48 protein-coding genes and 2 pseudogenes (1 of these 50 cut by a window edge) are annotated in these 57364 nt (G+C 72.7%); 22 read left to right on the top strand and 28 right to left on the bottom strand.

What is annotated here, in order from left to right; all coding sequences use genetic code 11:
- From ACGFMP_RS24905 to ACGFMP_RS24895, 3 genes are all read right to left on the bottom strand, one after another.
- Nucleotides 1-1650: the beginning of a lectin gene (locus tag ACGFMP_RS24905; protein WP_393675194.1), read on the bottom strand. The gene continues 1671 nt to the left of window position 1, outside the view; 1650 of the gene's 3321 nt are visible here — the first part of the coding sequence; it begins with the start codon at nucleotides 1648-1650; its stop codon lies beyond the left edge, outside the window.
- Between the two features lie 510 nt (nucleotides 1651-2160).
- A complete protein-coding gene (locus tag ACGFMP_RS24900) occupies nucleotides 2161-2718 on the bottom strand; it encodes a pyridoxamine 5'-phosphate oxidase family protein (RefSeq protein WP_393675193.1) in 558 nt (185 codons plus the stop codon).
- Nucleotides 2719-2807: 89 nt separating this feature from the next.
- Nucleotides 2808-3641 carry an alpha/beta hydrolase gene (locus ACGFMP_RS24895; protein ID WP_393675192.1) on the bottom strand — a complete coding sequence of 278 codons (834 nt, stop codon included), beginning with the start codon at nucleotides 3639-3641 and terminating at the stop codon, nucleotides 2808-2810.
- A gap of 389 nt (nucleotides 3642-4030) precedes the next feature.
- On the opposite strand from ACGFMP_RS24895, the gene ACGFMP_RS24890 reads away from it, so the two are divergent.
- Nucleotides 4031-4486: an ATP-binding protein gene (locus ACGFMP_RS24890; protein ID WP_393675191.1), complete on the top strand. Its 456-nt coding sequence runs from the start codon at nucleotides 4031-4033 to the stop codon at nucleotides 4484-4486.
- Between the two features lie 152 nt (nucleotides 4487-4638).
- On the opposite strand, the gene ACGFMP_RS24885 is transcribed toward ACGFMP_RS24890, so the two are convergent.
- Complete coding sequence (locus ACGFMP_RS24885) at nucleotides 4639-5064, bottom strand: SsgA family sporulation/cell division regulator (RefSeq protein ID WP_393675190.1); 426 nt, start codon at nucleotides 5062-5064, stop codon at nucleotides 4639-4641.
- Between the two features lie 177 nt (nucleotides 5065-5241).
- Complete coding sequence (locus ACGFMP_RS24880; RefSeq protein WP_393675189.1) at nucleotides 5242-5883, bottom strand: GNAT family N-acetyltransferase; 642 nt, start codon at nucleotides 5881-5883, stop codon at nucleotides 5242-5244.
- Nucleotides 5884-6206: 323 nt separating this feature from the next.
- On the opposite strand from ACGFMP_RS24880, the gene ACGFMP_RS24875 reads away from it, so the two are divergent.
- Together ACGFMP_RS24875 and ACGFMP_RS24870 are read left to right on the top strand one after the other, a co-directional pair.
- Nucleotides 6207-7034: a class I SAM-dependent methyltransferase gene (locus tag ACGFMP_RS24875; protein ID WP_393675188.1), complete on the top strand. Its 828-nt coding sequence runs from the start codon at nucleotides 6207-6209 to the stop codon at nucleotides 7032-7034.
- 343 nt (nucleotides 7035-7377) lie between these two features.
- Complete coding sequence (locus tag ACGFMP_RS24870; protein WP_393675187.1) at nucleotides 7378-8253, top strand: NAD-dependent epimerase/dehydratase family protein; 876 nt, start codon at nucleotides 7378-7380, stop codon at nucleotides 8251-8253.
- Between the two features lie 47 nt (nucleotides 8254-8300).
- Here the strand turns inward: ACGFMP_RS24870 and ACGFMP_RS24865 are convergent, their stop codons facing one another.
- Both ACGFMP_RS24865 and ACGFMP_RS24860 read right to left on the bottom strand, forming a co-directional pair.
- On the bottom strand, nucleotides 8301-9218 hold the full coding sequence (locus ACGFMP_RS24865; RefSeq protein WP_393675186.1) for a LysR family transcriptional regulator: 918 nt from the start codon (nucleotides 9216-9218) through the stop codon (nucleotides 8301-8303).
- 191 nt (nucleotides 9219-9409) lie between these two features.
- Nucleotides 9410-9787, bottom strand: coding sequence for an ArsR/SmtB family transcription factor (locus ACGFMP_RS24860; protein ID WP_393675185.1), 378 nt, complete (start codon nucleotides 9785-9787; stop codon nucleotides 9410-9412).
- An 86-nt stretch (nucleotides 9788-9873) separates the two neighbouring features.
- On the opposite strand from ACGFMP_RS24860, the gene ACGFMP_RS24855 reads away from it, so the two are divergent.
- From ACGFMP_RS24855 to ACGFMP_RS24845, 3 genes are all read left to right on the top strand, one after another.
- Nucleotides 9874-11430, top strand: coding sequence for an MFS transporter (locus tag ACGFMP_RS24855; RefSeq protein ID WP_393675184.1), 1557 nt, complete (start codon nucleotides 9874-9876; stop codon nucleotides 11428-11430).
- Nucleotides 11324-12049 carry an SDR family oxidoreductase gene (locus ACGFMP_RS24850; protein ID WP_393675183.1) on the top strand — a complete coding sequence of 242 codons (726 nt, stop codon included), beginning with the start codon at nucleotides 11324-11326 and terminating at the stop codon, nucleotides 12047-12049. The genes ACGFMP_RS24855 and ACGFMP_RS24850 overlap by 107 nt, the downstream gene beginning before the upstream one ends.
- 191 nt (nucleotides 12050-12240) lie before the next feature.
- Nucleotides 12241-13830 (top strand): hypothetical protein, encoded by a 1590-nt coding sequence (locus tag ACGFMP_RS24845; RefSeq protein WP_393675182.1) that lies wholly within the window; start codon nucleotides 12241-12243, stop codon nucleotides 13828-13830.
- Nucleotides 13831-13949: 119 nt separating this feature from the next.
- Here the strand turns inward: ACGFMP_RS24845 and ACGFMP_RS24840 are convergent, their stop codons facing one another.
- The 5 genes from ACGFMP_RS24840 to ACGFMP_RS24820 form a co-directional block, all read right to left on the bottom strand.
- The gene (locus tag ACGFMP_RS24840) at nucleotides 13950-16703 is read right to left on the bottom strand and encodes a phosphoesterase (RefSeq protein ID WP_393675181.1); all 2754 of its coding nucleotides are present in this window, start codon (nucleotides 16701-16703) and stop codon (nucleotides 13950-13952) included.
- A gap of 4 nt (nucleotides 16704-16707) precedes the next feature.
- Nucleotides 16708-18084, bottom strand: a complete 1377-nt coding sequence (locus ACGFMP_RS24835) for an ABC transporter permease (RefSeq protein WP_393675180.1) — start codon at nucleotides 18082-18084, stop codon at nucleotides 16708-16710.
- On the bottom strand, nucleotides 18081-19022 hold the full coding sequence (locus tag ACGFMP_RS24830; protein ID WP_393675179.1) for an ABC transporter ATP-binding protein: 942 nt from the start codon (nucleotides 19020-19022) through the stop codon (nucleotides 18081-18083). The genes ACGFMP_RS24835 and ACGFMP_RS24830 overlap by 4 nt, the downstream gene beginning before the upstream one ends.
- A 526-nt stretch (nucleotides 19023-19548) precedes the next feature.
- Nucleotides 19549-20484 carry a M56 family metallopeptidase gene (locus ACGFMP_RS24825; RefSeq protein WP_393675178.1) on the bottom strand — a complete coding sequence of 312 codons (936 nt, stop codon included), beginning with the start codon at nucleotides 20482-20484 and terminating at the stop codon, nucleotides 19549-19551.
- Nucleotides 20481-20873, bottom strand: coding sequence for a BlaI/MecI/CopY family transcriptional regulator (locus ACGFMP_RS24820; RefSeq protein WP_393675177.1), 393 nt, complete (start codon nucleotides 20871-20873; stop codon nucleotides 20481-20483). The genes ACGFMP_RS24825 and ACGFMP_RS24820 overlap by 4 nt, the downstream gene beginning before the upstream one ends.
- Before the next feature lie 189 nt (nucleotides 20874-21062).
- Here ACGFMP_RS24820 and ACGFMP_RS24815 point away from each other — a divergent pair, with 189 nt between their 5' ends.
- The 4 genes from ACGFMP_RS24815 to ACGFMP_RS24800 all read left to right on the top strand — a co-directional run bounded on the left by ACGFMP_RS24815 (nucleotide 21063) and on the right by ACGFMP_RS24800 (nucleotide 24548).
- The gene (locus ACGFMP_RS24815) at nucleotides 21063-21677 is read left to right on the top strand and encodes an isochorismatase family cysteine hydrolase (RefSeq protein ID WP_393675176.1); all 615 of its coding nucleotides are present in this window, start codon (nucleotides 21063-21065) and stop codon (nucleotides 21675-21677) included.
- Between the two features lie 110 nt (nucleotides 21678-21787).
- Nucleotides 21788-23296 (top strand): MFS transporter, encoded by a 1509-nt coding sequence (locus ACGFMP_RS24810; RefSeq protein ID WP_393675175.1) that lies wholly within the window; start codon nucleotides 21788-21790, stop codon nucleotides 23294-23296.
- A gap of 113 nt (nucleotides 23297-23409) precedes the next feature.
- Nucleotides 23410-24051, top strand: coding sequence for a helix-turn-helix transcriptional regulator (locus ACGFMP_RS24805; protein ID WP_393675174.1), 642 nt, complete (start codon nucleotides 23410-23412; stop codon nucleotides 24049-24051).
- 32 nt (nucleotides 24052-24083) lie between these two features.
- Entirely contained in the window at nucleotides 24084-24548 is a 465-nt protein-coding gene (locus ACGFMP_RS24800) for a DUF3291 domain-containing protein (RefSeq protein ID WP_393675173.1), read from the top strand.
- A 38-nt stretch (nucleotides 24549-24586) separates the two neighbouring features.
- Here ACGFMP_RS24800 and ACGFMP_RS24795 read toward each other — a convergent pair whose 3' ends face one another.
- A complete protein-coding gene (locus tag ACGFMP_RS24795; protein ID WP_393675172.1) occupies nucleotides 24587-25096 on the bottom strand; it encodes a metallophosphoesterase family protein in 510 nt (169 codons plus the stop codon).
- A gap of 231 nt (nucleotides 25097-25327) precedes the next feature.
- Between ACGFMP_RS24795 and ACGFMP_RS24790 the strand changes: the two genes are divergently transcribed.
- The 7 genes and pseudogenes from ACGFMP_RS24790 (at nucleotide 25328) to ACGFMP_RS24760 (ending at nucleotide 31609) form a co-directional block, all read left to right on the top strand.
- Complete coding sequence (locus tag ACGFMP_RS24790; RefSeq protein ID WP_393675171.1) at nucleotides 25328-26572, top strand: NAD(P)/FAD-dependent oxidoreductase; 1245 nt, start codon at nucleotides 25328-25330, stop codon at nucleotides 26570-26572.
- 230 nt (nucleotides 26573-26802) lie between these two features.
- Nucleotides 26803-27654, top strand: a complete 852-nt coding sequence (locus tag ACGFMP_RS24785) for an STAS domain-containing protein (RefSeq protein WP_393675170.1) — start codon at nucleotides 26803-26805, stop codon at nucleotides 27652-27654.
- A pseudogene (locus tag ACGFMP_RS24780) lies at nucleotides 27651-28001 on the top strand (STAS domain-containing protein); the annotation flags it as partial. The gene ACGFMP_RS24785 and the pseudogene ACGFMP_RS24780, both read left to right, overlap by 4 nt.
- Nucleotides 28002-28087: 86 nt before the next feature.
- Nucleotides 28088-28504, top strand: a complete 417-nt coding sequence (locus tag ACGFMP_RS24775; protein ID WP_393675169.1) for an anti-sigma regulatory factor — start codon at nucleotides 28088-28090, stop codon at nucleotides 28502-28504.
- Nucleotides 28492-29730, top strand: coding sequence for an ATP-binding protein (locus ACGFMP_RS24770; protein WP_393675168.1), 1239 nt, complete (start codon nucleotides 28492-28494; stop codon nucleotides 29728-29730). The genes ACGFMP_RS24775 and ACGFMP_RS24770 overlap by 13 nt, the downstream gene beginning before the upstream one ends.
- Entirely contained in the window at nucleotides 29727-31118 is a 1392-nt protein-coding gene (locus tag ACGFMP_RS24765) for a PP2C family protein-serine/threonine phosphatase (RefSeq protein WP_393675167.1), read from the top strand. Before ACGFMP_RS24770 ends, ACGFMP_RS24765 begins: the two co-directional genes overlap by 4 nt.
- A 95-nt stretch (nucleotides 31119-31213) precedes the next feature.
- Nucleotides 31214-31609, top strand: a complete 396-nt coding sequence (locus ACGFMP_RS24760; RefSeq protein WP_393675166.1) for an ATP-binding protein — start codon at nucleotides 31214-31216, stop codon at nucleotides 31607-31609.
- A 65-nt stretch (nucleotides 31610-31674) separates the two neighbouring features.
- On the opposite strand, the gene ACGFMP_RS24755 is transcribed toward ACGFMP_RS24760, so the two are convergent.
- Nucleotides 31675-31917: a hypothetical protein gene (locus tag ACGFMP_RS24755; protein ID WP_393675165.1), complete on the bottom strand. Its 243-nt coding sequence runs from the start codon at nucleotides 31915-31917 to the stop codon at nucleotides 31675-31677.
- Nucleotides 31918-31992: 75 nt separating this feature from the next.
- Complete coding sequence (locus ACGFMP_RS24750) at nucleotides 31993-35529, bottom strand: hypothetical protein (protein ID WP_393675164.1); 3537 nt, start codon at nucleotides 35527-35529, stop codon at nucleotides 31993-31995.
- 129 nt (nucleotides 35530-35658) lie between these two features.
- Between ACGFMP_RS24750 and ACGFMP_RS24745 the strand changes: the two genes are divergently transcribed.
- A complete protein-coding gene (locus ACGFMP_RS24745) occupies nucleotides 35659-35904 on the top strand; it encodes a hypothetical protein (RefSeq protein WP_393675163.1) in 246 nt (81 codons plus the stop codon).
- Between the two features lie 42 nt (nucleotides 35905-35946).
- On the opposite strand, the gene ACGFMP_RS24740 is transcribed toward ACGFMP_RS24745, so the two are convergent.
- The 7 genes and pseudogenes from ACGFMP_RS24740 to ACGFMP_RS24710 form a co-directional block, all read right to left on the bottom strand.
- A complete protein-coding gene (locus tag ACGFMP_RS24740; RefSeq protein WP_393675162.1) occupies nucleotides 35947-36567 on the bottom strand; it encodes a dihydrofolate reductase family protein in 621 nt (206 codons plus the stop codon).
- 166 nt (nucleotides 36568-36733) lie between these two features.
- Nucleotides 36734-36922: a hypothetical protein gene (locus ACGFMP_RS24735; RefSeq protein WP_393675234.1), complete on the bottom strand. Its 189-nt coding sequence runs from the start codon at nucleotides 36920-36922 to the stop codon at nucleotides 36734-36736.
- A 178-nt stretch (nucleotides 36923-37100) separates the two neighbouring features.
- Nucleotides 37101-37583, bottom strand: a pseudogene (locus tag ACGFMP_RS24730) (MFS transporter); the annotation flags it as partial.
- Nucleotides 37571-37996, bottom strand: coding sequence for an MFS transporter (locus ACGFMP_RS24725; protein WP_393675161.1), 426 nt, complete (start codon nucleotides 37994-37996; stop codon nucleotides 37571-37573). The gene ACGFMP_RS24725 and the pseudogene ACGFMP_RS24730, both read right to left, overlap by 13 nt.
- Nucleotides 37997-38149: 153 nt before the next feature.
- On the bottom strand, nucleotides 38150-38407 hold the full coding sequence (locus ACGFMP_RS24720) for a WhiB family transcriptional regulator (protein WP_393675160.1): 258 nt from the start codon (nucleotides 38405-38407) through the stop codon (nucleotides 38150-38152).
- 93 nt (nucleotides 38408-38500) lie between these two features.
- Nucleotides 38501-38698 carry a hypothetical protein gene (locus ACGFMP_RS24715; protein WP_393675159.1) on the bottom strand — a complete coding sequence of 66 codons (198 nt, stop codon included), beginning with the start codon at nucleotides 38696-38698 and terminating at the stop codon, nucleotides 38501-38503.
- Nucleotides 38699-38763: 65 nt separating this feature from the next.
- A complete protein-coding gene (locus ACGFMP_RS24710; protein ID WP_393675158.1) occupies nucleotides 38764-38916 on the bottom strand; it encodes a hypothetical protein in 153 nt (50 codons plus the stop codon).
- A 177-nt stretch (nucleotides 38917-39093) separates the two neighbouring features.
- On the opposite strand from ACGFMP_RS24710, the gene ACGFMP_RS24705 reads away from it, so the two are divergent.
- On the top strand, nucleotides 39094-40371 hold the full coding sequence (locus ACGFMP_RS24705; protein ID WP_393675157.1) for a hypothetical protein: 1278 nt from the start codon (nucleotides 39094-39096) through the stop codon (nucleotides 40369-40371).
- 131 nt (nucleotides 40372-40502) lie between these two features.
- On the opposite strand, the gene ACGFMP_RS24700 is transcribed toward ACGFMP_RS24705, so the two are convergent.
- Nucleotides 40503-43811, bottom strand: a complete 3309-nt coding sequence (locus tag ACGFMP_RS24700; RefSeq protein WP_393675156.1) for a glycoside hydrolase family 3 C-terminal domain-containing protein — start codon at nucleotides 43809-43811, stop codon at nucleotides 40503-40505.
- Nucleotides 43812-44114: 303 nt separating this feature from the next.
- Here ACGFMP_RS24700 and ACGFMP_RS24695 point away from each other — a divergent pair, with 303 nt between their 5' ends.
- Nucleotides 44115-45320: an ROK family protein gene (locus tag ACGFMP_RS24695; protein WP_393675155.1), complete on the top strand. Its 1206-nt coding sequence runs from the start codon at nucleotides 44115-44117 to the stop codon at nucleotides 45318-45320.
- Nucleotides 45321-45392: 72 nt separating this feature from the next.
- Here ACGFMP_RS24695 and ACGFMP_RS24690 read toward each other — a convergent pair whose 3' ends face one another.
- The 4 genes from ACGFMP_RS24690 to ACGFMP_RS24675 form a co-directional block, all read right to left on the bottom strand.
- Nucleotides 45393-47483: a glycosyl hydrolase family 65 protein gene (locus ACGFMP_RS24690; RefSeq protein WP_393675154.1), complete on the bottom strand. Its 2091-nt coding sequence runs from the start codon at nucleotides 47481-47483 to the stop codon at nucleotides 45393-45395.
- Between the two features lie 527 nt (nucleotides 47484-48010).
- Nucleotides 48011-48649: an HD domain-containing protein gene (locus ACGFMP_RS24685; RefSeq protein ID WP_393675153.1), complete on the bottom strand. Its 639-nt coding sequence runs from the start codon at nucleotides 48647-48649 to the stop codon at nucleotides 48011-48013.
- A gap of 297 nt (nucleotides 48650-48946) precedes the next feature.
- Nucleotides 48947-49789 carry a DUF4097 domain-containing protein gene (locus ACGFMP_RS24680; RefSeq protein ID WP_393675152.1) on the bottom strand — a complete coding sequence of 281 codons (843 nt, stop codon included), beginning with the start codon at nucleotides 49787-49789 and terminating at the stop codon, nucleotides 48947-48949.
- Nucleotides 49790-49881: 92 nt separating this feature from the next.
- A complete protein-coding gene (locus ACGFMP_RS24675) occupies nucleotides 49882-50394 on the bottom strand; it encodes a hypothetical protein (protein ID WP_393675151.1) in 513 nt (170 codons plus the stop codon).
- A gap of 371 nt (nucleotides 50395-50765) precedes the next feature.
- Here ACGFMP_RS24675 and ACGFMP_RS24670 point away from each other — a divergent pair, with 371 nt between their 5' ends.
- Together ACGFMP_RS24670 and ACGFMP_RS24665 are read left to right on the top strand one after the other, a co-directional pair.
- Nucleotides 50766-52739 carry a potassium transporter Kup gene (locus ACGFMP_RS24670; protein ID WP_393675150.1) on the top strand — a complete coding sequence of 658 codons (1974 nt, stop codon included), beginning with the start codon at nucleotides 50766-50768 and terminating at the stop codon, nucleotides 52737-52739.
- A gap of 330 nt (nucleotides 52740-53069) precedes the next feature.
- Entirely contained in the window at nucleotides 53070-56510 is a 3441-nt protein-coding gene (locus tag ACGFMP_RS24665; protein ID WP_393675149.1) for a glycoside hydrolase family 3 C-terminal domain-containing protein, read from the top strand.
- A gap of 73 nt (nucleotides 56511-56583) precedes the next feature.
- Here ACGFMP_RS24665 and ACGFMP_RS24660 read toward each other — a convergent pair whose 3' ends face one another.
- Nucleotides 56584-57204 (bottom strand): L-threonylcarbamoyladenylate synthase, encoded by a 621-nt coding sequence (locus ACGFMP_RS24660; protein ID WP_393675148.1) that lies wholly within the window; start codon nucleotides 57202-57204, stop codon nucleotides 56584-56586.
- Nucleotides 57205-57364 lie beyond the last annotated feature (160 nt).

The raw sequence follows: 57364 nt of genomic DNA, 5'->3' as shown, positions 1-57364 counted from the left end.
GCCGAGGGCTTTCGCGAACGACGCCAGGGCGTAGTCGGCGCTGTCGTACTCCAGTTGGGTGGACACCGGGCCGTAGAAGTTGCAGCAGCCGTAGTCGTTCTCGTCCAGCGGGAGGTAGCCCTTGGCGTCGCGTACCGCTTCGCCCGGCCGGTCCTGGTTGGGTGTGGTCGCCTCGTGCTCCATCGCCTCGAAGGCGTGCGCGGAGTCGAAGTTGCGGACCCCGAAGGCGTAGGCGTCGGCGATGATCGACGTGCCGGGGTCGCCGACCATGACGTAGCTCTCACCGTTGTCGGACGCCCACTTGGGCAACAGGCCCGTCTGGTCGTAGCCGTTGAGCATCGACGTGACGATGTCGCCGGTCACCTTCGGGGCCACGACGGCCATCAGCTGGGTCTGGGAGCGGTAGGTGTCCCAGCCGGAGTAGTTGGCGTACTGCGCCTTCTGGCCCTTCGCCAGCTTGTGGACCTGGTCGTCCATGCCCATGTACTGGCCGTTGTCGTCGGAGAAGACGTTCGGGTGCAGCAACGCGTGGTAGAGCGCGGTGTAGAACTGCACCTGCTGCTCGTGGCTGCCGCCGCCGACGGCGATGCGGCCGAGCACGTCGTTCCAGGCCTTGTGGCTGGCGGTGCGCAGCGTGTCGGGATTCCAACCGCTCACCTCGGAGGAGAGGTTGGCCGCCGCGTTGGCGTCGCTCGTGTAGGAGATGCCGACCGCCGCGGTCACCGCGGTGGAGGAGGCGGTGTCGAAGGTCAGATACATCCCGTTGGCACCGGTGACCGGCGCCGCGGCGGCGCCCCTGGCCGAAGTGCCCGCCGTTGCCGGGGCCGAGGCGCCTGCCGCCGGGTGCACGACCGGGGAAGGCGAGGCCGGCACCGTGAAGTGCCTCTCGCGCAGCGGGGCGTCCTGGCCCGCGCCGGAGTCGGGCGCGGCGGTACGGCCCGCGGTCAGCGCCGTGGCGCCGGGGTTGATCGTGCCGCCGACCCAGGTGCCGCCTGTGGTGAACGGGCGGTTGAACTTGATGTCGAAGTGCAGCGTGTAGCGGTTGGCCGCACCGCAGAAGTGCCCGCTGTCGACCGATCCGCTCACCTCGCGGTCGCTGACCACGCGCACCCGGGTTCCGTCGACCTGGGTGGCACCGCCGCTCAGCTTGAGCAGCAGGTTGCCGGCGGAGCCCGCCGGGAAGGTGAAGCGGCCGAGTCCCGCGCGGGCGGTGTCGGCCAGCTCCGTGGTGACGCCCGAGGCGTCGGTCACCGTGTACGAGCCGACGGCCGTCTTCTCGTCACTGTGCGAGAACTGGGCCATGGCGTCGGACAGGTTGCCCGACAGCGCCCCGGAGACCGGCAGGATCGGTACGTCACCGGCGACGTCGCAGCCGGGCCCCGAGACGTGGGTGAGGCTGAAGCCGGAGATCTTGGTGCTGTCGTACTCGTAGCCGCCGCCCTGCGCGCGGTGCGGGCTCGTGTCCGGACCCCACTGCATCATGCCGAAGGGCACATCGGGGCCGGGGAAGGTGTTGACCGCACCCGAGGTGCCGATCAGCGGGTTGACCAGGGACGCCGGGTCCGTGACCGGCGACGGCGCAGCAGCGGCCGCCGCGCTGTCCATGGACTGGAGCGGCAGCGCTGCCAGGCCGAGCAGGGACCCCGCCACGGCGAGGCGCCGCAGCGCGGCACCGCCGGTTCGGGAACGCCTGCCGGAACGAGGGTGATCCGGGCGACGCAAGGAAATCATCGAGACTGCCTCCGCGATTCGTGCGCACGGTGTGCCCAGGGAGGACGGACGGCGTCCTCGGCCGGCAACGCCGCCGCGCGTTCGCCACCTGCGGCTCAACCGACCCAGGCGACCCAAGAAATCGGGGCGGATGGGGCAGTTGGGCCCTGCGATGCGATGACAACGTTGCCAGGCCTGCACGAGCGTCGAGTCAACGCGCATGGCGGAGTCATGTCAATGCCTCTGCGCGGCCCCGGGTGTCGCTGTACCCGTATGGTCGAGACCCCTTCGCGGATCACCAGGCCATCCGCGCCCGGCAGCCTTGCCGAAAGCACAACAGCCTTGCCGAAACCAGCCCCCCGAGCACAGGCCGGCACCCGAGGGCTTTCCCGTGCCGTTTCCGGTGGATGCGCTCGGCGTGCTGGGATGGGCCGGTGCACTGGACAGCCGTCAGAAGGCCCACCGCGTGTGGGAGTAGACCCCGTTGTCCCGGCCGAATCCGTAGGCCGTGGCCGGTGCCACCGCGAACACCACCGCCGACCCCTTGCGCATCGCGTCCCCGATCCCGTGGAAGGTGCCCTCGGGCGAGGTGATGTGCGGCCCGTACTTCTCCTCGTACGCCCTGATCGCGTCCTCCACGGCCGCCGGTTCCGTCACCCGCCGGGCCGTACCCTCGATGACGAGGTCGAGCCCTTCGGTCAGCGAGTTCCTTCCCGTGGTCAGCGCGCAGTGCCCGTTGTCGGCGAGATTCCGCGCCTTCTGCTCGTCCGGACCGGTCGAGAAGTACAGCACTCCGTCCTGCCAGGCGGCGATCACGGGAGTGACGTGCGGCCGGCCGTCGGGGCGCACCGTGGACACCCAGAAGATCTCCGCGTCGCCCAACTGCCGCTCGGCCTCCGCCCACTCGGTGGCGATGACGTCCGCGGCACCCGGGCGGGGATTGACCGCGGAGCTGTAGCGGCCGTCGAGTTCGGTGGTCGGGCGGCCTTGGGATTCCTGCTTCGCCATGGTGGATCGCCTTCCTGTGTCTCCTGCACCGCATTCTTCCCGGCCTCAGGGAGCGCCGAGGGGAAGAGGCCCAGGCTGGTGTGTCGCCGTCAGCGCGTGTCGCCGAAGCCACGGATGAACCGTGTGATCCGCCGATCCGCGTCGACGGCAGCCGCCGACTCCGGGTGCTTCTGCAGGAAACCGTGCGGGGCGCCGGCGTAGTCGACGAGTTCGGCGCTCCCGCCGCGCCCGCGGTACGCCGCGACGAACCTCTGCGCCATGTCGGGCAGGAGGTTGCGGTCGTCGCGCCCCTGGAGGGCGAGGACCGGCGGCAGGGCGACCCGCTCGCCGCGCTCCAGGATCCGCTGCGGGCTGCCCTCGTCCATGTCGGCCTCGCCAGGCCAGTAGGCCGCGTGCCCGGCGAGCAGATCCGCCCTCTCCTCGCGCCGGGCCATCCGGTGGCGCGCCACCGGATCCAGCACGGCGTAGCACAGGACCGCGAAGGCCAGCCGCGCGTCGAAGCCGCCGCCGTCCGGGTCGCGGTGGCGGGGGTCATCCGGCCGCATCGCGGCGAGCATCAGCTGATGCCCGCCGCTGGAGACGCCCAGCCCGCCGACCAGCCCCGGTGTGGTCCGGGCCTCGCCCGCGTGCCGCTTCAGCCAGGTGATCGCCGCCGACACGTCGGCCACCGGGTCCGGGTACCTGGCGGCGGGAGGCATCCTGAAGTCGATCGCCAGGACCGCCACCCGGTTCGCGGCGAGCCGGCGCACGGTCGCCTCGTCGCCGAATCGGGAGCCCCCGACCCAGACGCCGCCGTGCACGTACACCACGGCAGGGAAGGGGCCCTCCGCCGCGGGTGTGTACAGCGTCGCAGGAAGTCCGGTGCCGTCGACCGTACGGTAGACGCGCTCGGTCACCGTGAACGGTTCGCCGCCTGCGACCACGGCCGCCTCCCATTGCCTCGCTGACCGCCCCAGCCGGGACCGCCGCCGGCTCCGGACGGCCCCGCCATCCTTCACCAGGGCGCGGCGGAAGGGGAGGCCGCGACCGGAGGAAGGTGCGCCGCGGACCCGTCGCGGCAGCCACCGGCCGGGTGGCGGGTCACCGGTGACGAAGGTGCGGTAGAGGGTGATTTCCGGATTCCGCCATGAGGAGCGGGCTTCCGGGTAGCCGGGTGGCAGGACGATCTGTCCCTCGTCCCCGGTGGTGCTCGCCGTCACCGTGGAAACGGCTCCCCGCAGCGGAGAGCGGAGTTCCTTTCACGGCAGAGCGCGGGCCGTGGTGGCGGGGCAGACAAGAAGCAGGCCCGTATCGAAGCCGTAAAGGAGGGACGATGGCGGACGACTCGTCGCTGAGAGCCGTGGGTTGGGCACGCTCGCTGCCGCTGAGCAGCCGGACGAAGGCGGCCAGGGACTGGACCCGCGCGCACCTGGCCACCCTGGGGTGGCAGGACAACGCGCCCGAGACCGTCGACGCGGTCCTTCTGACCGTCTCGGAGCTGGTCACCAACGCGCATCTGCACACGGGCGACGCGGCCCAGCTGGTCCTGACCTGGGACCACGAGTGCCTGCACGTGACCGTGCACGACCCGTCGCCGCGGATGCCCCGGGCCCGCCCGGCCACGGACGACGGCGAGAGCGGCCGGGGGATGCTCCTCGTCGACGCGCTCGCCGACAGCTGGGTGGCCCGGCGGTGCCCGAGGGGCAAGGACGTGACCGCGTGCTTCCGTCCCCCGGCGGACCGCGCCGGATCGGCGTCGAAGGGCGGGGGCTCGGCAGAGGGCGGTTGATCTCGTCAAGGGGCGCCATCCCCCGCCGGACGGCTGGGGGGAGGGGTCGCGCGGGGGCGGCTCCGACGCCGTGGCAGCGGGCGGCCCCGTGCCGGCGGCGGCCGGGGCGGCGCGGGGCCGCCGGGCGCCGCCGGATCCGGCCGGCGGGGCCCTCAGGCGTCGGCCATGATGACCGCGAGTTCCGCGTCCAGTGCCGCGGCCACCGTGGCGAGGTCGCTCTCCCGGCGCGCCTGCAAGGCGCCGACGAGCAGCGCGACGTCCCTTTCCGGCAGACGCACGCATACGGCGAACGACGGCGCGAGGGCCACCTCCACACCGCGGACCCCGTCCACGCCCTCGGCCGGGCGTATCCGCACGTCCCCCTCGCCCGACTCGGCGAGGCGGCCGCGGGCGAGCAGTTCCCAGGAGAAGGTCCAGGCGATCTCCTCCTCGCCGGGGGCGCGCATGACCATCTCCACCGCCAGCGGGTCCTGCGAGCGATAGCGAAGTTCGACCGCCACCAGCGCCACCCACGCGCCCGGTATGTCCACTGCCGCCACCGTGTCCACTCGTACGGTCGCTTCGTCCCCACGCTCCACGCCAGGTCCTTTCCGGCCCACGCCCCTACCGCCCGCGGGCGGTCCACGAACCGGCGGCTGTCCGCTCGACGCCCCGTCAAACCGGCCTCGACGAAGATCGCCGCCGTCCGCCGCGCGGTTCGGGCCGGCCGTCGCACAGGAGCCCGCGCCTCCGAACCGCCGCTCACGAACCGCCGCTCACGAGCCGCCGCCTTCCGACGGCTCGGGCAGCAGGTCGGGCCGCGGGTCGGTGGCGAGCCGGGCGTGCAGGTGCGCGTCCCGGAAGCCGCGGGCAGGGGCGGCCGCGAGCATCGCGCCCCGCAGCGTGCCCTCGTGGGCGAAGCCGCACCGCTCGGCGACCGCGCAGGACGCGTCGTGCCCGGCGGCGTGCTTGAGGTCGATGCGGTGCAGGGGCAGCGTGGCGAACGCCCAGCTCGTGATCATGTCCAGCGATCCGGTGGCGACGCCCCGCCCACGCGCTTCGGGCAGCACCCAGTAGCCGACCGTGGCACTGCACCCGGCCCGGTCGATGGCGTGCAGCCCGATCTGCCCGATCGGCGTGTCGTCGTTCGCGGCGGTGACGCAGAAGGACACGGCGCTCCCGAGCCGCCAGGCCTGCGCGCGGCGGTGGATGAACGCCACGACCGCAGCCTCGTCGAGAATCGGCTGGGGCATGGTGTTCCAGCGCAGGAATTCGGGGTCGCTCACCCCGGCCAGCACCGCCGCCACATCGCGCTCGTCATCCGCCCGCCAGTGCCGCAGCCGCAGCCCGTGCCGGGCCCCGATCGGGTCAAGCGCGGGCGGCCCCGGCATCTCCGCCACCGCGTGTTCGTCGCTCATCGCCCCATTCAACTCCGCTCCCGCGCACGGCCGCGACGCATCCGGGGAAGGCCGGCCCCGGGCGTCCGGCCGCGACCGCGGCGCTCGCCCCGCACGACCGGGCGCCGGCCAGGCACCCCACCGGCTCGGCCGCCTCGCGATCCGCGCCCCTTGGGCCGATCGGCTCAGGTACGGCGTGCCCCGGCCCTCGGGGCGGCCACCGGTGCGGGATGGTTGGCGCGGCGGCACCGGCTCGGGCCGACCGGCACCGCCCCACCGCGTGAAGAGGTCCGGCCCATGGAACCGTTCGACGGCGGCACCCGCCGCGGCACAGCGGTGGCGAGGTGAGCACCGCCCGCGGGGACGCGGCGGGCGGCGGGCGCTACGGCGAGGCCGTCTTCCCGCCCGGACAGGCGGGCGAAGGCGAGCGCATCGACTTCGGCGCCCTCGCCTACGACGACATCACCATCGCGCGGCTGCGGTCGCTCGGGGCGGGCCCGGGGTGGCGCTGCCTCGATGTGGGGGCCGGCACCGGCACGGTCTCCCGCCGGCTGCTGGACGAGGCGGGGGTGGCGAGCGTGCTGGCCGTGGACCGGGACGTGCGCTTCCTCATCGGGCGGGACGCACCGCCGGGACTGGAGGTGCTGGAAGCCGACATCACCGCGCCCGGCTCGGTGCCCGGCCGGTTCCGGCTCGTCCACGCGCGCTTCGTGCTGATGCACCTGCCGGAGCGCGAGCGGCTGATCGCGGCGCTGGCCGAACGCGTCCGCCCCGGCGGTGTGCTGGTGCTCAGCGACGCGGTCGACCTGACCAGCGACCGTACGCCGGGGACGCCGTACACCGAGGTGATGCGCGCGATGTGGCGGGGGCTGCTGGCGACGATCGGAACCGACGTCTCCCGGGTGCCGTCGTACCCGCAGTTGCTGCGCGGGGTAGGGCTCACGCGTGTCGGCGCCGAGATCCACGTCCCGCCGCTGCTGCCCGGCAGCCCCATCAGCCGCTTCTGGGCGGACACATGGGAGCGCAGCAGGGCCGGAATGCTCGCCACGGGGCTGGTGGACGGCGCGGCCGTCGACGCGGCCGTCAGGTACCTGGACTCCGACGATTGCGCCGCGCTGTCGGCCGGCATGCTCACCGCCTGGGGGTGGAAACCCGAGGACGCCCCGCGCTGATCACCCAGCGTGACTGGCGCCGGCATCGGCGGGGGCTGCGATCCCGAGGGCCACCGTCAGCGCGGCCCGCTCCCGGATCCGCCTCGGACGAGGCCCTGACCCCGCTGTCCGCCCGGGCCCGCGACCGCCGCGGGGAAAGCGCCGGGCGACAGCGGTGCGACCCGCGCGAGGGAGGACATCCACGGTGAGCGCCGGACGGAGGCCTACTCCCACCAGGTGTATTGCCCGGTGAGTATCACAGGCGCGCGAAGAGGTCTTGGACCCCGGCCGCCGGCCGACTCCACAGTGGGGGAGGCCGTCCGGTGGGCGGCCGACCATCGTGAACGTATCGAAAGGCCACGTCATGCGCGTCTTCATCACCGGCGGCTCCGGCTACCTCGGCCGGGCCGTCCTGGCGGCCCTCGCCCGGCGCGGCATCGAGGCCGCGGCTCTCGCCCGCAGCGACGCGTCGGCCGCGACCGTGCGGGAGCTCGGCGCGACCGCCGTGCGCGGCGAGCTGACCGACACCGAAGTGCTGCGCCGCGCCGCCGTGGCCGCGGACGGCGTGATCCACCTGGGAGCGAGCCCCGGCCCCGACGGCCCTGCGGTCGCGCTGGCCGCGGCCCGCGCCATGCAGGAGGGGCTGGGCGACCGCGGGGCCTACGTCCACACCGGCGGGGTGTGGGTGTACGGCGACACCGACGGGGTGGTGGACGAGGACGCGCCGCTGCGGCCGCCGCCCATCGCGGCCTGGCTCGTCGACATCGAGCGGGTGGTGCTGGCATCGGCCGGGCAGGGGGGGCGCCCGGTGGTGGTCATGCCTGGAGTGGTCTACGGCCATGGCGCGGGCCTGCCCACCGCGTTCTTCGCGGCTCCCGGCCGCGAGCGGGGCGCGGTCCCGGTGATCGGCGACGGCGCCAACCACTGGGCGGTGGCCCACGTCGACGACATCGCGGACTTGTACGTGCGCGCGCTGAACGCGGCACCCGGCTCCAGGTACGCGGGAGTCACGGAGAATCTCACCCTGGCCGCCATCGCCCGGTCCCTGTCGGTGGCGGTCGGGCACCCCGGCAGCTTCGAGACCCTCACCCTGGCCGAGGCAGTGGAGCGGATGGGCCCGGTCGCCGAGGCGTTCGCCCTCGACCAGCGGATGACCGCTGCCCGCGCCCGGCACGACCTCGGCTGGACACCGTCCCACCGGGACGCGCTCACCGAGCTGGCAGAGCCGCTGCCCGGCTGACCCGTGGGCCGGCTGACCGTGGGCCGGCCGCCCAGCCCCCCTTCCGGCTACCGGCGCGGGCCGGCGCCGAAGTGCTGCCGGGCCAGCTCCGCGAACTCCTCGGTCAACGCCGCCCGCCGGGAGGCGTCCCAGGCGAGGCACACCTGGTTCGGGGCGATGTCGCCTACGGGCACGTGGCAGACGTCGGGGCGGGTGTAGTACTCGGCGGCGGACAGCGGCAGCACCACCACTCCCCTGAGCGCCGCCACGTACTCCAGTTTCTCCTCCACCGACACCGGCGCTGGCTGCGGTCTCCCCGCCCCGCCGCCTTCGGGCGGCCCGGCGGGGAGACCAGCTGCCGCCGGGTCGCGGCGTTCGGGCAGGTCCCGCCACTCCGGTACCGCGTCGGGGTCCTGGAGCAGGGTGTCGCCCGCGAGGTCGGCGATCCGCAGCGCGGCTTTGCCGGCCAGCCGGTGGACGGTGGGCAGCACGGCGACGCGCGGTTCGGTGAACAGCGGCAGCAGCCGCAGCCCGTGGCGGTCCACGGGCATCCGTACGAAGGCGGCGTCGGCCCTGCCGTCGAGGACCACCTCGGCCTGGTCCTGCCAGCCGGTGCGCAGCACCCGCACGTCGAGGCCCGGATGCCGGGTCAGGAGTGCCTGCACCGGGCCGGTCACCGTGATGCCCGGCATGAAGGCGACGGTGAAGACCTTCGACCCCTGCCCCGCGAGCACCACCCGGCGGCACAGGGCCTCGGCGGCAGCGAGCAGCCCAGGGGCGTCGCCGAGCAGTTGCTCCCCGGCGCCGGTGAGGGCGGTGGCGCGCCGGTCGCGGTCGAACAGCCGCACCCCCAGCTCGGTCTCCAACGCCCTGATCTGCCGGGAGAGCACCGGCTGGGCGATGTGCAGCCGGGCCGCGGCCCGCCCGAAGTGGAGCTCCTCGGCCACGGCGACGAAATACCGCAGTTTCCTCAGGTCCACGTCCACCGCGGTCCTCCCATCCGTTCTCGTCCCGGTGCATCGTCGCCCGGCGGGAATGCTCGTCACCGGCGCCGCCTCGGGCCTCGGCCGCCTGGTCGCGGACGCCCGAGGCCTCCGGCGATCCCTGTGAGGGGGCGGACGCGGTGATGGCGGTCGCGGCGACGGCGGAGCGACCGCTGCGGCCGGCCGCCGGGCGGTCAGGCGGCGGGGCTCGGTGTCGGGGAGCGGTAGGTGGGCTCCGGCAGCGACTCGGGTGCCTGCGCGAGGACGAGGTCGAGCAGGCCGGGGAAGCGGGCGTCGAGGTCCTCGCGCCGGAGGCGGTTGAGCCGCCGGGTCCCCTCGTCGCGCTGGCGGATGACGCCGGCTTCCCTGAGGACCTTGAAGTGGGCGCTCTGCGTGGACTTGCTCACCGGAAGCGCGAAGCTCACGCACGCGGGCTCACCGCTCGTCCCGACCTCGGCGAGCCGGGCGACGATCGCGAGCCGCACCGGATCGCTGAGCGCGGCCAGCACGGTGGTGAACACCATGTGGTCGCGATCGGGGTGGACGAGTTCGTTCGACGTACGGCTGGCCATCCCTTCATCGTACCCGGCAGATGTTCGACACTCCCGAACATCTGCTATGTTCGGCATTACCGAACATAGAGATTGCGAGCCGACAGATGGCGTCATCGAAGCCACGATCCACACCCGCCTGGGCGACGCTCGCGGTCTGCTGCGTCGCCCAGTTCATGGTCATCCTCGACGTGACGATCGTGAACGTGGCACTCCCCCGGATGCGGGACGACCTGGGCCTGAGCACCGGCGGACTCCAGTGGGTCGTCAACGCCTACACGCTCACCTTCGCCGGCTTCCTGCTGCTCGGCGGCCGGGCCGCCGACCTGTGGGGGCGCCGGCGGGTCTTCCTGGCCGGCCTCGGCCTCTTCACCGTCTGCAGCCTGGCGGGGGGCCTGGCACAGGGCGGCGCCTGGCTGATCACCGCCCGCGCCGTGCAGGGCGTCGGCGGCGCCGTCCTCGCGCCCGCCACCCTCTCCCTTCTCACCAGCCGGTTCACCGCCCCGAACGAGCGGCGCAGGGCACTGGGCGCCTGGTCCATCACCTCCGCAAGCGGCGCTGCCGTCGGAGTGCTGGCCGGAGGCGTCCTCACCGATCTGCTGGACTGGCGGTGGGTGCTGTTCGTCAACGTGCCGATCGGGGCCGCGGTGGCGGTCCTCGCGATCCTGGCACTGGCCGAATCGCGTCCGGACGGGCCGAGGGCGCGACTCGACACCCTGGGCGCCCTGACCGTCACCTTGGGCCTGGCCGCCCTGGTCTACGGAATCGTCGGCACCACCAGCCACCCCTGGGGTTCGGCGCGGACCCTGGTCACGCTGGGGGCCGGGGCGGTGCTGCTCGCCCTGTTCACGATCATCGAGACGCGCTTCGCGAAGAACCCGCTCGTCCCCTTCTCGGTCTTCAAAAGGCGCTCGCTCACCCTCGTGAACGCGGTGACCATCTCCATCGGCGCGGCCAACTTCGGCGTCTACTACTTCCTGTCGCTCTACCTCCAGCAGGTCGAGGGCTACTCCCCGCTCCGCGCGGGACTCGACTTCCTGCCCGTGGGCCTCAGCGCCTTCGCCGGCGCGCTGGCCGGCATCCGGCTGGTGGTCCGCCTCGGGGTACGCAACCAGCTCGTCCTGGGCCCCGCGGTGGCGGCGGCCGGTCTCATCTGGCTGGCGGCGACCCTCTCCCCCGGGCAGTCCTACCCGGCGCACCTGCTCGTCCCGCTGATCATGTTCGGCGGCGGGATGGGCCTGTCCTTCACGCCGATGGCCATGGGCGCCACGCAGGGGGTGCCGCCGGACCAGGCGGGACTGGCCTCGGGGCTGATCAACGCGACCCGCCAGGTGGGCGGCGCGATCGGACTCGCCGTCATGGCCACCGCCGCCTCCGGCCTGACGAGCCGCCACCTCGCCTCCGACGGCACCGCCCGCGCCCTCACGGACGGCTACGCGCTGGCCTTCCTGATCGCGGGGCTCGGCCTGGTGGCGGGGATGCTCCTCGCCCTCGCGCTCCCCCCGGCCACGGCAGGACCGGAGTCCGCCGTCCGCGGCGAGGAGCATGATGGAGGGCATGGGTACGAGCGTCGCCGTGACGGGAGCCGGGTCGGGTCTCGGTCTGGTGATCGCGGAGCAGCTGGTCGCCCGCGGCAGGAACGTCGTCCTTCTCGATCGCGATGAGGCCGCGCTGAAGGCGGGCGTCGAACACCTCGGCGGCAGCCGTGCCGCGGGTCTGACCGCCGACCTGTCGACCGTCGAGGGCATCCGCGCCGCCGCCGGCGCCCTGCTGGCACGCGGTGATGTCGCGGGGCTGGTGAACAACGCCGGGGGCTGGCTCCCCGGCGGCCAGTATCCCGACGCACGGCCCGAGCAGTGGATGCCCGCTCTCGTGCTGAACCTCACCGCTCCGATGCTGCTGACCCAGATGTTGTGGCCCGCGCTCGCCGCCGCGGGCGGCTCGGTGGTCAACATCGGCTCCAGCGGCGGACTCGGCGACGCCGCCTACGGGTCGCCGGAGTACGGCGCCGCGAAGGCAGGTCTGCGCCGCTTCACCACCAGCCTCGCCGGACGCGACGACGTCCGGGTGACCGCCGTGGTGCCCGGATGGATCGGCCTCGACCGCGCCCGCGTGCAGTGGGCGGGGCTGTCGGAAGAGGAACGCGCCGAGGCAGGTCCGCTCGTCCCGCCGGAAGAGGTCGCGGCCGCCGTCTGCACCCTGCTGGACTCCGGCCGCCCGGGAGAGGTGGTCGAGCTGCTGCACGGCCGGTCCCGAGGGACCGGCCGCCGCGACGGGACCTGAGCTCCCGGGCTCGACCGGAGGAGCCGCGGACGCCGACCCGGCCCCGTACAACCTTTGTTCGGCTGCGCCGGTCTTGCTTGCGTCGAACAGCTGACGGGGGGCGGGGGACAATGCTGCGCACGAGAGGCCGGCGCCGTGCGGCACACCGCGGGGGGCGGTGGGGGGTCGCCGCGCTGGTGTGTGCGGGTCTCGTGGCAGGTGCGGCGGGCGCGCCCGCGTACGCGAACAGCACGGTTGTCCTGGAGGTCCCCGACCAGCTGGTGCTGCCGTCCGGACCTGCCGGCGGGCAGGACCAGGGCAGGACGCTCGATCTCCGGCTGCACCCCTCGGACCCGCGCACCACCGCCCGGGGCCGGGTGACGGTCGACACCTCGGAACTGTCAGGCGTGGCCAAGGTGACCTGGCCCGCGGCCTGCACGCCGGAAGGCGACGGCGCCGAGTGCGACCTCCCGCACTCCTCCGGGCAGCCGGACGACACCGCTGTGCTGCTGCTGACGGCGGCGCCCGGCGCGCACGCCGGTGCCGCGGGGGTGATCCGCTTCACCGGGCACGCGCCGGGCTCCCCCGACGTGCGCGGGCAGACGCGGGTGACCGTGGGGTCGGGCGCCGACGTGTACATGCACGAGCTGCCGCAGCGGTTGAGCGCGAAGCCGGGCGACACCGTGCCGCTGCCCTTCGTACTGACCAACCGCGGCGGCGATCCCGGCGCGGGCAGCATCCTGACCGCCGTCCCCTCGCCCGGTCTCGACACCCTGCCGCGGTACGGCAACTGCCTGTACGAGGCGAACGGCCTGGAGACCCCGGAGAAGGTCAGCTGGATCGTCTGCGTGCTCCCGCCGGTCGCCCCCGGCGCCTCGGCGTCCTACCGCGGACTGCCCTTCACGGTGCGGAATTCCGCGCTGATCGAGGACGTGGACACCGCCACGGAGCCGTACACGCCCGAGGCGCTGGCCACGGCGCGCGGGAAGCACACGATGGTCCAGGGCACCGGCGAGGACCTGGCCCCGTACACCACCGGTTCGCAGGACTATCCGCCGGGCGACGACGGGGCCGACGTGCGGATCGACGTCGACAACACCGCGGAGCTCGCGCTGACGGCGCCGCCGCCGCTGCGAGGGGCGAAGGGCGCCGTGGTCGAGGCCGAGGTGACGCTGACGAACCAGGGCCCCGCCGACCACCTCGACGGGTGGAACGAGACGCCGACGGCCTCCATCGACTTCCGCCCGCCGCCGGGCACCACGGTCATCGACCCCGACGACGGCTGCCGGGTCTTCGACGCCCACGGCAGGCAGTCGGAGCCGGGCACCCCCGGCGCCCGCTACACCTGCCCGGTCACCCCGTACCTGTGGGCGGGCCAGAGCAGGGTGGAGGTCTTCCGGCTTCGGATCGACAGGGTCATACCGAACGCGGCCGGCAGCGCCGCCATCGACCCGGTGCCGGCGTACGACAGGAACCAGGCGAACAACCGCGTGCGGATCGTGCTCGACGCGGAAACCGGCGATACGCCCACCGGCGGCGGGACCTCGGGCGGCACAGGACACGGCGGCGGCTCCGGGCACGACGCCGGCAGCCCGGGCACCCATGCCGCGGGGTCCACCGGCGGCAGCGGTCCTTCCAGCACCGGGGGCACCGCGTCCGGGGCCGCGGACGGCGACCTCGCGGCCACCGGCACCGACCCGGTCGGCCTGATCGGCGCGGTCGCCATGGGCTGCGGCCTGTTCGGCGGATGGGTGGTGCTCCTGCTGCGGTCCCGGCGGCGCCCGGGGGCGGGCCGCGGCTGACGGGTCTCCCCACCTGCTCGACGCACAGCGGGAGTCGACCTGGCGCACACGCTCGGGGCAGGCCGAGGCCCCTGCCAGGCGTCACCGCCCGGCAGGGGCCTCGCGCGATCGGAACCGCGTCAGCCGTCGTTCTCCGCCGACGGGATGTAGGCGCCGGGCACGTCCGCCGGAGCGAAGATCCTGCTGTCGCCGGGGTACGGCTTGGCCCAGTTGTGCGTCTGGTACCACGTGAAGCGGTTCATCTGCTCGGGGTTGGCGTAGTCGGGAACCGCGGTGGATCCGGTCAGCCGCTGCTGGGACTTCCAGGCGTCCCACTGCGCAGCGACGGCCTTCTCCGCGGCCGGCACCTTGGATGCCGGGACGGCTGCCGCCGCCGGGTCCTGCGGCGCGGGAATGTCCAGGCCGCAGGAGGGCGCGGTGCTCAGGCCGTCGGTCAGCGACGTGCGGTTGGCCAGCGCGTTGAAGGGCGTGAGGTTCGGCTTCTTGGTGAACGCCCCCGCCATCGGGGTGGCGGCGCTGTCCTTCTGGTTCATCGGGTGGATCCCGAGGATCTGCTCGATGGTGCGGACCATCGTGATCTGCGAGTAGTAGCGGCTGTCCACCACGCCGTGCTGGGCGTAGGGGCTGATGATCTGGATCGGGGCGCGGTGGCCGTCGACGTGGTCGAGGCCGGCCTGCGAGTCGTCCTCGACGACGAAGATCGCCGAGTCCTTCCAGTACTTGCTGTGCGAGATCTCGTCGACCATCTTGCCGACCGCGAGGTCGTTGTCCGCGACCTGCGCGGCCGGCCCCGCGGGCCCGCCGGTGTGGTCGCTGGACAGCCAGAACATGTTCAGGTTCGCCGGGCCGTTCTTCTCGAAGTCCTGCTGCCAGAGCTGTTCCCGGTAGACGTCGGGGACACTGGTGTCGAACTTCGGGAAGCCGTGCACCGACACGTCGTTGAGCGACGGGATCGGCGACGAGGAGTCCAGCGGGTAGGCGGTGCCCTGACCGGTGGCGGCCATGTTCTTGGAGTCGCAGTAGAGGTTCTGCCAGGTCGCGTCGGCCGGCTTGGTGAGGAACTGCTGGAATTCGCCGAAGTCCCGCACCGTGTTGCCTGCCGCCTGGGCACCGGTCCACAGGAAGCCGGACTGCTGGTGGCCGAGGGCGTCGTCCTCGGTGTCGTAACTGCGCAGGTACTCGCCCGCGGAGGACTCGGTGTACTCCGGGTTGTCCGCCTGCATCAGCCAGTTGTGGCCCTCGGCGGAGTTCGTGCCGATGTCGTAGGTGTTGTCGTACAGCCCGAACTGCTCCGCCAAGGCGTGCTGGTTGGGCGTCACGTTCGCACCGAACTGGGTGAGCGCGGAGTCGCCGTTGCCCTGCGGGATGTCGCCGAGGACCTGGTCGTAGGTCCGGTTCTCCTTGACGATCATGAAGACGTGCTTGATCGTCGAGGGGTCGCCGAGCCGTACGGGCACCGGCACGGGCGCCGCCTTGCTCTTGCTCTTCGCCACCTTGACCGCGCCGTTGGTCCAGCCGTTCTGCTTGAAGACCTTGTCCGTCTCGGACTTGACGGTCTTGTCGCTCGGCAGCGTGAACTGCTGCAGGCTGGAGGTGGTGTCGTGGGTGCCGTGCCCGGCCGCGGTGGTGGGGCGGCGGGCGTCGACACCGCGGGTGTTGGAGACGACGATCTTGTTGCCCACGGTGGCGATCTCCGCGGGGAAGTAGTCCGTCGGGAGCAGGCCGACGTAGCTGACCGGCTCCTGCGGGCTCGTGTAACGGTAGACGGCGACCGCGTTGGCGCGGCCGAGCGTCACCAGCAGGTGGCCGTCGCCGGTGAGCGTCACCGCGTCGGGCTCGTAGCCCACCGTCGCCTCGGGCCACGGGCGGGTGGCGATGGTCTGCACGACCTTGTCGTTGGAGGTCTTGATGACCGACACGTCGTTGGTGGCCGTGTTGGTGACGAACACGGCCCCCTTCGTGGCGTACAGCGCGGTCGGGTGCAGGCCGACGTCGATGCTGCCGACGGCGGCGTCGGGCTTGGCCACGTTGATGACGCTGACCGTGCCGGTGGTGGTGGCACCGGTCACCGGGTTGGCGGGCACCTGGGTGTTGTACGAGTTGATCGTGGTCTCGCCGGGCCTGGCGGGGCGACCGCCCTCGTTGCTGACGTACAGCTTGTTGCCGACCATGACGATGCCGCGCGGGGCGTTGCCCACGGCCCAGCTCTGCTGGATCGCCCCGGTCGAGGTGTTGATGGCGACGACCCGGTTCTGGCCGTTGACCGCCGAGTAGACGGTCGCGCCGTCGGCGGAGAAGACCGCGGCTCCCACCAGCGCGTGCTTCGCGCCGTCGGCCGGGATCGGGATGGTCACCGGGTTGGCGAGGGTGCCGTCGGGGTTCACCGTGAACCTGGTGTAGCCGTCGGTCTGGCCCAGCCAGAGCTGGGAGCCGTCGGGCGAGTACGAGGGCCCTTCCTGGCCGACGGACGCGCTCTTGATCCGCAGGGTGTCCGCGGCGTTCGTGCCGACCTTCTGCTTCACCTGGCCGGTCTTCAGATCCATGATGACCAGCGCCGCGTCGCCGTCGGTGACCGCGGCGGCGAGGGTGTTCCCGTCCGGGCTGACCGCGGACGACATGATCTTGCCGTCGTTGATGACGGTACGGCTGCCGTAAGGGGCGATGTACTGGTCGTCCGAGACGACCTGGCCCTTGGGGGTGACCTGGCCGACCTGCTGGGATCCGAACTGCTGCGTCGAGGCGACGGCGGTGCCCGTGACACCGAGGGCCACGGTGATGCACGCCGTCACCAGGGCACTTCGCCGGCCCACTCGCCGGCCGAGCAGGCTGACCTGGGCCTTCTCGTTGATCCGACGCTGCCGTGTTACCTGCATTGCTTTATCCCTTCGAGGTGGCGAGGAGCAGTTCGACGTTGCCGTCGAACTGCCACAACGGGTTGGGTGCGTCTCCATGGGCCGTACGCACCAGGAAGTAGCCGTTCACTTCCTTCGGTCCGTCGCCGTCGGCGACGTACCTCCCGTCGGCGGTGATGTCGAGCTGGTAGATGGCGGAGCCGGCGACCTGCGCTCCGGGAAGGTGCCAGCTGACGACGCAGCGCCAGTCGTTGCCGGCTCCCTTGTCGTCGGTCCGGTCGCCGCCCTTGTCGCACGCCGCCGACACCCGGAGCTGCGCCTCGGTGACGGCGGGGCGGTTGAGTTCGTCGGTCTGCATCCGGTAGAGGTGGGCGAACTCCGTGGCGAGCGACTGCTGGACCTTCGCCTTGTCGATGCCCGAGCCCATCGAGGGGGTCGCCAGACCGACGACCGCGACCGTCGCACCGGCCAGGGCGAGCAGCGGCAGGAATCCGACGGTGACGGCACGGCGACCGGAGGCGTCCTGCGTCAGGTTGGTGAAGTCCCGGCGCAGGAAGAGCAGGTAGGCCAGCGTCGTCGCCAGCACGGCCCACAGCAGGCTGACGGCGATGCCGATCAGCAGCGGGCCGGTCTGCCGCGGTCCGGTGAAGAGCCCGTTCCAGGCGATGAAGGCGTAGCCGGGCAGTGCCACGCGCACCGCGACGGGCAGCGGCAGCATCTGGGCGAGCTGCATCGCGAGCGCGACCAGTGCGGGCAGCAGCAGCCCCATCGGGGAGCGCCCGAGCGCGACGGAACCGATCAGCCCGATCCCGGCGAGGGCGAGGGTCGGGGCGATGACGCATGCCCAGGCGAGGAAGACCTCGCCCGCGGCGTGCGAAGGCGACAGCAGATGGCCGTCGAGTCCGACCAGCGACCGGTTGCCGACTGCCAGCAGGCCGCCGACCGCGCCGGAGGCGGCCAGGCCCACCAGCATCAGCAGGATCACGGTGAGGCTGGCCAGGGCCTTCGCGGCGAAGATCCGCCGGGGTGACCTGACCGCCACCAGCAGGTGCCGCCAGGTGCCGAGCCGGTCCTCGGAGGCGAACACGTCGCCCGCGACCACCGAGGTGAGCAGCGGGAGCGCCCAGGTACCGGCGAAGCCGAGCACCACCAGCGGCCCCGCCCACCCGGTGGCGTGCATCCAGCGGCCGAAGAGGGTGTCGGTCGGCAGCGTGCTCTGCCGGCTCACGGCGGCGACGAAGAGCGCGGGCGCGATCCAGCAGGCGAGGACCAGCAGCCGGATCCGCCACTGCGAGACCAGTTTGACCAGTTCGAAGCGGTAGGCCCGGGCCACCGAGACGGGGTGTACGCGGGGGGCGGCGTCCTCGCCCAGGGTCGCGGGTGCGGGTGCGGTGGCGGTCATCGGGCGGTCTCCTGCTGCTCGGTCAGTTCGAGGAACGCGGCCTCCAGCGGCGAGACGACGGGGGCGAGTTCGCGTACCGCGATGCCCTCGCGCACCAGGCACGACACCAGCTCGTCCAGGGCCGGTACGAGGGCGCGCACGACGAGGGCCTCGGCGCCGCGCCATTCCACGGCGTCCTCGACGACGCGGATCCCCTCGGTGCCGGCGGCCAGCCGGCGCGCGGCCTGCGCGTCGGAGGTGAGCAGCCGGTAGTCGAGGTCGCGGTTCTCCGCGGCCAGCTTGCCCAGCGGCCCGGAGAAGACGGTCCGCCCGGTGGCCAGGATGGTGACCTCGGAGCACAGTGCCTCGAGGTCGTCCATGCGGTGGCTGGAGAGCACCACGGCGGTGCCTTCTGCGGCGAGCCGGGTCAGGACGCCGTGCACGTGCTTCTTGCCGGCCGGGTCGAGGCCGTTGGACGGCTCGTCGAGCACCAGCAGCCGGGGCCTGGTGAGCAGGGCGGCGGCGAGTCCGAGCCGCTGGCGCATGCCGAGGGAGAAGCCGCGGGCCCGGTCGTCGGCGACGTCGGTGAGTCCCACCTCGGCGAGCGCGTCGTCGATCCCCGCGCCCGCCGGGCCGCCGCCGCGCAGGGCGGCCAGCGCGGCGAGGTTCTGCCGTGCGGTCAGCGAGGGATACAGACCCGGTCCGTCCACGAAGCCCGCCACACCGTCAGGTGCGCTGAGCGCGCGGCCGACCGGCGTGCCGAGGATGTCGAGGCCGCCGCTGTCGGCGACCGCCAGCCCCAGCAGCAGGCCGAGCAGCGTGGTCTTGCCGGCGCCGTTCGGTCCGACCAGGCCGTGGATCTGACCGCGTGCCACATCCAGGTCGATGCCGTCGAGGGCGACGACGTCACCGAAGCACTTGGTGATCCCGCGAGCCCGGACGGCAAGGTGTGTATCCATGAAACCCTTCCTCCGAATACCTACAAGGACTGTAGGGATGCGACCCGATGTGGGGCGTGGACGGCCAGTTGAACGTTCCCGGAACGGGAGGCGACCAGCGGGAATGGGATTCGTGCATGACGCACGGACATGGTGGAGAAATGACGGCATCACACGAATAAACGCCCGCGGCCGCGAGCGGGCCAGCGGGGCGCCGGCCCGTCCGATCGGTTGCGGCCGGGTGTGCCCGCCATCCGATCGGGCGGATCCGCGGCCGGCCTGACGGACTGTCCAGACGGGGGCGTCCGCCGCCCCCTCGCGGCGGGGAGGTGCGACCCGCTCGCCGGCGTACGTCCGGCGGGTCGGGAGAGCGGTGACGGGCAGCGGGCAGCGGGCAGCGGGCAGCGGGTCGGGAGAACGGGGCGGCGGCAGCCGGGTGATCCCGGGTGATCCGGTGTGCGTCCGGCAGGGCGGGAAGGCTGCCCGCCGCCTGGCAGAACCGGCGGCGGGTCGGGGGCGCGGCCCCTTCGCCGACCGGCGGCTCCCGCTACCCCTCGGCCAGTTCCATCAGCGCGTGGATGTGCTCGATGGCGGCGAAGGTCGACGTCCAGCAGACCACGATCCCGACCGCGACGACCGCCCACGCGAGCCGGTGGCGGGCGGGCGGCCGCAGCAGGGAGTCGACCCTGCGGCCGATGTCGCCGCGCGCGCCGCCCAGGCTGCCCCCGAGCGGCGCGGGACGCGGCGCCGCGGACGCCAGCGCGGCCGCGGCCAGCGCGCGGGCAACGGTCCTGCGGTCGCCGACCTCGGCCGCCGCGCTCTCGTCGGCCCACCGCTCGACGGCCAGGTCGATGGCCCTGGAGACAGGACGCACGAACGGGTTGGCGGCCGCCGCCAGCCGCCCCAACTGCACGTAGCGGTGGTGCCGGTGCCGCAGGTGGGAGCCCTCGTGCGCGAGCAGGGCGCGGCGCTGGGCGGCAGGCAGGAGCTTCAGCATCCCGGTGGACACCACGATGCGCCGGTGGCGGCCCGGGATCGTGTAGGCGATGGCGGCGTCGTCCTCGATGACGCTCAGAGCGCCGCCGAGCTCCGGGAGCGCCGCCGCGACCGCCGACGCGCGCCGGGCTTCGCGTACGACCCGCACCAGGTGGAGGCCCGCGGAGGCGAGCAGCAGCGCCGCGGCAAGCCCGCCGGCGGCGGCCACGGCGGGCGGCACCGGAACACCGGCGCGCAGCGCGCTCGGTGACCAGTGGTCGAGGCCGGACAGGCCGGGCGCCTCGGCCAGCGCTATCACCGCCGCCAGGCAGAGCAGCAGTCCGGTGCTCAGCGCGACGGTCAGGGCGAGGGCGGTCAGCAGTACGGTCGCGGCGGCCGGCGCCAGGCGGGCGCCGGCCCGGCGGGAGAGCCGGGCGCTCAGCGCGCCGAGGGCGAAGGGCACGGCGGCCATGGTGAGGGCGGGCCACTGCGGCCCGGCGGCCGTCACGGCCTGTCCTCGCGCTCCGACTCCGCCAGCAGCGTCCGCAGCAGGTCCTCCGTCGCGTCGTCGAGCCCGCCGACGAACCGGGCCAGCACGCTCGTACGGTCCGCGCCGGCTTCGAGCAGCTGGTGCATCCGGTGGGCGGTGACCCGCGCCTCGGCGTCGGCGGCCCCCTCGCCCGCGAGCCGGTAGGCGAAGGCGCGCCCCCGCGCCGAGCGCTGGAGGGCCTGCTTCGCGTACAGCCGGGACAAGGCGGTCAGCACCGTGTTGTAGGCCAGGCCACCGCCCAGTTCCGCCTGCACCTCCGACGCGGTCATCGGCTTCCCCGAGGCGGCCAGGCAGGCGACCACCTCACGTTCGAGACCGCCGGGCGAACGGCCCCGCCTCGCGCTCATCTGGCCCTTCCGCCGGCTGTCGTCGCTGCGCACCCCTGGGCACGGTCATGCCCCCGCGGCCCAGTGTGTCAGAGCGTCCTGCCGGGGCATCGAGCGCCGCCGCACCGGCGGCACGCTGTCGCGCGGGGCACCTCCTCGGGCAAGCTGGGCCGAGCAGTCGCCGTGTCCCAGCTCACACGAGGAGCCGCCATGTCCGAGACCCTCCGCCTCGATCCCGCGAAGACGGCGCTGGTCCTGATCGAGTACCAGAACGACTTCACCAGCCCCGGCGGCGTGCTCAACGGCGCCGTGGCCGACGTGATGGCGAAGACCGGGATGCTGGCGAACACCGTGGCGCTCGCCGAGGCCGCCCGCGCCGCCGGCGTCACCGTCATGCACGCGCCCATCACCTTCGCGCCCGGCTACGGCGAGCTCTCCCGCCACCCGTACGGCATCCTCAAGGGGGTCGTGGACGGCTCCGCGTTCGTCAAGGGCAGCTGGGGCGCCGCGATCGTGGACGACCTGGCGCCGGCCGAGGGCGACATCGTGATCGAGGGCAAGCGCGGCCTGGACACCTTCGCCAGCACGAATCTCGACTTCATCCTGCGCAGCAAGGGCATCGACACGATCATCCTGGGCGGCTTCCTCACCAACTGCTGCGTGGAGTCCACGATGCGCACCGGATACGAGCACGGCTTCCGGGTCGTCACCGTGCGGGACTGCCTCGCCGCCACGTCCCAGGAGGAGCACGACAACGCGATCGCGTACGACTACCCGATGTTCTCCCTGCCGCTGACGTCCGCCGAGGTGATCGCGGGGCTCTGACCGCGGCGAATCGCCCGCGGTTCGCGTCCGTACATCCCGTGTCTCCCGCGCCTCTCGGCATAGCGTGAGGGTGCAAAACGGGACGTACGCGACAACGGGAGCGGCTGGGCGTGGAGCGCAAGTGGTGGACTCTGGTCGCGGTGTCGGTGGCGACATTCATGCTGCTGCTCGACATCACGGTGGTCAATGTGGCGCTGCCGTCGATCCGGAAGGACCTGGACGCCAGCTTCACCGACCTGCAGTGGGTGCTGGACGCGTACGCGTTGACGCTGGCCGCGCTGGTACTGACCGCCGGCTCGCTCGCCGACCGGCTGGGCCGGCGGCGGATCTTCGCCTGGGGGCTGGCGATCTTCTCCACGGCCTCGCTGCTGTGCGCGCTGGCGCCCGACCCGACGTTCCTGAACGTGGCGCGGGCGATCCAGGGCATCGGCGGGGCCGCGATGTTCGCCGTGTCGCTCGCGCTGGTCGCGCAGGAATTCCCGGCGGGCCGGGAGCGCGGCGTCGCGATGGGGTGGTACGGGGCGACGATCGGCGCGGCGGTGGCGATCGGACCACTCATCGGCGGGGCGCTGACCGACTCGCTGGGCTGGGAGTCGATCTTCTACCTCAATGTGCCGATCGGGGCGGTGACGCTCCTGGTGACCTTCCTGCGGCTGCGCGAGAGCCGCGATCCGCACGCGACGCGGGTCGACTGGGCCGGCGTGGCGGCGTTCAGCGGATCCCTCTTCCTGCTGGTGCTGGCACTGGTGAGGGGCAACGACGAGGGCTGGACGAGCACGATGATCCTGTCGCTGCTGGCGGGGTCCGCCGCGCTGATGGCCCTGTTCATCGGGATCGAGATCCGGGTGCCGGAGCCGATGCTTCCGCTGCCGCTCTTCCGGCGGCCCGCCTTCACCGGCGTGCAACTGGCGGCGTTCGGCGTGTCGAGCTCGCTCTTCGCCCTCTTCCTCTACATCACGCTCTACATGCAGAACTACCTGGGCCTCACACCTTTCGGGACCGGCCTGCGCTACCTGCCCGTCACCGCGGTGAGCTTCCTGGCCGCGCCGATCGCCGGGACCCTGCTGTCGCGGGTGCCGGCCAGGACGCTGCTCGGCATCGGCCTGACCGGGGTCGGCATCGGCCTGTACCTGATCGGCGGCGCGGAGCCAGGCGACGAGTGGACGTCGCTGCTGGCCGGGTTCGTGATCGCCGGCGCGGGGACGGGGCTGATCAACCCGGTGATCGCGGACGTGGCCGTGAGCGTGGTGCCGAGACAGCAGAGCGGCATGGCGGCCGGCATCAACGACACCTTCCGGCAGGTCGGCATCGCGGTCGGCATCGCCGTATGGGGGGCCATCTTCGTGGGCCGCGGCGCCGACGAGGTCCGCGACCTGACGGCGGGGACACCCGCGGCGAGCGGCAACCACCCGCGTGAGCTGGTCGAGGCCGCCTCGTCGGGGAGTCTGGACCAGGCACTCGCCGCCTTTCCCCCGCAGGCCAGGCAGCAGGTCGAGAAGGCGGCCCGCCAGGGCTTCCTCGACGGGTTCAACGAGGTGGTCTTCCTGGGCTCGATGGTCTGCTTCCTCGGCGCGATCCTGGCGGTGTGGCTGGTCAGGGAGCGCGATATCGAGCGCTGAAGGGCCGATGGCGGCGCGGGACCGAGCACTGCGGGCCGCCGGCGTCGAGCCGCCGGTGTGACCTGCGGATTCACGGAAACACCCGGTGGCACGGCGGTCGTAGAATCCCTGGGGTGACTGCTGAAGACGACGCGTTCGCGGCGCTGGGCATGCTGAGCGATCCCGTACGGCGCAAGCTCTACCGCCATGTCGCCGCCGCCGTGTCGGAGGTGGGGCGGGACGCCGCCGCGGAGGCGGTGGGGGTCTCCCGGTCGCTTGCGGCCTTCCACCTGGACAAGCTGGTCGCGGCAGGGCTGCTGGCCGCGTCCTTCCGGCGGCTCTCGGAGCGCACGGGGCCCGGAGCCGGCCGGCCGGCGAAGATGTACCGGCGGGTCGAGGGCGAGCACGCCGTGTCCCTGCCGCCCCGGTCCTACGACACCGCCGGCAGGCTGCTCGCGGAGGTCGTGGAACGCGCCGGGCTCGACCTGGAGTTGCAGGCCGCGGCGCGGGCCGCGGGCGCGGCGGACCCGGACGCCGCGGCGGGTGACATGGTCGAGGTGCTCCGCGCCCGCGGCTACCTGCCCTTCTGGGACGACGGGACGCTGCGGCTGGGCAACTGCCCCTTCCACGCCCTCGCGGACGACTTCCGCGCGCTGATCTGCGGGATGAACCTGGCACTGATCGAAGGCATGGCTCCTGAGGGGTGGTCGGCTGCCCTCGATCCGTGTCCTGGCGGGTGCTGCGTGAGCCTCTGTTCTAAAAACAATTCTGATTGACTATAGAGACCGCGCCTTGGCATGCTGGCCCCATGACTGGCTTTCATGTCGCGCAGGTCAACATCGGCCGCATCGTCGCCCCCCTGGACGGCCCCGAGTTGGCCGACTTCGTCGCACAACTGCCCGAGATCAACGCACTGGCCGACCACTCGCCGGGGTTCGTATGGCGCATGGTCGACGACGACGGAGAGGACTCGACGGGTCTGCGGCCGGACGGCGACGACGGCATGCTCCTCATCAACTGTTCGACCTGGGAGTCGGTCGAAGCCCTCCGCGACTTCGCGTACCACACGGACCACCTGCGCGTGCTGAGCCGCCGCCGCGAGTGGTTCCAGCGGCTGGACGGCCCGCACCAGGCGCTGTGGTGGGTCCCGGCCGGCCACCACCCGAGCGTGGCCGAGGCGATGGAGCGCATCGCGACCCTGCGCGAGCAGGGCCCGGGGCCGCTCGCCTTCACCTTCCGCGACCCGCACCCCGCACCGGTCGCCGCGGGATAGGCCCTGCGGTCGGCCGGCCCGCCGCGGGCGCCGGGTGGTCAGCCCTCGCCGCGGCGCGGCAGCCGGTGCAGGGCCACCTCCGACAGCGCGCCGCCGTCCGCGACCGCGGTCATGTAGGTGCAGTACGGCTGGCGCCTGCGGTCGGTCGGGGAGCCCGGGTTGAGCAACCGCAGCCCGCCTGCGGCGGTGGTGTCCCAGGGGATGTGGCTGTGGCCGAACACCAGGACGTCCGCATCGGGGTACAGGCGCTCGCAGCGCTCCTCGCGCCCGCGCGCCGCGCCGGTCTCGTGCACCACCGCGAAGCGGACGCCCGCCACCTCCGCTCTGGCCACCTCGGGCAGCCGTGCCCGCAGGGCGGGCCCGTCGTTGTTGCCGTGGACCGCGACCAGCCGCCCGGCCCTGGCCGCCAGCAGGTCGAGCGTGGCCTCGTCCACCCAGTCGCCCGCGTGGAAGACGACATCGGCCGCGTCGATCGCGCCCAGCAACCCGGCGGGCAGCCGCCGGGCGCGCAGCGGCACGTGCGTGTCGGTCGTCAGCAACACGTTCACCTCGCGGCCTCCTGAGTGATCGCGGTCTCCCGCGTGACCGCGCGGCCGGTCCGACCCGCTCGCCGGGCCGCGGCCTTCGCGTCTCTCCGGACGCCGACCCTACGTCCGGCCGCACCCGTACGGGCCCGACACGTCAAGGACGTCGAACCGGCGTACCGCCGTCCGTGCGAACCGCGGGGGGCGCGGGGGCAGGCGGGGTACGCACAGCGAGAGCGGAAGGCGGTGGCGGCCATGGCGGGTGCCGGCAGGGTGGACGTGGTGGTGGTCGGGGCGGGAGCCGCCGGACTGGCCTGCGCACGGGATCTGATCGACGGCGGGGCCCGGGTCCGGGTCGTGGAGGCGGCGGACGCGGTCGGCGGCCGGATGCGCACCGACGTGGTCGGCGGATTCAGGCTCGACCGCGGGTTCCAGGTGTTCAACACCTCCTACCCGCAGGTCAAGGCGCGACTGCGGCTGCGGGCGCTCCGGTTGCGGCCGTTCACGCCGGGCGTGCTGATCCACACCCCCGGCGGCTGGAAGCGGTTCACCGACCCCACCCGGCGGCTGCGGCAGAGCGCCGATCTGCTGCCGGGGCGCCTGGGCTCGGCGCGGGACGTCGCGGCGCTCGCGCTGCTGAGCGCACGGGACCTGCTGGCACCTCCCGGGGTGCTGCGCGCGGCCCCTGACCGTACGACACGTACCGCGCTCGCCGCGGCCGGCCTGTCGGAGGACCTGGTCGAATCGCTCTTCCGGCCTTTCCTGTCCGGGGTGTTCCTCGAGGACGAGCTGGAGACGTCCAGCCGCTTCTTCCACCTGGTGTGGCGCTCGATGCTGCGCGGCACCCTCTGCCTGCCGGCCGCGGGCATCGGCGCGGTGCCGGCCCAGCTCGCCGCCGGCCTGCCCGGCGGCACCGTCCGGGTGGACGCACCGGTGGACCGGCTCACCGACGACGGTGTGCTGCTGGCCGGCGGCGAGGAGGTGGCGGGCCGCGCCGTCGTCGTCGCGACCGGACCCGGCGCCGCCGCCGCGCTGCTGCCGGGGCTCACCGTACCCGGCACCCGGGCGGTGACGACCTACTACCATGCGGCCTCGTCCGCACCGCTCGCCGAGCCGACCCTGCTGGTCGACTCCGCCCGGCGGGTGCTGAACACGGTCGTCCTCAGCGAGATCTCCCCTGCCTGCGCACCCCCCGGGCGGGCCCTGGTGTCCACCTCCGTGCTCGGCGCGTCCGGCGGTCCAGGTGAGCGCGCGGTGCGTACGGTGCTCTCCGACCTCTACGGGACCGACACCGACCGCTGGGAGCCGATCGCCGAGTACCCCGTCGCCGACGCCCTGCCGGCGATGCCCCCGCCCTGGCCGCTGATCCGCAGCACCCGCGTCGCCCCCGCGCGCTACGTCTGCGGCGACCACCGCGCCACCGGCTCCCTCCAGGGCGCCCTGGCCTCCGGCGCCCGCGCCGCCCGCGAAGTCCTCACCGACCTGCACGGCGGTCGGTGACCTGCGGGCGGCGCAGGCGGCGGGCCGTTCCACCGCCCGCCGGGTCACCCCTGGACGGCCGGCCGCCGCCCGCTCACGCCGGAGGGTCCAGCAGCGCCGGCGTATGAACCGGTGCCGGTCCCCATGGTGACCGAACACTCATGCACGAAGTCGGCACAGCGGGGTAAGGGGTGCATGATCTAGTGTTCGACTGAGGCCGTTTGGCCTAACGCCGACGAAGGGTGTGTGCCATGGCTTCGCAGGACATGACGAGACGCATAGTGGATCTCCTCTCGACACGGGGGGAGGATCTGGCGCCCGCTTGGGGTTCGAAGGTGTCCGGCTCGCTGGGCGGCCGGGTGAGCAGGGCCGAGGTCGAGCGTGAGCTCGGGGAGCTCTACGCCGCTCTGGTGGCAGCGCTGGGCGAGGGAAGCCTGGACGCGCACGGGGAGGCGTTCGGCGAGGTGCGCGCGCTGCTGGCGGAGCTGTCCCGCAGCCGGGCGCAGCAGGGCTTCAGCCCCTCGGAGACCGCGCTGAGCGTCCTGGCCCTCAAGCAGGTGCTGGAGCCGACGCTGACCAGCGACGACGCCGATGTGCCCGCGTATCTGGCGTTCGCAGGGCTGGTGGACGCCCTGGGCCTGTTCACCATCGAGGTCTACTCCCGCACGCGGGAGGAGCTGATCGGCGCGCAGGCCGAGCAGCTGCTCGAACTGTCGACTCCCGTGGTCAAGCTGTGGGACGGCGTGATCGGGGTGCCGCTGGTGGGCACCCTGGACTCCGCCCGCACCATGGTGGTGATGGAGAAGATGCTCCAGGCGCTGATCGACAGCGGCTCGGAGCAGGCCATCATCGACATCACCGGCGTCCCGGCCGTGGACACCGAGGTCGCCCAGCACCTGCTGAAGACGGTCGTGGCCGCCCGGCTGATGGGCGCGGAGTGCACGATCTCCGGTATCCGCCCCCAGATCGCACAGACCATCGTCGCGCTGGGCATCGACTTCGGCGACATCGTCACCAAGGCCACCCTGGCCGACGCGCTGCGCCATGCGCTGCGTGCTTCCGGCGTGACCGTGTCGCGTACCACCCCGCTGGCCGCCCGATGACCGACCGCGTTCCGGTCCTGCAGATCGGGCAGGTGCTGCTGGTCTCCATCCAGACCGACCTGGACGACCACACCGTCATGGCCCTCCAGGACGACCTGGCGGCGAAGGTCGTGGAGACCGGTGCCCACGGTGTGGTGATCGACATCACGGCCGTGGAGATCGTCGACTCCTTCGTCGGCCGGATGCTGGCCACGATCGCGTCGATCTCCCGGATGCTCGACGCGGAGACCGTCGTGGTGGGCATGCGCCCGGCGGTGGCGATCACCCTGGTCGAGCTCGGGTTGTCGCTGGGCGGGGTCAAGACCGCCTTGACATTGCAGAAGGGTCTCCAGGTACTGGACCGCGCCCGCGCGCTCCGGCTCGGTGACGAGGATCGCGACGTGAGCGGCGAATCGCCGGACGCGAGGTCTGCACGAACTGATCCGGCCGAGTCGTGACAGCCCCGGGCCCCGCCGGCCCGAGGGTCCTGGCGATCACCACCAACGACGGCGTCGTGCAGGCGCGCCAGTTGGTGCGGGCGCTGGCCCAGGAGTGCCGGCTGTCCCTGGTCGAGCAGACGAAGCTGGTCACCGCGGCCAGTGAACTGGCTCGCAACACCCTGATCTACGGAGGCGGCGGCACGATGACCGCTGACCTGGTCCAGGAGCGCGGCCGTCGGGGGATACGCCTGGTCTTCGCCGACCAGGGGCCCGGTATCCCCGACCTGGACCTGGCGCTGACCGACGGCTGGACGTCCGGGACGGGAATGGGCCTCGGGCTTTCCGGATCCAAGCGGCTGGTGGACGACTTCCTGCTCGACACGGTGCCGGGAGAGGGCACGACGGTCACCGTCACCAAGTGGGCACGGTGACGGCGGGCGGCGGCATCCACCTGACGGAATGCGAGGACGTGGCCTGGTTCCGGGACCACGCGGAGGCCGCCCGGGGCAGCGCCGCCGCGCTGGCGCGCCGGATCGGCTTCACCGAGCAGCGCAGCGCCGAGGTCGTCCTCGCGGTGACCGAGATCGTGACGAACATGCGCAAGCACGCCATCGACGGCGCCCTCGCGCTGCGCGTGCTCCGTACTCCCCTGGTCGCGGGGATCGAGGTCGTGGTGACCGACCACGGGCCCGGGATCAGCGACATCGGCGCCGCCCTGCGGGACGGCTCTTCGACCGCCGGGACGCTGGGGATCGGCCTCGGCGCGGTCCGGCGGCTCGCCGACATCTTCGACATCCACTCGCGGCCCGGTCTTGGCACGGTCCAGATGGCGCGTTTCTGGCCCCGGCCCTCCGCGGAGGTGCCGGCGCCGGGAGAGTCGCTGGTCGCCGGGATCACCCGCCCCATCGGCGGTGAACTGGTGTGCGGTGACGCCTGGTCGGCGCGGACCGACAGCGGCGGACGGGAGCGGGAGCAGCAGGAGTCACAGGAGGGCCGCGAACGCCGCAACGCCCTGGACTGGCAGACCCTGACCGGTATGCGCAGGCCCGGCTCGGACGCCGGACGCGGCGCCGCGGAACAGCGCCCGGCGGTCCCGGCGCGGGCGGTCGGGCCGCGCAGGTCCGCTCCCCTGCGGTCGGCGGCGACCGGATCCGGCGAGGGCGTGCTGGTGATGCTGTGCGACGGCCTCGGCCACGGACCGCTGGCGGCCAAGGCCGGACAGGCCGCCGTCCAGGCCTTCCGCACCGGCTCGGCCCGCACACCGGAGCAGGCGATACAAGAGGTGCACCGGGCACTGCACGGCACCCGGGGTGCCGCCGTCGCCATCGCACGTATCGAAGCGGAGGGGCGGCGCCTGCTGTTCTGCGGGGTGGGCAACATCACCGCGGCGCTGGTGACCACCGACACCCGCTCCAACCTGCTGTCGCATCCCGGCATCGTGGGCCATCAGATGCGCCAGCTGCACACCTACGAGTACCCGTTGCCGGACCACGGGGCGCTGGTGATGCACTCCGACGGGCTGACGGAGCGCTGGACGCCCGCCGATCTGGCGGGGCTGATCGGCCACCGGCCCGTGGTGACCGCCGCGGGCCTGCTCCGGCACGCCGGTACGCGACGCGACGACGCGAGCGTGGTGGTCGCGAAGGGGGCCTGGTGAACCAGCCTGCCGACTCCCGCTCCACGTACGGGCCGTCCAGGGTGCTGCTGGCCACTCTGGCGACCGAGCAGGACATCTTCACGCTGCGCCGCCGCGCCAAGTCGCTCGCCGAGGCCATCGGCCTCGACAGCCGCGACCAGGTGCGCCTGGCCACGGCCGTGAGCGAGCTGGGCCGCGACCTGCTGCGTCCTGCCGCGATGACCGCCGTCTTCACGCTGCACCCGGCTCCTGCGGCGCTGGAGGTGGTCCTCTCCTGGACGGACGACCGCGTCCCCAGCGAGGAGTCGCTGAACGCCGTCACCCGCCTGCTGCCCGAGACCCGCCACCGCCCCGCTGCCGCGGGCGGTCGCGTCGAGATCGCCTATCCCCTGCCGGCCGCCGTCCTCGACCCCGCCCGGATCCGGGACATCCTGCACGCCGAGGCCCCGGTCAGCGCGATCGAGGACCTGCGGGCGCAGACCCAGGACCTGCTCGCCTCCCTCCAGGAGGCGCACGCGCAGCGCGACGAGCTGGAGCGGCTCAACGAGGAGCTCACCGAGACCAACGCCGGGGTGATGGCGCTCTACGCCGAACTCACCGTGGAGCACAAGGAGGTCGTGGAGCGCTACGCCGAGGAGCACGAACTCGCCCTGGCCCTCCAGCGCACCTTCCTGCCCACGACGCTGCCCGATGTGCCGGGGGTCGAGCTCGCCGTCCGCTACCTCCCGGCGACGTCCACGACGGAGATCGGCGGCGACTTCTACGAGGCGGTCCAGAGCCCGCACGGACTGCTGCTGGCCGTCGGCGACGTCGTCGGCCACTCCCTCAAGGCCGCGACCGTCATGGGCGAACTGCGCCACGCGCTGCGCGCCTACACCGCGGAAGGCCACCCCCCGCACGTACTCCTCGAACGCCTGGACAACCTGCTCCACCTGCACCGTCCCGGCTGGACCGCCACGGTGTGCATCATCCTGGTCGAACCCGGCAACCGGCGCGTGCGCATCGCCAATGCCGGGCACCTGCCGCCCCTGGTGGTGACCGCCGACGGTTCCGCGACCTACCTGGAGCGGCACGGGCCGCTCCTCGGCCTCAACCTGAACCGGCCCGAGGCCATCGCCTACGACATAGCCCCCGGCAGCCGGCTGCTGATGATCACCGACGGGCTCATCGAGACCCGCACCAGCGATCTCCGCGACCGCCTGCGTCTGCTCAGCGAGGTGACAGCCGGGGGGCCGCCTGCGCCCGAGGCGCTGTGCGACACACTCATAGAGCGCTTCGGCGAGCAGGCGGAGGACGACATCATCGTCTTCGCCGCGCTCCTGCACCCCGCCGAGGCTCCGCCCGATCAGCACCTGCAGCACGTACAGCACGTACAGCACGAGAAGTACGAACCCGGATCCTCCCGGTAGACCGGTGCCGGAGGGGGTAGACGGAGCCGGACGCCGCACGGTCGTGTCGCGGTACCGGCTTCCGTGTCCGCGTGTCAGAGAGGATGTGTCGGCCTGTGCAGGCAAGCGGTGACTTCGACGGCACCACCTCGGCGATCTCCGCGGCCCGGCGGCTGACGGCCGGCTTCCTCCGGCGGGCGAAGGACGAGCGCGGTGTGCCGGTGAGCGACCGCTCGCTCGACGACGCCCAACTGGTGGTGAGCGAACTGGTCACCAACGCCGTCAGGCACGCCCCCGGCCCCTGCCGCGTGCTGCTGGAGATCATCGGCGACCGGCTGCGGATCACCGTGCGGGACTCTTCCGCCGCGCTGCCGACGATCCTCGCGCCCGACCCTGCGCGGGTGGGCCGCCACGGCATGGAGATCGTCGTCGCCCTGTGCGGCGTCCTGAGCGTCGCCCACCGTCCGGAGGGCGGGAAGCACATCACCGTCGACCTCGGTCTGGTCACCTGAGCCGACGGTGGGCGTCGTGCGGGCTGTGCGCTGCCCGGATGGGCCCCCTGCCGGGGCCGATCGGGTCAGGAGGGGACGGGATGACCTCCGTCGCCTTCCACGACGGTGCGTGCGGCTTCCCCGTGGTCGGGGTCCTCGACGATGGTGACGTCGACGGTGCCGTCACCGGTGGTGTCGAACTGGTAGAGGTCGGCCTTGCCGTCACCTGTGGTGTCGACCATCCAGACGTCGGCCTTGCCGTCGCCGTTGGTGTCTGCGCTGAGCAGCAGGTGCTCCTCGCCCGGGGTCTCGCTCGTCTCATGTGTCATGGCTGCCGCGTGCCCCTGCGCGGGGTCGGCAAACCGCCACCCGGCCCATGGGCTGGTCGGGGTGGACGGGGACGCTCAGCGGCCGGAGGGGACGTGGACGCCTGCGCCTCCCGAGCCGTACTTCGCCACGTGCGCGGGCCAGCTCTTGGCGGTGGTGATGTCGTACCAGGTGTCGATGGTCGGGTCGAAGAAGTCCGGGCCGGGTTGCTTGATCTCCGACACCCCGAGGTGGTCGAGCCGCCGGTCGCCCTGGATGGTCTCCTTGACGAAGGTGTCGATGCGTTCGCCGTAGAACCTGGCGCGGGCACCGTCCTTGGCCGCCTGGGTGGGAGCCCGTTCGATCGCCTCGGTCTGCGCCTCGGTGAAGCCTTCCGCGTGGAAGCGCTCCTGCGCCTGGTCCACGTGCTCCATCAGCGCCTGGAGGGTCGCGTCCGCCTTCGCCGCCGGGGACTCCGGCGTGACGACCTCGGAGTCGGCCGAAGGGCTTTCGAACGCCGCCCGCTCGCTGAGCCCGGACTCCAGCATGTCGGCTTCGACGTCCCCCGCGGCCTCGGCTCCCGCCTGGTGCTCGGCGAATTCGTCCGCGATCTGCTCGCCAAGGGACGGGCCTTCGCCGGGTACGGGGGGCTCGTAGCCCCCTCCCCCGCCCGAGCCGCCGGTCTCGCTGCCCGTGACCCGGCCCTCGCCCGCCATGCCGGTCGGGCCCTCCCCCGCCATGCCCGTGGGGCCTTCACCCGCCATCCCGACCGGGCCTTCACCCGCCATGCCCGTCGGGCCCTGGGAGCCGGCGCCGCCCTCGATGACGCGCAGTTCCGGGCGCGGGGGGCCGTCGGTCGTCGGCAATGTGCCGTCCGCGGTCATGGCGGCAGGCTCTGTCCCGGGGTACGCGTTGTCGTTGGCGGGCGGCCCGGAATCGAGGTCGACGGGTTCGAGCGCCGGCTCAGCGGGCGGTACGGCATTGTCGTTGGCCGGCCCGCCGGACTCCGGCGCGGCCGACTCCGGGCCCGCGGCCGACTCCGGGCCCGCGGCCGTCTCGGCCGGTGCGGGGGCTTCCGCGGTCGGGCCGGCCTCGGGCGCCGGTGCCGGTTCTGCGGCGGGCGCCGCCTCGGGCGCCGGGGCCGCTTCCGGTACGGGCGTGCCCTCGGGCACCGGAGCCGGCTCAGCGACGGGGGTGCCCTCGCCGACCACGGGGCCCTCGCCCGCCGGTGCGCCACGCCCGCCACCGCCGCCGAGCAGCTTGCCGCCGAACTCCATCGCCTTGGCCATGCCGATCTGGAGCGCCATGGCCCCCGCGTTCTGCGCGTCCTCGGTCATCTGGTCGGAGGATTGCTGGAGTTGGGTGGCCGTCGACGCGGTGGACGCGTCGATGAGGTTCTTGATGAAGACCAGGCCGTGCAGGACCAGGGCGACACCCGCCGCCCACAGTGCCCACGGCCCCACCGTCGAGGCGACGGTGCCGCAGAACAGGATGATCGGGGCCAGTGCCGCGCCCACCGCGCCGAAGGAGAAGATGGACCCGATGATGGCGATCGCGGTGAGGATGATGCCGATCGCGACCGCCAGGCCCGCGATGGAGCCCAGGACGATGGTGACGCCGGTGGCGATGTCGGCCGAGGACTTCAGGGCGTTGCCGAGCGGGTCCTTGGACCACTGCTCGGCGCTGAAGAGGTTGGCGACACCGGAGGCGATCTGGCCGAAGCCGTTGACGACGCCCATCAGCGAGGCCCGCGGGTCGACGAAGCCGCGCAGCAGGCCGAGGCCGAACTTCGCGAAGTCGGTGTCGCCGATGCCGGTCAGCAGATGGCGGCCGGTCAGGCGCAGCGCGATACCGGCCCGTTGGGAGGCAGTGAGCTGTTCGAAGTGGCCGCCGCACTCCCTGTCGATCTCCGCGATCTCGTCGGCCTTGCGCTGTTCCTCCTTGGCCTGGTGGGCCGCTGCCGACGCCGCGCTTGGCGGGTCCTCACCGGTCAGCCAGGGCGGCAGCGTACGGGTGATCGCGCCCGAGGGGTCATAGCGGGTGCGCCCCTCGTACGCGGCGCGCTGCACCGGGACGCCGGCGCGGCGCGCGGGGACCGGCGGGGGCATCGCGGACATGCCGCTGAGGTACGCGGCCTGCGCGGCGGCCAGGCGCGCCTCCATGGCCGCGGACGCGGTGTGCAGGGCCGTGCCCTGCGCGTCGAGGGCGTCGGCCGAGGCGCGGTGGGCGGCGGGTTGCGCGGCGAAGCCGTCCAGGCGGGACTTGGCCGCGGCGTTCTGCCCGGTCATGGCCGCGGCCTTGGCCTCGGACTGGGCGACGGCCGCCTCGGTCTCGCCGATCCTGCCTTCGGTGGCGGTGTTGGAGACCGCGGCCGCCGCGGCCTCCTCCGCCAACTGGCCGGCGCGGGCCTTGGTCTGCCCGATCGTGCTGTCGACGGTGCCCATGTCGTGGCCGACCCGGGTCAGCTGACCCCCCTGCTCGGCTGACTTGCCTGCGGCCTCGCCGTCTTCCGGGGTGTTGGCCGCGTTCTCCGCCGCCAGCTGTCCGGACTCGGCGGCCATCGGCCCGGACTTCTGCGCGCCCTCGTCGCTCTTCGCGGTCACCTGGGGGGCGCCGGCCGCGACGGCGGCCGCCTTCTCCTTGGAGACGCCGAGCGCGCCCCTGGCCTGCTCGGCCGCGCTCCGCCGGTGGGCGCTGTGCTCCTTGAGCGCGGCCACACCGGCGTCGCTGTCGGCGACCGCGGCCCGTCCGGCCTGGAGCATGGCCTCCATCTGGTGCCCCTGGGAGCGTTCGGCCGCGGCGGCGGTACGCACCTGGTGGGCGCCGGCGCGCAGGGCCTGCACCCGCGACGCCACGGAGGCGGCCGCGCCTTCCAGCGCGGGGTTGGCCGGGATCTCCCGCCCGCCGCCGTCGACGGTGGTCAGCGGGGGTTCGACGGCGACGGGGGCGGGCGGCTCCGGCGGTGTCCCCTCCTGCGCGAGTGCGGCGGCCCGCGCGGCGAGCTGCCCTGCCGCGGCGGCCTCGCCCGCGCCGGGGGCGCCGGCCCCGCCGCCGGTGGTGGCGGGCGGGGCTCCCCCCGCGGCCGCCACCGGCTCGGGCGGCTTGGCTGCCTCGGCCTTGGCCTCGCCTGCCGCGGCGCCGGCCGAGGACTGGGCGCCGCTGGTGTCGGTGGGGGTCACCGCGCCGGACATGGCGCGCTTCTGCTTGGCCTTCTCGGCCGCGACCTCCTCCGGTGACGGGGGCTCAGCCGCTGTGTCCGGTTCGCCGCCGCCTTCGCCGTCCTCGGCCCGGGCGGCCTTGGCGGCGGCGATCTGCTGCTCGGCCCTGCCCTGGAGGGCGGCGGACATGTCCTCACCGGCGCGCTGGACGGTGAGGGGGGCGGCGCCCTGCGGCCCGGCGCCGTCCAGGGCGCGCCGCTGGTTCGCGACCAGCCCGGCGACCGCGCTGTTGCCTGCCGAACGCTGCAGGCCGAGCAGCCAGCCTGCGCGGTGCCCGGCTGCGGTCGGGGGTTGCGCGGGTGCGGGCGCCGGCCGGTCGCCGGTCAGCGCGGACGCGGGCTCGGGAGCGGACGGGCGGACCCGGTCGGGGCCGTCCGGCATGTCGGCGTGGCCGGGCCCGCGCGTCCCTGCTGTCACCCCCGCACGGTCCCAGCCGGCCGCCGGTGCGGCCAGCGCCGCGCGTGTGGCCGAAAGGGAAGACTTGCTGCCCTAACCGGCATCCGCAACGGCCCAGGGGGCAGCGGGTGGTTGTGCGACACTCGCCCCATGCGACGCCGTGTCGACCTGAGCCGGCTGCCCGCCGCCGCCCGGTACGCCGTGGCCCTGGCGGTGGTCGCCACCGTGGTGGGCGCAGTACTGCTGGTGCGGGCGGGCGGCGGTGACGACGAGCCGGCCGGCTGGTACACCGCCGTGGTCAAGGTCGGGGCCGTCGCGCTGCTGGTGTATCTGGCCGGGCGACTGGTGTGGTGGGTACGGAGCAGGGCACGCCGCGAGCCGCCGGGCGGCCGCTGACCGGGGGCGTACCCGGCTCGGCGGATCACGGGCGGCAGGGGCTCACCGTCGGAGCACGTCGTAGGCCAGGTGCGTGGTGTTCGGCGTCGGTGTCACGCTTCGCCGCACCAGGGTGTGCGGTGCGCCGCCGGTGAACAGGCGTGTCCCGGCGCCCAGCACGACGGGGGCGAGGTGCAGCCGCAACTCGTCGACCAGCCCGGCGTCGAGCGCCGAGCCGACCGTGGCCCCGCCGCCCATGAGGACGACGTCGAGGTCCCGGCCGCAGCGGGACGACGCCGCCTCGGCCCGCTCCCTGGCCGCGGTGACGGCGTCGGCCAGGCCGGTGGTGACGAACGTCCAGTCGAGGTCGGTGAGCCGCACCGACTCGGGCGGTGAACTCGTCACGACGACGAAGGCGGGCTCGCCGACCTCGCGGGCGCCGTAGCCGGTCTCGTCGTCCCAGCCGTTCGGCCCGTCGACGATGTCGAAGAGCCGGCGCCCCAGGACGACCGCCCCCGAGCGGGCCGTGGCCTCACTGAGGACCCGGCGGTCGTCGGGGTCGTCCGAGAACGCCCAGATGTGCAGGGCCTCGCCCCCGACGCCCAGCCCGTTGTCCTGCCCGGCGTCCGGCCCGGTGACGAAGCCGTCGAGGGAGACGGAGATGTCAGCGATGATTCGAGTCATACCTGGGCAGACCGGATCCCCCGCCCGAACTCATCGCTCGGGCGGGGGCCGCCGCACACCGGACGCGGGAGTGCTCCCGGGGCGCGACGGACGCTGAGGACCGCCCGGCGATCCCGGGCGGGCACTACGACAGCCACGGCACCTCGCTGCGGTTCCGGGACAGCCCTCAGGCCGGCGCGGGAAGGTCGCGCATGTGGCGGAGCGGCGGGAAGAACACGAACCAGCCGGCCGCCATGGACCCGGCGGCGGCCAGCCAGAGCGTGGGCCGCACCCCGATCCGCGTGCCCAGCAGCCCGCCCAGCACGGCGCCGAGCGGCAACGTCCCCCACACGACCCAGCGGACGGCCGCGCTCATCCGCCCCATGAGCCCCGGCGGTGTCACCGACTGCCGGTGACTGAGCTGTGCGACGTCGTACACCACCCCGGCGAAGACGCGGCGCCCGAACCCAGCGGGAAGAGCAGCACCCCCAGCCCCGCCAGGCGACGGGGGCGACGACCTGCGGGGCGCTGACCACCAGCATCGACACCCTGATGATCCGCGCGGAGCCGATCCGCTCGGCGAGGCGACCGGCGAACACTCCCCCGGCGACCCCGCCGGCGGCGGAGACCGCCACGATCAGGCCGATCAGCCCGGCGTGGACGTGCAGCACCCGGATGAGGAAGATCGTCCCCAGCGCCGAGGCCATGCCGCCGAACAGGTTCGCGGTCCCCGTGCACGCCACGACCTTGCGCAGCACGTCGTGCCTGACGACGAAGCCCAGGCCCTCGGCGATCCGGCTCCGCAACGTCTCGTCCGCCTGCCGCCGAGGCGGCGGCGCCTCGCGCTTCCTGATCCCGGATATCGCGGCGACCGAGACCGCGTAGGAGATCGGGTCGGCCGTCATCGCCCCCGCGGCGCCGAACACCGCGAGCAGGCCGCCGCCGAGGCCGGGGCCGCCGAGTCGGGCGAACGCCTGAGTGGTCCCCAGCCTGCCGTTGGCCTCCATCCGGTGCTCGGCGCTGATCAGCGACAGCACGTAACTCTGGTAGGAGACGTCGAAGAACACCGTGCACACACCGGCGGTCGCGCTACGGCGTGGAGCTGGGCCATCGTCAGGGTGCCGAACGCGGCCACCAGGGGGATCGATCCGATGGCCAGGAGGCGGAGGATGCCGCAGACGATCATGATGGAGCGTTTGGTGCCGCGGTCGACGATCGCACCCGCGGGCAGCGCGACCACCGCGAACGCCGCCGTGGCGGCGGCCGCCGGCAGGCCGACCTGGAAGGTGCTCGCCTTGAGCGCGACGACGGCGACCAGCGGCAGTGCGACCGTGGTGACCGCCGAGCCCATCTCGCTGACCGCCTGGCCGCCCCAGAGCAGGAGGAAATCCCGCGGGCGCCACGGGCTCCGTGCCTCGGACTCGGGCTCGACATCAGGGCTCGTCGGCAACTCCCGTCACCGCGCCGGCCTGGATGCCGCTCCCGCGGTCCGGGCTGGATCACCGGAAAGCCTTCGACATCGTCTCCTGCCCGCGGTCGCCGGTCGGCTCGGGAGCATCCCGGTCAGCGGTGGACCGGCAGCGGGCGGTGCGGGGCGCGGCCCTCAGCCCTGGCGGACCCGGGCGCGGCTGGCGCGACGCCGCAGCGCGCGGCGCTCCTCCTCGCCGAGCCCGCCCCAGACGCCGACGTCCTGGCCGGTGTCCAGCGCCCATTGGCGGCACCGGTCCATGACCGGGCAGCGGTTGCAGACGGCCTTGGCCTCTTCGATCTTCAGCAGCGCGGGGCCGGAGGTGCCGACGGGAAAGAACAGTTCGGGGTCCTCGTCACGGCACGCGGCGTGGTCTTGCCAGTCGTGGGTCATGGTTCCTCCATCGCTCGATCTGCCTCGGCGGGGGGTTCGGCGCGGCCCGCACGGCAGGCGGCCGCTCCCGGGCGTCCGAGGGCGGGCGGTTCGTCAGCCGAGCGCCACCACGAGCGCTGCGGCGATCACGATCAGGACGGCCGCGGAGAGCAGGACGATGTGGCGCAGGGGCAGCGAGCCCGCGGCGTGGTGGCTGGGCCTGCCCTCTCGTGCGTGCTTGTGCGGGTGGCCGACAGTCGTGTCGGCGCCCCACTGGTGGCTGCCGGGTGTCGTCATCCTCAAGTGCGTCATGCTGATCTCCTGACCGCTGAGCGGAAATCGAATCGGGAAGTTCGGGCCGGGGTGGAAAAAGAGCCTCAGCTCTCCTCGGGATCGGGTCGCCCGGCTTGCTGCGCTTCCTCGATGGCCTCGGTGTAGGAGTCGAGCACTTCGTCCATGGCCGCGTCCTCCACGGCGTCGTCGAGCAGCGGCGGGTCGGGGGTCTCAGGGGTTCGCGGTGTGTCGGTCATACCCGCCGTATTGCCCGATCGGGCCAGACCATTGCCAACACGTGAAATCTCGGGCTCCGTCATTGCAGGTCGGGGCCAGGGCCGGTGACGATCAAGCAGCCCCGAGCTGCAGCTCCTGCGGTGTGCCGCCGCAGGGGTCACGAGGTGCGGCCGGTCGAGAAACTCACGGAGCAGACCATGACATCGAGCAGATCGAACCTTCCCGGACGTCCGACCCGCCGGGCGGTGCTCGCCACCGGAGCGGCGGTCGCAGGGGTCAGCGCCCTCGGCGCGGGCCCGGCGCGCGCCGCCGCCGGCCACCGTGCGGCTGGCGCCTCGCGTCCCGGGGGCCTCGGCGCTTCGCTCTACTCGGTCGTCGAGGGCTACAGCCGCTGGCCGATCCACCGGACCGGGACGCGGGAGGAGTCGGCGGCGCTCGACTGGCTCGAGCGCGAGTTGCGCGGCCGGGGCGCGCTCACCGGCCGGTGGGGCTACGACTACCCGCACTACCGGTGGTCGGCCGAGGTCCGGGTCGGCAGGGTCCGGCTGCCGACCGTTCCGCTGTACTACGAGGGCGTCGGCCGGGTACGGGGCCGCGCGCAGTTCGTGCGGCCGGTGACGACCAGCAAGGACGGGAGCGACCCGGCGGTGCTCGCGGCGGTGGCCGAGGCCGCCGTGGCCGGTGCGGACGTCGCGGTGCTGCCCACGACCAGTACGACGGCGGCCGGTTACCCGTCGTACGACGGTCTCGTGGGCTACAACAGCGACCCCGACGCCCCGAAGACCGGCGTCCCGACGCTGCTCGTCCCGGGACGGGACGCGGACCGGATCCAGCGGTACGGCGCCGACGTCGACTTCGCCGCGCGGACCGTCCGCGCCCATGCGTACTGCCTGACGGGCTGGTTCGGCACCCGCAGGCCGGTGGCCGACCCGATCGTCGTCACCACTCCGCTGACCGGATGGTTCACCTGCGCCGCCGAGCGCGGGACCGGCGTCGCGCTGGCGCTCGAGCTGGCTGCGGAGTTGTCGCGCGAGCACCCGGTGTTCTTCCTCGGCAACACCGGCCACGAGCTGAACAACTACGGCGCCCGGGCCTACCTGGCCGAGGAGTTCGACCTGGCGCCGCGCGCCGTCTTCCACCTGGGTTCCGCGCTCGCGGCTGCCGCGGCCGGGCCGGACGGGCACTTCGAGCTGGCGCCGCGCGGCGCGGCGAGCAACCCCGCTTTCGACGCGGTGCCCGGGCTCGCGGCCGACCTCGCCGCCGCGAGGTTCAACCAGGCGGCGAAGTTCCCCGGCGAGGGGGCGGTGTGGAACGCGGCCCTGGGCCCGGCGGTCCCGCTGCTGTCCCTTGCGGGCAACTTCCGCGAGTTCCACACGCCCGACGACACGCCCGGGGTGACGACCTCGGCGGAGGTGCTCGAGCAGGCCTACGACGCGGTACGTGCCGCGGCGCGCGACCTGATCTCCGCGACCTGATCCCCGCTCCCCGACCGGAGCTGCCCGACGGCAGCCGCCTGACGGCTGGCCGCTGCCGCCTGGCCGCAACGCGGCGACGGGCGGGCCGCGACGACGCGCGGCCCGCCCGTTCTGCCCTTCCCGTGGGCGTCCTAGTCGAACGTGGCGGCGAACAGGTGCATGCCGGGCAGGTTCGGCAGGCTGACATAGGCGACCGTCTTGCCCGCGGTGACGGGCACGGACGTCGCGTAGACGCTCACCTTGTGGGGTCCCGTGCCGGTCGGCGGCTGATTCCAGTCGGCGGCGGTGGCGACGAGGGTGTTGCCCGGCGTGGCCGAGTTGGCCCACCAGTCGGCCAGGCTGACCGTCGATGTGGAGGTGCTGCCGTCGGTGTAGGTGAGGGTGATGTCACCGCTCTGGTTGCCCGGTCCTCCCGCGCCGAGCAGTTCGAGCTTGCTGCCGCTGCCGGGCAGGGTGATCACCTGTCCCTGCGTGGCGATGTTGTCGGGCTGCCCGGCCGGCACGTCCGGCCAGGTGAAGCTGGTCGACCCCGCGGTGACCGGCCGGCCGGGGCTGATGCCCACCGCGGCGAGCTGCTGCGCGGAGAAGCTGTATCCGGAGCCGTCGAAGTCCGCCGACGTCGGGTCGGAGTCGTCGCTGACGCCGGTGTTGTCGAAGGCGGCGGCGAAGCCGGCGTAGGGGGTGGTGATGGTCCTGACGGCCTGGGTGACCTTGCCGTGGCCGACCTTCTCCTCGTCGAAGGCGGCGTCGAGGGTGAGCCGGCCGGTCCCGGGGACGGCGGCGGACGGAGGTGTCGCGGTGAAGGTGAGTGCGGTGGTGCTGTGCGGGGCGGCCTGCCGCAGCCGGACCACGCGAGGGCTGACGGTCCACCCGGCGGGGACTCCCGGGGTGACGGTGACATCGTGTACGGCCACGTCGGCGTCGTTGACGAACGTGCCGGTCAGCGTGAACTGCCCGGAGGGCGCGATCGGCGGGGCCTTCAGGGTGACGCCCTGCGAACCGTAGGAGCGCACCACCCGCACCGAACCCGCGGCGGGCAGGTGCTGCGCGGAGTCGCCGACCATCAGGCCGTAACTCCCGTCGGCGACCTGCCAGTTCTGCGTGGTCTCGTTCCAGGTCCTGAAGTCGGAGGCGGGTACGTCGAAGGTGACGCGGCGGGTCTGCCCCGGCGCGAGGCTCACCTTCTGGAACGCCTTGAGCTGCGCGGGCGGTTCGCCGCTCGCGACGGGGTCGTGCACGTAGAGCTGTACGACGTCGGAGCCGGTCCTGTGCCCGGTGTTGGTGATGTCCACGCTGGCCCGTACGGTGCCGAGCGAGGTGGTGGTGGGCGCGGAGACCTTGAGGGCGCCGAAGCGGAACGAGGTGTAGGACAGGCCGTATCCGAAGGGGAACAGCGGGTCGATGTCCTTCGCGTCGTACCAGCGGTAGCCCACGTTCAGGCCTTCGGAGTACTGGACCTTGCCGTTCTCACCCGGCCACTGGGCGGTGGTCGAGGCCGGCACGTCCCGCAGGCTCTTGGGGAAGGTCACGGGGAGCTTGCCCGAGGGGTTCACATCGCCGAACAGCAGGGCCGCGATCGCCTTGCCGTCCTCCTGGCCCGGGTACCAGGCCTCGAACACGCCCTTCACCGAGTCCAGCCACGGCATCGTCACCGCGGAGCCGGTGTTCAGCACCACGACGGTGTTCGGGTTGGCCGCCGCGACGGCCTGGATGAGCGTGTTCTTGTCGGCCGGCAGGTCGATGTCGGGCAGGTCGCTGCCCTCGGCCTCGAAGTCGCCGGCGAAGACCACTGCCACATCGGAGGACTTGGCGAGGTCGACGGCCTGCTCGATCGAGGTGCTGGGGCCGCCCGGCGGCTGCCAGCCCAGGTCGAGCAGCGAGCCGCCGCCGTCCTGGTAGTAGTCGACCTCGATGCTCACCGGCTTCCCCGCGGTCAGCTCGACCGTGCCGGTCTCGGTGTTGCCGCCCTGGTCGCGCCAGTTGTCGATGATCTGCTTGCCGTCGACGAGCAGCCGGCTGCCGTCGTCACTGGTCACCGAGAAGGTGTAGGTGCCGGTGGCCGGCGGGTCGACCGTGCCGGTGTACTTCGCGGACCACTGGCTCGTGGGGACCGAGGGCGCGGGTGAGCCGCCGTTCCAGTTGAAGTCGACCTGCTCGGTGTTCGCGGTGGCGATCGGGTCGCCCGACAGCGTCATGCCCTTGTAGTAGGTGCCCGTCAGGCCCGCGCCGGTCCCGGAAGCGGGGGTGAGCGCCGAGGCCGGCACCGTCGGGAGCCCGCCGTAGGGGCTGTCACCCGCGGCGTACCGCACGGTGGTGTTCTTGCCGGCGCGCGCGGCGATCCCCTGGTAGGGGGTGACGACCGAGTCGGCGGCGACGGCTGCGGAGCCGCCGCCCGCGGTGAGCGCGTCGGTGCCCGCGTCGCGGCCGATCACCGCGATCGACGACTTGGCGTTCGGCGACAGCGGCAGCAGGTTGCCGGCGTTCTTGAGCAGCACGCTGCCGTCCTCGGCGACCTTCCTCGCGACGGCCACGTGCGCGGGCGTGGTGACCACCGAACTCGGGTCGCCCGTGGGAGGCTTGGTGAACAGGTGGAATCGGAACATCTCGGTGAGGATCGGCCGCACCAGGTCGTCGACGGTCGCGAGCGTGACCTGCCCGTCCGCGACGGCCTGCTTCAACGGCGCACCGTAGTAGTGCCCGTCGGGCATCTCCATGTTCATCCGGGCGTCGGCGGAGGCGACCGTGGAGTGGGTGGCGCCCCAGTCGGAGGTGACGAAGCCCTGGTAGCCCCACTGGTCGCGCAGGACCTGCTTCATGATGTACGGGTCCTGGCAGGCGGGTTGGCCGTTGATGAAGCTGTAGGAGCACATCAGCGATGCGGGCCTGGCCTGCTTGACGACCGTCTCGAACTGCGAGAGGTAGATCTCCTGCTCCACGCGCTGGTCGATGATCGCGTCGTCGTCGGAGTTGTTGCGGTTGGCCTCCTGGTTGTAGACGGCCCAGTGCTTGAGCTGGGCCATCTCACCGGTGTCCTGGATGCCCGAGACATCGGCGGCCCCGATCTGGCCCGCGAGGTACGGGTCCTCGCCGTAGGACTCGAACGCGCGGCCCCAGCGCGGGTCGCGGACGATGTTCACCGTCGGCCCGAGGTCGACGTCGTCGCCCTTGCCCCACTGTTCGGAGCCGACGACCTGGCCGTACTGCCGCGCCAGGCCGGAGTCCCAGGTCGCCGCGTCGGCCACCGGCGCGGGCAGCTGGGTGACGCCGGTCATCCCGTGCCCGACACCCGCGGGTGAGTCGTCGAGCGTCAGCTTCGGTATGCACAGCCGCGGGACGGCCGGGACCGTGCCCGCGTAGTCGCTGCTGTTGTCACCGTGCAGTTCGTTGAGTTTCTCGTCCAGGGTCATCCGGCTCAGCAGCTGGTCGACCCGGTGCTCCACCGGTGCTGACGAGGTGACCCAGGGGCAGGCGGACGCCTCAGCGGGCGGCGGAGCCGCATGGGACGCACCAGCCAGCGAAAGGAAGAGAACCGACGCGACTGCGACGGTCAGCGCAGAATTCCGCCGGCGGCGGAATGGTCTTGGAAAGGTGCTCGTCACTCGCACTCCTCAGACAGGGCTTGACTCTTGGACATCGTTGTCTTTCCGGCGGATCGCATGGTGGATACCGACGGCCGCACGGCAGGCGGTCGAAAGATGAGAGGTATCGGCCGCCTACCGCAGGAAAGCCGTAGACTCTCCGGCGTGGACGGCATCGACTCGGCATCGCTCTCGGCACGTCGCAAGCGCACCCGCGACCAGGTCCTGGCGATACTCGCGCAGCACGGCAGCGGCCTGACCCGGGCCGACCTGAGCCGGGTGACGGGGTTGTCGGCGAGCGCGATCAGCGACTGCGTGTCGTCGCTGCGGTCGAGCGGGCTGGTCTCCGAGTCCCCTTCCAGGGCCGGCAGCGCCACCGGGAGGGGGCGCCGGGCGACGGTCGTCAGCCTGGTGGACGACGAAGGGCTCGTCGTCGGCATCGACTTCGGGCACGCGCATGTGACCGCCGCCGTGGCCACCACCGGCGGCGAGGTGCTCGAACAGCGCACCGACGTCCTCGACGTCGACCACCGCCCGGGCCCGGTGATGGATGTCGCGGCCGGGCTGGCCAGGAACTGCGTCGAACGCAGCGGGCACACCATGGACGAGGTGCTGGGCATCGCCGCCGGCATTCCCGGCCCGCTGGACATCCGCACCCAGGTCGTCCGACCGCCGACGATCCTCTCCGACTGGGTGGGGCTCGCCCCCGCCGCCGAACTCGCCCGCAGGCTCGGGCATCCGGTGTCGATCGGGAACGACGCCGACATGGGCGCGCGCGGCGAGCAGGCCTACGGGGCCGCTCACGGTCTCGACGACTTCCTCTACATCAAGGCCTCCCACGGGATAGGCGCCGGCATCGTCATCGGGGGCCGCCCCTACCGGGGGGCGACCGGTATCGCCGGGGAGATCGGTCACACCCAGATCCCCGACGCGGTGAACTGGTGCCGATGCGGCAGCCGCGGCTGCCTGGAGACGGTCGTGTCCATCACGACGGTGCGCCGGCAGCTCGCGCACGTGCTCGCCACGCACCAGACGACGCTGGACGAGAGTGCGATCCCCCCGCTCAGCGAGCTCAGCGACAACCCGGCCGCCGCCCGGGTGCTCACCGAGGCCGGACGGACGGTCGGCCGCGTACTCGCCGACCTCGTCAACTGCCTCAACCCCGCCGCCCTGGTGCTGGGCGGCGAACTCGGCTCCGCGGGCGAGCCGTTCGCCGCAGGCATCCGCGAGTCCGTCGCCCGCTACGCCCAGCCGGCCAGCGCCCAGGCAGCCGAGGTGATCACCGGGCAGCTCGGGGCGGAGGCCGAGGTACGGGGCGCCGTCGCGGCAGCGGTCGCCGCCGCCCGGCTGCGGCTCACCGACGTTTCCTGACACGGGGCGCCTCGTTCCTCTCGGCCTGGGAGCTGCGGATCCGGACCTGTGACCCGGGTTTCCACCCCGGCGTCAGCCGCGCGGGCTGTGGAAATCCAGCCCGTCCAGGTTGATCGAGCCGTTGTCGCCTTCCTCGTAGGAGACGGTCACCACCGGGTCGCGGCCGCTGACGGGGACGTCGTCGACCGTCACGCTCCCCCAGCTGTCCCAGCTGTCGGACACCTTGGGGAAGGTCACCTGCCGGACCTTCCTGCCGTCGACCGACAGCGTCATCGTGCGGGTGTCGCTGTTGGCGTTGGCGTAGTGGAGGGTGACGCTCTCCCGCCCGGCGGCGGACGTCGTGCGGTGCACGGTGTAGGACGAGGAGGCACCCTGCGACCACAGGCCGTCGATGAACGCCCGGCCGCTGTAGCCGGTGTGGTTCACGTTCGTCTTGGCGCCACCGGTGTTGAGCGCGTCCTCGGCCTCGATGTGTCCGGGGTCGGGGCAGCCGTGCAGCGCGGGCGTACCGGCGGTGTCGGCGCACCGGTCGGCCGAGTCGCGCACCCGGTCGCCGTCCCGGTCCCCGTCGACGGCGCCCGTCAGTGTCACCTCGACGGTGTGCCTGCCGGTCAGGGATGCCGGGATGGTGTCACCGTGCACGCGCCTGCCGTCGACGGTGAGCGAGCGCACCTTCGTACCCGCGCCGTGCAGCGCGATCGTCAAGGTGGCGTCGCGGTAGTGCAGTCCGCGCAGGGTGACGTCTCCCCACCCTGCCGGCAGCGTCGGCGCGATCGTCAGGCCGTGCTCGCCGAAGCGGAGCCCGAGCAGCCCGGAGTCGATCATGTCGAGGAAGGCGGTGGCCGACCAGGTCTGGTCGGGCTGCGAACCCCAGTGGAACTTCACCTCGTCGCCCAGGCGCTGCCAGCCGCCGTCGACCACGCCGGTCAGGCCGTTGTAGATCTCCCAGAACCCGCTGTTGTCGTCGGCCAGTGCGGCCAGCCGCGCGGTCTCGGCGGCGAAGCCCTGCTGCGACCCCTGCTGTGCCAGGGCCTTGGCCCACAGGCCCTGCACCACGGGCCAGACGATGGCGTTGTGCCGGCCGGGCTGGTCGTCGGAGTAGCGGGCCCAGTTGGGGTACGTGTCGGGCATGCCCCAGGTCATCTCGGTGGCGTGCGCCAGGATCGACCTGGTCTGGGCCTTGTCGGCGATCCCGAAGATCAGCGCGAACGCGAGACCTGTGCCCTCCTGGTACGGGCCGGTGGTCCCGTCCGCGAGCAGCATGTAGTTGTACAGACCCGTCTTCGGGTTCCAGAAGCGCTTGTTGATGGCCGACTTGAGCGCCGCCGCCTTCGCCCGGTAGCCGGCGACCTCCTTGGCCGGGCGGCCGATCCTGGCCGCCATGTCGGCGGCGTGGACGTAGGCGGCGTAGTAGACCTCGTTCGTGCTCAGGAACATGCCGGTGGAGACGCCGGGCCACGGCATGGAACCGGTGCTGACCGACTCGGTGGCGTCGGCGGGCGGCGCGGGATAGCCGGCGATGCCGTCGTTGAAGAAGGAAGCGCCGGTGAAGAGGCCGTAGGTGGAGTTGTAGCCGGCCGTGGTGGCGTGCTCGCGGATCGCCAGGGTGTCGGAAGCGGTCCTGTAGGCGTCGTCCAGGAAGCTCTTGTCACCGGTGACCAGGTAGTGGTTCCACGCGGCGGTGACCCATACGACCTGGTCCCACTGCTGATCGTCCTGCTGGATCCGCAGATTGCCCGCCGCGTCCTTGTCGACGGCCGACCAGAGCGTGTTGCGGGCCAGCGCCGGGTCCAGCAGGCTCGTGGCGTTCCAGCTGTTCACCGAGGCGTCCCGGGTCCAGGGCTGCGGGTAGCCGCCGCCGGCGCGCACGATGCCGACGCCGGGGTCCATCAGGCCGCTCTTGTCGTAGACGGCGGGATCCCAGGTGATCGTGTTCGTCTGCAGCAGGTTGCGCAGTGCGGCCTGGTAGGCGGTGCCGTAGCGGGCCTGGCTGTCGGGGTTGGCGAACTCCAGCGTGGGAAGCGACGGCGCCGAGGCGTCCGCCCCCGCCCCGGTCGTCCCGGCGGCACCGGCGGCACCGGCGGCACCCGCGGCACCCGCGGCACCGGCGGCACCCGCTCCGTACAACGCGGCGCCGAGCGCCACGGCCATGGCGGTCACCATGCAGGTGAGACGCCTGCGCCTTCGGGTTGTCGATCTGAGCCTCATGTCACGCACCTTCCCCGACGCCGCACGCGGCGCGGACTGAAACGGAGGGTTCGCTGTCCGATCCCGGAGCAAGCCCCGATCCATCGGAGTTCGACCGTAGTAAGGAAAAAGTCAGCCCGTCAACAGACGTGCAGGAAACCGAAGATGGCCGTACGGCTCGCCTGGCAGCCACCCGGAAGGGGCGAAACACCCGTCAACCGGCGCACAGGCGCCGGGCATTTGACCGCTTCTGCGGCACATGTGACCCGCCCGCTTCGGATGACAACGTTGGCGTGAACACGCGTCACTCCACGGGGTCCCGGGCTCGCCGGTGTGAGGTTATTTTCCTTTGTACGGCGGATAACCGACCCGCTTCAGCCTCTTGACGTCACGGTCGGTGCCCATGCCGGCAAGGGCGGCGGCCACCGCGGCCGGCGCCGGCCCCGCCGGTCCCGCCGGTCCCGCCGGTCCCGCGAGGCGCACGGTCCACGGCTTGGGGCCGCCTATTCGGGCCAGGGGTTCTGCTGGATGACCTCGACGAAGTCGGTACGCCGGAATCCCGGGCTGAAGTGCTCGAGTACATCGGCGTTCACGGTTCCGAAGGTCGTATCGGGACGGTCCTTGAATCCGTCGGTGAACGCGGCGAGGATCTGCCGCTTGAAATCGGGGCGGGGATGCGACTCGGTGACGGCGATGATCGACGCGGATTCCAGGTCGTGGTAGCCGATTCCGAGGACATCCGTCTCGACCCCGGCCGTCACGAGCGCGACCTCGGGTTCCATGAATTCGGGAACCCCGGGCGTGGTGTGCAGGGCGATCGAGGTCCACACCCTGCGCTGGTCGTCCGCCGAGAAGCCGTGAGCGCCGAGGAAGCGGCGCGCCTCGTCCGCCCCGTCGATCTCGAAGCGCTGGTCAGCGGTGCGATAGGCGTCGGTCAGGCCGAGGTCGTGGAACATGGCACCGACGTACAGCACCTCGGGATTCGGCGACAGGCCCCGAAAGCGCCCCTGGAGCATGCCGAAAAGGAAGACGCGGCGCGAGTGGTGGAAGAGCAGCGGCGGCGAGACGTCCCTGACCAATTCGGTCGCTTCCACGGCCATACGGCTGTCCGGGATCTCGACACCCGCGACGACTTCGGCCATCCTTGCGCTCCCGTGGCGACGAGGCGTGACAGGTACGCCTGTGAGTGACGTGATCGGCTGTCCGATTATGCGGCCGTTTCCGGATTTCCCCCGGCCCACACGCCGTGCCGTCACCGATTCGCACCGCGGGGCTGCCGCACGGTCGACCGTGCGGCAGCCCCGTGCGAAGGGCGCCGGCCGGAAGAGTTCCGGATCGGGCTTGCGGCGCCCCTCCTCGCAGGAGGGCACGCGCGCATCGCAGAACCCGGCCACCGGCAGTTCCGTCCGGGCTTGGCAGCCCGAGGCCTCAGGGGCGGCTCAGACGCGGGCGCGGCGCACGTCGATGTTGCCCCAGCGGGTCCTGGCGCGGACCTCGACGGTCTCCTCGGCCTGCTCGGGGGGTTCGGCGTCGGCGAGGGTGTTGCGCACCTGCCCGCGTTCTGAGCTGACGTCGAGCCAGGCGGCAGTGCCCTCGGGGACACCGACCTCGATGGCGCCGAAGGAGGTCTCCAACCGGACCGTCCCGCTGACGACTTCGGCGACACGCAGGGCGCCGTGGGCGGTGGTGGCGACGACAGAGGACTCGGCGCGGGCGATGTCGATGTCACCGTTGGCGCCGTTCACCCGCAGGTCGCCGGCCACCACGCCGACGCTGGTTCCGCCGTTGGAGTTCTTCAGGACGGCGGGCCCGCCGACGGAGCCGACGCGCAGGCTGCCGGAGCTTGTGGTGATCTCGGCCTTGCCCTCGACCCGGTCGACGGTGATCGAGCCGTGGGAGGCGGTCAGCCGGAGCGGCCCGGTCGTGTCGAGCCGGACGTCACCCGACGAGGTCTTCACCCGGACCTCGCCGAGCCGGCCCTCGCCGAGCAGCTGGACCCAGGAGCCGGTCATGTCGATGTGCGAGCCCGTGGGCAGGCCGACCGTCACGTCCACGGCGCCGGTGGGTCCCACGAGGTGGCGCTGCTTCGTCCTGACGGTCAGGACGCCGCCGGTGTAGGCGACCTCGGTCTGCTCAGCGGCCCGTACGTCCCTGTCCCGCTTCGGGTCCAGGGGCCGCACCTCGACGACCGTGTCGAGGCGGTCGCCCGCGGTGAACCGGATGGAGCCGGCCCCCACCTGGGCGGTGGCGGAGATCGGTTCGGGAGTGTCGAAAGAAGGCATGGCTGTACCGTCCTCGTGGGTCTCGGGTCGCCCCTCGCGGGGACGTGGGTGTGGGCGGGAGCAGGGTGGGCGCTGGCCGGGGCGGACCCGCCTCAGCGCACCCATCCGATGAAGCTCTGTCCGAGGTTTCGGCTCTTCTCCGTCGTACGCGGTGTGCCGCCGCCGTCGACCGCGGCCGACACGGCACGGACCAGCCAGGCGTTGACCGACAGGCCGTCGCGGGTCGCGGCCTGCTCGGCGCGCGCCTTGAGGTGGGCCGGCAGCCGCAGGTTGACGCGGGCGGTGCCGCCCTCGTCGCTCTCCGCCGGGGCCTGCGCCTTGAGCGGTTCGGTGGGTGCGGCAGGCTCCGCGGAGCCGCCGGAAGGCGGCGGTGTGACCACGAAGTCGGGGTCGAGCCCGCGCAGCCGCACGTCGACCGAGCCGGGGGCGAGCTCGCGGGTGATCTCGTCCATCGCGGCGGAGAGCACGTTGAGCATGGTCAGGCGGGTCGCCGACTCCAGTGGAGCGGTGAGCCGCTCGGCCAGCTCACGGGCTTCTTCGCCGCCGGCTTCGGCGGCCACCGCGAGTTCGCGGCGAAGGTTGTCGACATACGGCGTGAGGTCCATGGCGCAATAGTGGCACCACATTGGCGCCATGCGCAAGCCTCTATGGCATCACGATGGAGGTCCCCCGACCTACCCCCTTCTGACCTGCGGCAATACACATCGGCAGTTCGGCGCCATCGTGGCACCAGTCCCGCACACACGCCTGCATGGCCCCCTGTGAGCCCACCCTGACACGAGATGGCGCCACGTCGCCCCCGGCGGTGTCACCATGGCACCACCGCCACGACCGGGCCGGCCACCCGTGCGGGACACCGCGGCAAATGCGACCCGGCCACCACGCCTCGGCGCGTGCCGAGGGCTCGCGGGGTGATCGGGATATCGTCCCTATGGTGCGCTGACCGGGCGACGAGGACCGCGCGGAGAGGACTGTCATGGCCGATCGCCGGCAGGAGAGTGCGTCCGACGACAACTCGACGCCGAGGCCGGAGATCCGGCGTGCCCACCCGAGCACACGGGAGATGGCCGGGCCCGCCATGGTGGTCGGCGCCCTCGGCGTGGTCTTCGGCGACCTGGGGACCAGCCCGCTCTACACCTTGCAGACCGTCTTCAACCCCGACGACCCGCACCCCGTCCCGGTCTCGGCGCGCAACGTGTACGGAGTCGTATCGCTCGTGTTCTGGTCAGTCACGATCATCGTGACGGTCACCTACGTGCTTCTGGCGATGCGCGCCGACAACGACGGCGAGGGCGGCATCATGGCCCTCATCACCCTGCTGCGCCAAGGGAAGGCCAAACGCGGCCAGCGGGCGGCCGCCGCGCTCGCCGCGCTGGGGATCTTCGGCGCGTCGCTGTTCTTCGGCGACAGCATGATCACGCCGGCGATCTCGGTGCTCTCCGCGATCGAGGGGCTCAAGGTCGTCCAACCGTCGCTGAACGACGCCGTCGTGCCCATCACGGCGGCGATCATCGTGGTGCTCTTCCTGGTGCAGCGCAGGGGAACCGCTGCGGTGGGCCGGGTGTTCGGGCCGGTGATGGTCCTGTGGTTCACGGTGATCGGCGCGTGCGGGATCTCCGGCATCGCCGACCACCCGAGCATCCTCAGGGCGGTCTCCCCCAGCTACGCCCTGGGCTTCCTTTTCGGCCACTTCGGGACGGCCTTCTTCTCGCTGGCCGCGGTCGTCCTCGCGGTCACCGGCGCCGAGGCGCTGTACGCCGACATGGGTCACTTCGGCCGCCGGTCGATCACCCGCGCATGGGTGCTGCTGGTCTTCCCGGCCTGCATCCTGAGCTACTTCGGCCAGGGCGCCCTGGTGCTGGCCGACCCGGGCAACGTCAGCAGCCCGTTCTTCCTGCTCGTGCCGAGCTGGGGCCGGCTGCCGATGGTGATCCTGGCCACCGCGGCCACGGTGATCGCCTCCCAGGCGGTGATCACCGGCGCCTACTCGGTCGCCTCGCAGGCCGCCCAGCTGGGCTACCTGCCGAGGCTGCGGATCGCGCACACCTCCGAGTCGACCATCGGCCAGATCTACGTCCCTTTCATCAACTGGCTGCTGATGGCCTCGGTCCTCACCCTGATCTTCGCCTTCCGCAGCTCCACGGCGCTGGCCTTCGCCTTCGGCATGGCGGTGACCGGCACCATCACCATCACCACCCTGCTGTTCTTCTACGTCGCCCGGACGAGGTGGGGGACGCCGATCTGGCTGGTGGTCTCAGGAGCGACCCTGCTGCTCTTCGTCGACCTGCTGTTCGTGGGCGCCAACCTGACCAAGCTCGTCCACGGGGCCTGGCTGCCGCTGCTGATCGGCCTCACCGCCTTCACGGTGATGACGACCTGGCAGCGCGGCCGCATGATGGTCACCGCGGAGCGGGCACGGCGTGAGGGCTCGCTGCGCGAGTTCGTGGACGAACTGCGGCGCAGCCGCCCGCCGGTGCTCCATGTCCCCGGCACGGCCGTCTTCCTCAACCGGGACAAGCACACCACGCCGCTGGCGATGCGGGCCAACGTGCAGCACAACCACGTACGGCACGAGCAGGTGGTCATCCTGTCCATCGAGACCAGGCCGGTGCCCCGCGTCCCGGCCGAGGAGCGGGTCCTGATCAACAACCTCGGCTACACCGACGACGGGATCATCCACGTCACGGCCAGGTACGGCTACATGGAGACGCCGGACGTGCCGGGCGCGCTGGCGCTGCTCGACCCGGCGAGGACCGAGGGGCCGCTCGAGATCGACAAGGCCTCCTACTTCCTGACGAAGATCGAGCTGCGCCGGGGGAAGGCGACCTCGCTGCGGCCCTGGCGCAAGCGGCTGTTCATCGCCACCTCGTACATCACGGCCGACGCCGCCGAGCACTTCGGCCTGCCGCGTGACCGCACGGTCGTCATGGGCTCGGACATCGAGGTCTGACCGGCCTGCCCGCCGGGCCTGCCGCGAAGTACCGCCTCGCGTCCCGACACCGCGCCGGCACAGGTTCGTTCACGGCGTGAAAGAAGCGGTCGGAATCCTTGACACCGGGTCGCGCGTGGGCGAGTCTCGTCTGCGTCGGAGAGCGCTCTCCCATAGCTTTGCCCGTCGTGCGGGGTTACGTCCGGGGCCGTTGGGGCCGGCGAACTCCCTCGCCGGGTGCACCCACCCCCCACACAAGCCCGCGCACGGACGGCTCCTGCGGTCCTGCCGGGCCGAGGGTGACCCGGCGGTCGCGCAGACACCGTGTCACCGGAAACGGAGCGCGCACGCATGAACGCACCGCCCCGCCCTGAGAAGTGGTTCCGGCACCGCCGGCGCCGCACCCACGGACGCCGCCGCACCCTGGAAGTCATGCTGGCAGCCGTCGCCCTGGTCCTGTCGACCGGCGTCGCCGCCGTCACCGGGCAGGCCGCCGCCGCGGACCAGCCCTGGATGAACACCGCGCAGGCCCCTCTGGACCGCGCCAACGAACTGCTGGCCGCGATGACCCAGGCGGAGAAGCTGGCCATGATGCACGGCGGCCAGGGATGCGGCTACGCCGGCTGCATCGACGCCAACACCCGGCTCGGCATTCCGGCGCTGCGCCTCCAGGACGGCCCGGTCGGCGCGGGAGACGGCTTCACCAACGTCACCCAGCTGCCGGCGCCGGTCGCGGGCGCGGCGAGCTGGGACACCGCGCTGATGAACCAGTACGGGCAGGTGCTCGGCTCCGAGCAGTGGGGCAAGGGCACCAACGTGGTGCTGGCCCCGACCATCAACATCGTGCGCGACCCGCAGTGGGGACGGGCGTTCGAGTCCTTCGGCGAGGACCCCTATCTCGCAGGGCAGATGGGCGCCGCAGACATCCAGGGCATCCAGAGCCAGGGGCCGATGGCCCAGGTGAAGCACTACGCGGTCTACAACCAGGAGACCAACCGCAACAACATCACCGACAACGCGATCGTCTCCGACCGCACCGAGCGCGAGATCTACCTGCCGGCCTTCGAGACGTCGGTGAAGCAGGGCGGCGCCGACTCGGCCATGTGCTCCTACTCCGCCATCAACGGCGCCTTCGCCTGCGAGAACGGGCAGCTGCAGAACAGCGTGCTCAAGGGCGACATGGGCTTCACCGGGTTCATCACCTCGGACTGGGGCGCCACCCACTCCACCGTCGCGTCGGCGAACAACGGCCTGGACATGGAGATGCCCGGCAGCGACTACTTCGGCTCGGCACTGACCACCGCGGTCAACAACGGCCAGGTGTCCCAGGCGACGATCGACGACCACGTCCGCCGGATCCTGACCTCGATGTTCAAGGCGGGGCTCTTCGACCGCACCCAGACCGGCAGCTCCACTGCGGTCGTGACCAGCGCCGCCCACAACGCCACCGCGAAGCAGGTCGCGCAGGAGGGGTCGGTGCTGCTGAAGAACACCGGCGCGGTCCTTCCGGTCGGCTCGGGCACCGACTCGATCGCCGTCATCGGCGACGACGCCGGCACCCACGCGATGGCCCAGGGCGGCGGCAGCGCGGCGGTCAACGCCTCCTACCTGGTCACGCCCTACCAGGGCATCAAGAGCCGGGCCGGCAGCGGGGTGACCGTCACCTACGCGCAGGGCAGCGCCGCCTCCGACGGGGCTCTGCCGCCGCTGGACAGCGCGTACCTGACGCCGAGTTCCGGCACCGGCGCCGGGCTCACCGCGTCGTACTACAACAACACCGGACTGACCGGCACCCCGGTGCTGACCCGCAACGAGTCCGGCGTCGACAGCGTGTGGGGCGGTGCGTCACCGGCCCCCGGGGTCAACGCGAGCAACTGGTCGGCCAAGTGGACCGGCACCCTGCACCCGCCGGCGACCGGCACCTACCAGCTGTCGCTGACCAGCGACGACGGCTCCCGGGTGTACGTCAACGGTCAGCAGGTCGTGAACAACTGGTTCAACCAGGGCAGCACCACCCGCACCGGCAGCGTGTCGCTGACCGCAGGGCAGCCCGTCAGCATCGAGGTCGACTACTACAACGGCGGCGGCGCCAGCAACGCCACGCTCGGCTGGTCCGTACCCGGCCAGTCCCCCCACGACCAGGCCGTCGCGGCCGCGCGGGCGGCCAAGCTGGCCGTCGTGTTCGTCTCGAACTTCGAGTCCGAGGGCGGCGACCTGAGCGGCATCAACCTCTCGGCGGCGCAGAACACGCTCGTCACCGACGTGGCCGCGGCGAACCCCAACACGGTCGTCGTCGTCAACAGCGGCTCGGCCGTCACCATGCCGTGGGTCAACTCGGTCAAGGGCGTGGTCGAGGCGTGGTATCCGGGCCAGGAGGACGGCAACGCGATCGCCTCGCTGCTGTTCGGCGACACGAACTTCAGCGGCAAGCTCCCGGTGACCTTCCCGACCGCGCTGTCGCAGGGGCCGATCACCTCCACCGCCCAGTGGCCGGGCCAGAACGGGCAGGTGCAGTACTCCGAGGGCCTCAAGGTCGGCTACCGCTGGTATGACAGCCAGAACATCGCGCCGATGTTCCCCTTCGGCTTCGGGCTGTCGTACACCACCTTCGACTACGCGAACCTGACGGTCGGGCAGCCGGACGCCGGCGGCAGCGTTGCGGTCGGCTTCGACGTCACGAACAGCGGCTCGCGGGCCGGCGCCGAGGTGCCGCAGGTCTACGTGGGCCAGCCCGGCGCGACCGGTGAGCCGCCGAAGAACCTGCGCGGCTTCACCCGGATCGCCCTCGACCCGGGGCAGACCCGGCACGTGGCGATCACCCTGGACGTGCGCAGCTTCCAGTACTGGAACAACGGCTGGACCAACGCGGCGGGCACCAACACCGTCTACGTCGGCTCGTCGTCGCGGGACATCCGGCTCACCGGCACCACCACGGTCGCCGGCGGTACGGGCGGCACCGGCGGCACCCAGACGGCGCTGCCGCGTACCGGCTGGACGGTGACCGGGTCGTCGACGAGCGGCGGGGACGTGCCCGCCAACATGCTCGACGGCAACACCGGGACCCGCTGGAGCACCGGGGTCCCGATGGCCAACGGGCAGTCCTTCACGCTCGACATGGGTTCGGCCAAGAGCATCGACCGGGTGGTCATGGACTCGGCGGGCAGTGCGAGCGACTACGCCCGCGGCTACCAGGTCTTCACCTCCACCGACGGCACGAGCTTCGGCAGCGCCGTCGCCACCGGCACCGGCAGCGGCGCCCAGGTGACGGCGAACTTCCCCGCCACGACGGCCCGTTACGTCAAGGTCGTCCAGACGGGCACCTCCACCAGCTGGTGGTCGATCGCCGAGCTGAACGTCTTCACCGACGGCAGCACCGGTGGAACGGGCGGCACCGGTGCCGTCCTGCCCAGGACCGGGTGGACGGCGACGGCGTCGTCCACGGGCGGCGGGGACGTGCCCGCCAACATGCTCGACGGCAACACCGGCACCCGCTGGAGCACCGGGGTCCCGATGGCCAACGGGCAGTCCTTCACCCTCGACCTGGGTTCGGCGAAGACCTTCTCCAAACTGACCATGGACTCGGCGGGCAGTGCGAACGACTACGCGCACGGCTACCAGGTCTTCACCTCCACCGACGGCACGAACTTCGGCAGCGCCGTCGCCACCGGCACCGGCAGCGGCGCCCAGGTGACGGCGAACTTCCCCGCCACGACGGCCCGTTACGTCAAGGTCGTCCAGACCGGGACCTCGACAAGCTGGTGGTCGATCGCCGAGGCGAACCTGTACAGCTGACGCCCTCTGCGGGCATGCGGGCCGGCCGGGCGGTGTCCGGCCGGCCCTGCCGCCCCGCAGGACCGCGGCGTGGTCACTCGAACCGCGTGACGTCTCCCGCCCCGCGGCGGAGGATCTCGCCGGCACCGCCGGAGAAGTCGACGACGGTGGTGGGCTCTGTGCCGCAGTCGCCGGAGTCGACCACCGCGTCCACCACGTGGTCGAGCCGCTCCTTGATCTCCCAGCCCTGCGTCAACGGCTCGGCCTCGTCGGGGAGCAGCAGGGTGCTGGAGACCAGCGGGTCGCCGAGTTCCGCGAGCAGCGCCTGCGTCACGACGTGGTCGGGGATGCGGACGCCGACGGTCTTCTTCTTGGGGTGCAGCAGCTGGCGCGGTACTTCCTTCGTCGCGGGCAGGATGAAGGTGTAGCTGCCGGGGGTCGCCGCCTTGATCGCGCGGAAGACGTCGTTGTCGATCTGCACGAACTGGCCCAGCTGCGCGAAGTTCTGGCAGACCAGGGTGAAGTGGTGCCGGTCGTCGAGGTTCCTGATCGACCGGATGCGGTCGATGCCGTCGCGGTTGCCCAGCTGGCAGCCCAGCGCGTAGCAGGAGTCCGTCGGGTACGCGACCAGCGCGCCCGAGCGGATGCTGTCGGCCACGGCGCTGATGATGCGCGACTGGGGATTTTCGGGATGTACGTCGAAGTATCGTGCCATCGGCCCAGACTAAGGGCTGTCCGACCGGTGCCTGGAGCGCGGAACGGCCGCCCGCGCCGCGAAGGGCGAGGGCGGGGGGGGGGGGGGGGGGGGGGGGGGGGGGGGGGGGGGGCGCGGGGGGGGGGGGGGGGGGGGGGGGGGGGCCCGCGCGGCGCCCGGG

This window comes from Streptomyces sp. NPDC049040, assembly GCF_043197715.1.
GTDB lineage: Bacteria > Actinomycetota > Actinomycetes > Streptomycetales > Streptomycetaceae > Actinacidiphila.
Note: the sequence above shows the minus strand (reverse complement) of the source record. Positions and strands in the feature narration are given on the sequence as shown.

Coding starts and splice junctions, on each gene's coding strand:
- ACGFMP_RS24715 (WP_393675159.1), bottom strand. CDS start 38,698: ATGACGCACTTGAGGATGACGACACCCGGCAGCCACCAGTGGGGCGCC.
- ACGFMP_RS24745 (WP_393675163.1), top strand. CDS start 35,659: ATGCGACGCCGTGTCGACCTGAGCCGGCTGCCCGCCGCCGCCCGGTAC.
- ACGFMP_RS24685 (WP_393675153.1), bottom strand. CDS start 48,649: ATGGCCGAAGTCGTCGCGGGTGTCGAGATCCCGGACAGCCGTATGGCC.
- ACGFMP_RS24705 (WP_393675157.1), top strand. CDS start 39,094: ATGACATCGAGCAGATCGAACCTTCCCGGACGTCCGACCCGCCGGGCG.
- ACGFMP_RS24890 (WP_393675191.1), top strand. CDS start 4,031: ATGGCGGACGACTCGTCGCTGAGAGCCGTGGGTTGGGCACGCTCGCTG.
- ACGFMP_RS24815 (WP_393675176.1), top strand. CDS start 21,063: ATGTCCGAGACCCTCCGCCTCGATCCCGCGAAGACGGCGCTGGTCCTG.
- ACGFMP_RS24680 (WP_393675152.1), bottom strand. CDS start 49,789: ATGCCTTCTTTCGACACTCCCGAACCGATCTCCGCCACCGCCCAGGTG.
- ACGFMP_RS24675 (WP_393675151.1), bottom strand. CDS start 50,394: ATGGACCTCACGCCGTATGTCGACAACCTTCGCCGCGAACTCGCGGTG.
- ACGFMP_RS24860 (WP_393675185.1), bottom strand. CDS start 9,787: ATGGCCAGCCGTACGTCGAACGAACTCGTCCACCCCGATCGCGACCAC.
- ACGFMP_RS24720 (WP_393675160.1), bottom strand. CDS start 38,407: ATGACCCACGACTGGCAAGACCACGCCGCGTGCCGTGACGAGGACCCC.
- ACGFMP_RS24665 (WP_393675149.1), top strand. CDS start 53,070: ATGAACGCACCGCCCCGCCCTGAGAAGTGGTTCCGGCACCGCCGGCGC.
- ACGFMP_RS24710 (WP_393675158.1), bottom strand. CDS start 38,916: ATGACCGACACACCGCGAACCCCTGAGACCCCCGACCCGCCGCTGCTC.
- ACGFMP_RS24670 (WP_393675150.1), top strand. CDS start 50,766: ATGGCCGATCGCCGGCAGGAGAGTGCGTCCGACGACAACTCGACGCCG.
- ACGFMP_RS24735 (WP_393675234.1), bottom strand. CDS start 36,922: ATGAGCGCGGCCGTCCGCTGGGTCGTGTGGGGGACGTTGCCGCTCGGC.
- ACGFMP_RS24835 (WP_393675180.1), bottom strand. CDS start 18,084: ATGACCGCCACCGCACCCGCACCCGCGACCCTGGGCGAGGACGCCGCC.
- ACGFMP_RS24790 (WP_393675171.1), top strand. CDS start 25,328: ATGGCGGGTGCCGGCAGGGTGGACGTGGTGGTGGTCGGGGCGGGAGCC.
- ACGFMP_RS24690 (WP_393675154.1), bottom strand. CDS start 47,483: ATGGTGACCGCCATGGCCGTGGCGCTCGGCGCCGCGTTGTACGGAGCG.
- ACGFMP_RS24755 (WP_393675165.1), bottom strand. CDS start 31,917: ATGACACATGAGACGAGCGAGACCCCGGGCGAGGAGCACCTGCTGCTC.
- ACGFMP_RS24830 (WP_393675179.1), bottom strand. CDS start 19,022: ATGGATACACACCTTGCCGTCCGGGCTCGCGGGATCACCAAGTGCTTC.
- ACGFMP_RS24840 (WP_393675181.1), bottom strand. CDS start 16,703: ATGCAGGTAACACGGCAGCGTCGGATCAACGAGAAGGCCCAGGTCAGC.
- ACGFMP_RS24850 (WP_393675183.1), top strand. CDS start 11,324: ATGGGTACGAGCGTCGCCGTGACGGGAGCCGGGTCGGGTCTCGGTCTG.
- ACGFMP_RS24880 (WP_393675189.1), bottom strand. CDS start 5,883: ATGAGCGACGAACACGCGGTGGCGGAGATGCCGGGGCCGCCCGCGCTT.
- ACGFMP_RS24855 (WP_393675184.1), top strand. CDS start 9,874: ATGGCGTCATCGAAGCCACGATCCACACCCGCCTGGGCGACGCTCGCG.
- ACGFMP_RS24800 (WP_393675173.1), top strand. CDS start 24,084: ATGACTGGCTTTCATGTCGCGCAGGTCAACATCGGCCGCATCGTCGCC.
- ACGFMP_RS24740 (WP_393675162.1), bottom strand. CDS start 36,567: ATGACTCGAATCATCGCTGACATCTCCGTCTCCCTCGACGGCTTCGTC.
- ACGFMP_RS24900 (WP_393675193.1), bottom strand. CDS start 2,718: ATGGCGAAGCAGGAATCCCAAGGCCGCCCGACCACCGAACTCGACGGC.
- ACGFMP_RS24820 (WP_393675177.1), bottom strand. CDS start 20,873: ATGAGCGCGAGGCGGGGCCGTTCGCCCGGCGGTCTCGAACGTGAGGTG.
- ACGFMP_RS24785 (WP_393675170.1), top strand. CDS start 26,803: ATGGCTTCGCAGGACATGACGAGACGCATAGTGGATCTCCTCTCGACA.
- ACGFMP_RS24660 (WP_393675148.1), bottom strand. CDS start 57,204: ATGGCACGATACTTCGACGTACATCCCGAAAATCCCCAGTCGCGCATC.
- ACGFMP_RS24870 (WP_393675187.1), top strand. CDS start 7,378: ATGCGCGTCTTCATCACCGGCGGCTCCGGCTACCTCGGCCGGGCCGTC.